The organism is Rhizobium sp. SL42, from assembly GCF_021729845.1.
In the GTDB taxonomy this organism is placed as follows: domain Bacteria; phylum Pseudomonadota; class Alphaproteobacteria; order Rhizobiales; family Rhizobiaceae; genus Allorhizobium.
This window is the reverse complement of sequence record NZ_CP063397.1, coordinates 2474778-2530750: the sequence shown is the minus strand read 5'-3', so window position 1 is coordinate 2530750 and position 55973 is coordinate 2474778. Positions and strand designations below refer to the sequence as shown.

The 55973-nt window shown below is 60.0% G+C and carries 55 protein-coding genes, 5 tRNA genes and 1 pseudogene (2 of these 61 cut by a window edge); 24 read left to right on the top strand and 37 right to left on the bottom strand.

Features of this window, described 5'->3' with window-relative positions:
* Positions 1 to 382, bottom strand: the 5' end (the start) of a protein-coding gene (locus IM739_RS11995; protein WP_237367970.1) for an iron chelate uptake ABC transporter family permease subunit. 434 nt of this gene lie to the left of the window's left edge; the window shows 382 of its 816 coding nt (coding positions 1–382); its start codon is at positions 380 to 382; its stop codon lies beyond the left edge, outside the window.
* Entirely contained in the window at positions 372 to 1310 is a 939-nt protein-coding gene (locus IM739_RS11990; RefSeq protein ID WP_237367969.1) for an ATP-binding cassette domain-containing protein, read from the bottom strand. Before IM739_RS11990 ends, IM739_RS11995 begins: the two co-directional genes overlap by 11 nt.
* Before the next feature lie 104 nt (positions 1311 to 1414).
* On the opposite strand from IM739_RS11990, the gene znuA reads away from it, so the two are divergent.
* Both znuA and IM739_RS11980 read left to right on the top strand, forming a co-directional pair.
* A complete protein-coding gene (znuA, locus tag IM739_RS11985) occupies positions 1415 to 2443 on the top strand; it encodes a zinc ABC transporter substrate-binding protein ZnuA (RefSeq protein ID WP_237367968.1) in 1029 nt (342 codons plus the stop codon).
* A gap of 93 nt (positions 2444 to 2536) precedes the next feature.
* On the top strand, positions 2537 to 3727 hold the full coding sequence (locus tag IM739_RS11980; protein ID WP_237367967.1) for a GTP-binding protein: 1191 nt from the start codon (positions 2537 to 2539) through the stop codon (positions 3725 to 3727).
* 14 nt (positions 3728 to 3741) lie between these two features.
* On the opposite strand, the gene lpxB is transcribed toward IM739_RS11980, so the two are convergent.
* The 14 genes from lpxB to IM739_RS11910 all read right to left on the bottom strand — a co-directional run bounded on the left by lpxB (position 3742) and on the right by IM739_RS11910 (position 17989).
* On the bottom strand, positions 3742 to 4917 hold the full coding sequence (gene lpxB / locus IM739_RS11975; protein WP_237367966.1) for a lipid-A-disaccharide synthase: 1176 nt from the start codon (positions 4915 to 4917) through the stop codon (positions 3742 to 3744).
* The gene (locus IM739_RS11970; RefSeq protein ID WP_237367965.1) at positions 4914 to 5789 is read right to left on the bottom strand and encodes an LpxI family protein; all 876 of its coding nucleotides are present in this window, start codon (positions 5787 to 5789) and stop codon (positions 4914 to 4916) included. Before IM739_RS11970 ends, lpxB begins: the two co-directional genes overlap by 4 nt.
* 3 nt (positions 5790 to 5792) lie before the next feature.
* The gene (gene lpxA, locus IM739_RS11965) at positions 5793 to 6608 is read right to left on the bottom strand and encodes an acyl-ACP--UDP-N-acetylglucosamine O-acyltransferase (protein WP_237367964.1); all 816 of its coding nucleotides are present in this window, start codon (positions 6606 to 6608) and stop codon (positions 5793 to 5795) included.
* Entirely contained in the window at positions 6605 to 7072 is a 468-nt protein-coding gene (gene fabZ / locus IM739_RS11960) for a 3-hydroxyacyl-ACP dehydratase FabZ (protein WP_159951225.1), read from the bottom strand. Before fabZ ends, lpxA begins: the two co-directional genes overlap by 4 nt.
* Positions 7065 to 8129: a UDP-3-O-(3-hydroxymyristoyl)glucosamine N-acyltransferase gene (gene lpxD / locus IM739_RS11955; protein WP_237367963.1), complete on the bottom strand. Its 1065-nt coding sequence runs from the start codon at positions 8127 to 8129 to the stop codon at positions 7065 to 7067. The genes fabZ and lpxD overlap by 8 nt, the downstream gene beginning before the upstream one ends.
* Before the next feature lie 50 nt (positions 8130 to 8179).
* Positions 8180 to 10534 carry an outer membrane protein assembly factor BamA gene (gene bamA / locus IM739_RS11950; protein WP_237367962.1) on the bottom strand — a complete coding sequence of 785 codons (2355 nt, stop codon included), beginning with the start codon at positions 10532 to 10534 and terminating at the stop codon, positions 8180 to 8182.
* A 193-nt stretch (positions 10535 to 10727) separates the two neighbouring features.
* Positions 10728 to 11861: an RIP metalloprotease RseP gene (gene rseP / locus IM739_RS11945; protein ID WP_237367961.1), complete on the bottom strand. Its 1134-nt coding sequence runs from the start codon at positions 11859 to 11861 to the stop codon at positions 10728 to 10730.
* A gap of 66 nt (positions 11862 to 11927) precedes the next feature.
* Positions 11928 to 12761, bottom strand: coding sequence for a phosphatidate cytidylyltransferase (locus IM739_RS11940; protein WP_237367960.1), 834 nt, complete (start codon positions 12759 to 12761; stop codon positions 11928 to 11930).
* An 8-nt stretch (positions 12762 to 12769) separates the two neighbouring features.
* Positions 12770 to 13513 carry an isoprenyl transferase gene (locus IM739_RS11935; RefSeq protein WP_237367959.1) on the bottom strand — a complete coding sequence of 248 codons (744 nt, stop codon included), beginning with the start codon at positions 13511 to 13513 and terminating at the stop codon, positions 12770 to 12772.
* A gap of 48 nt (positions 13514 to 13561) precedes the next feature.
* A complete protein-coding gene (gene frr, locus IM739_RS11930; protein ID WP_237367958.1) occupies positions 13562 to 14122 on the bottom strand; it encodes a ribosome recycling factor in 561 nt (186 codons plus the stop codon).
* 57 nt (positions 14123 to 14179) lie between these two features.
* Positions 14180 to 14902, bottom strand: coding sequence for a UMP kinase (pyrH, locus tag IM739_RS11925; RefSeq protein ID WP_237367957.1), 723 nt, complete (start codon positions 14900 to 14902; stop codon positions 14180 to 14182).
* A 97-nt stretch (positions 14903 to 14999) separates the two neighbouring features.
* Positions 15000 to 15926 (bottom strand): translation elongation factor Ts, encoded by a 927-nt coding sequence (gene tsf / locus IM739_RS11920; RefSeq protein WP_237367956.1) that lies wholly within the window; start codon positions 15924 to 15926, stop codon positions 15000 to 15002.
* Positions 15927 to 16193: 267 nt separating this feature from the next.
* Positions 16194 to 16961 carry a 30S ribosomal protein S2 gene (gene rpsB / locus IM739_RS11915; protein WP_113141255.1) on the bottom strand — a complete coding sequence of 256 codons (768 nt, stop codon included), beginning with the start codon at positions 16959 to 16961 and terminating at the stop codon, positions 16194 to 16196.
* Positions 16962 to 17158: 197 nt separating this feature from the next.
* Positions 17159 to 17989, bottom strand: coding sequence for a cell envelope integrity EipB family protein (locus IM739_RS11910; RefSeq protein ID WP_237367955.1), 831 nt, complete (start codon positions 17987 to 17989; stop codon positions 17159 to 17161).
* A gap of 117 nt (positions 17990 to 18106) precedes the next feature.
* On the opposite strand from IM739_RS11910, the gene IM739_RS11905 reads away from it, so the two are divergent.
* The 4 genes from IM739_RS11905 to IM739_RS11890 all read left to right on the top strand — a co-directional run bounded on the left by IM739_RS11905 (position 18107) and on the right by IM739_RS11890 (position 21008).
* Complete coding sequence (locus IM739_RS11905) at positions 18107 to 18577, top strand: RidA family protein (protein ID WP_237367954.1); 471 nt, start codon at positions 18107 to 18109, stop codon at positions 18575 to 18577.
* On the top strand, positions 18574 to 19302 hold the full coding sequence (locus IM739_RS11900; protein ID WP_272911308.1) for a glycerophosphodiester phosphodiesterase: 729 nt from the start codon (positions 18574 to 18576) through the stop codon (positions 19300 to 19302). The genes IM739_RS11905 and IM739_RS11900 overlap by 4 nt, the downstream gene beginning before the upstream one ends.
* A gap of 10 nt (positions 19303 to 19312) precedes the next feature.
* Positions 19313 to 20512 carry a GNAT family N-acetyltransferase gene (locus IM739_RS11895; protein ID WP_237367953.1) on the top strand — a complete coding sequence of 400 codons (1200 nt, stop codon included), beginning with the start codon at positions 19313 to 19315 and terminating at the stop codon, positions 20510 to 20512.
* Between the two features lie 70 nt (positions 20513 to 20582).
* Positions 20583 to 21008 carry an HIT family protein gene (locus IM739_RS11890; RefSeq protein ID WP_237367952.1) on the top strand — a complete coding sequence of 142 codons (426 nt, stop codon included), beginning with the start codon at positions 20583 to 20585 and terminating at the stop codon, positions 21006 to 21008.
* Between the two features lie 87 nt (positions 21009 to 21095).
* On the opposite strand, the gene IM739_RS11885 is transcribed toward IM739_RS11890, so the two are convergent.
* The 7 genes from IM739_RS11885 to cysE form a co-directional block, all read right to left on the bottom strand.
* Positions 21096 to 21425, bottom strand: coding sequence for an AzlD domain-containing protein (locus tag IM739_RS11885; protein WP_237367951.1), 330 nt, complete (start codon positions 21423 to 21425; stop codon positions 21096 to 21098).
* Entirely contained in the window at positions 21425 to 22192 is a 768-nt protein-coding gene (locus IM739_RS11880) for an AzlC family ABC transporter permease (RefSeq protein ID WP_237367950.1), read from the bottom strand. Before IM739_RS11880 ends, IM739_RS11885 begins: the two co-directional genes overlap by 1 nt.
* A gap of 73 nt (positions 22193 to 22265) precedes the next feature.
* A complete protein-coding gene (clpA, locus tag IM739_RS11875; protein WP_237367949.1) occupies positions 22266 to 24740 on the bottom strand; it encodes an ATP-dependent Clp protease ATP-binding subunit ClpA in 2475 nt (824 codons plus the stop codon).
* A gap of 9 nt (positions 24741 to 24749) precedes the next feature.
* The gene (clpS, locus tag IM739_RS11870) at positions 24750 to 25097 is read right to left on the bottom strand and encodes an ATP-dependent Clp protease adapter ClpS (protein WP_237367948.1); all 348 of its coding nucleotides are present in this window, start codon (positions 25095 to 25097) and stop codon (positions 24750 to 24752) included.
* Between the two features lie 241 nt (positions 25098 to 25338).
* Positions 25339 to 25686 carry a phasin family protein gene (locus IM739_RS11865; RefSeq protein WP_237367947.1) on the bottom strand — a complete coding sequence of 116 codons (348 nt, stop codon included), beginning with the start codon at positions 25684 to 25686 and terminating at the stop codon, positions 25339 to 25341.
* Positions 25687 to 25890: 204 nt separating this feature from the next.
* Positions 25891 to 26094 carry a DUF3126 family protein gene (locus IM739_RS11860; RefSeq protein ID WP_037074398.1) on the bottom strand — a complete coding sequence of 68 codons (204 nt, stop codon included), beginning with the start codon at positions 26092 to 26094 and terminating at the stop codon, positions 25891 to 25893.
* A gap of 125 nt (positions 26095 to 26219) precedes the next feature.
* Entirely contained in the window at positions 26220 to 27044 is an 825-nt protein-coding gene (gene cysE / locus IM739_RS11855) for a serine O-acetyltransferase (RefSeq protein ID WP_237367946.1), read from the bottom strand.
* A gap of 73 nt (positions 27045 to 27117) precedes the next feature.
* Between cysE and IM739_RS11850 the strand changes: the two genes are divergently transcribed.
* Positions 27118 to 27921 (top strand): enoyl-CoA hydratase-related protein, encoded by an 804-nt coding sequence (locus IM739_RS11850; RefSeq protein WP_237367945.1) that lies wholly within the window; start codon positions 27118 to 27120, stop codon positions 27919 to 27921.
* Between the two features lie 71 nt (positions 27922 to 27992).
* Here IM739_RS11850 and IM739_RS11845 read toward each other — a convergent pair whose 3' ends face one another.
* Positions 27993 to 28772, bottom strand: a complete 780-nt coding sequence (locus tag IM739_RS11845; RefSeq protein WP_237367944.1) for an alpha/beta fold hydrolase — start codon at positions 28770 to 28772, stop codon at positions 27993 to 27995.
* Between the two features lie 177 nt (positions 28773 to 28949).
* Between IM739_RS11845 and IM739_RS11840 the strand changes: the two genes are divergently transcribed.
* On the top strand, positions 28950 to 29195 hold the full coding sequence (locus IM739_RS11840; RefSeq protein WP_007603777.1) for a zinc-finger domain-containing protein: 246 nt from the start codon (positions 28950 to 28952) through the stop codon (positions 29193 to 29195).
* 27 nt (positions 29196 to 29222) lie between these two features.
* A complete protein-coding gene (locus tag IM739_RS11835) occupies positions 29223 to 30386 on the top strand; it encodes an FAD-dependent monooxygenase (RefSeq protein ID WP_237367943.1) in 1164 nt (387 codons plus the stop codon).
* A gap of 17 nt (positions 30387 to 30403) precedes the next feature.
* Here the strand turns inward: IM739_RS11835 and IM739_RS11830 are convergent, their stop codons facing one another.
* Positions 30404 to 31594, bottom strand: coding sequence for a cystathionine beta-lyase (locus IM739_RS11830; protein ID WP_237367942.1), 1191 nt, complete (start codon positions 31592 to 31594; stop codon positions 30404 to 30406).
* A 362-nt stretch (positions 31595 to 31956) separates the two neighbouring features.
* Between IM739_RS11830 and IM739_RS11825 the strand changes: the two genes are divergently transcribed.
* The 4 genes from IM739_RS11825 (at position 31957) to IM739_RS11810 (ending at position 36225) form a co-directional block, all read left to right on the top strand.
* Positions 31957 to 32985 (top strand): amino acid ABC transporter substrate-binding protein, encoded by a 1029-nt coding sequence (locus IM739_RS11825; protein ID WP_237367941.1) that lies wholly within the window; start codon positions 31957 to 31959, stop codon positions 32983 to 32985.
* A gap of 102 nt (positions 32986 to 33087) precedes the next feature.
* Positions 33088 to 34281 carry an amino acid ABC transporter permease gene (locus IM739_RS11820; RefSeq protein WP_237367940.1) on the top strand — a complete coding sequence of 398 codons (1194 nt, stop codon included), beginning with the start codon at positions 33088 to 33090 and terminating at the stop codon, positions 34279 to 34281.
* A gap of 1 nt (position 34282) precedes the next feature.
* On the top strand, positions 34283 to 35437 hold the full coding sequence (locus IM739_RS11815) for an amino acid ABC transporter permease (protein WP_442981041.1): 1155 nt from the start codon (positions 34283 to 34285) through the stop codon (positions 35435 to 35437).
* Between the two features lie 14 nt (positions 35438 to 35451).
* Positions 35452 to 36225 carry an amino acid ABC transporter ATP-binding protein gene (locus IM739_RS11810; protein WP_237367939.1) on the top strand — a complete coding sequence of 258 codons (774 nt, stop codon included), beginning with the start codon at positions 35452 to 35454 and terminating at the stop codon, positions 36223 to 36225.
* A 113-nt stretch (positions 36226 to 36338) separates the two neighbouring features.
* Here the strand turns inward: IM739_RS11810 and IM739_RS11805 are convergent, their stop codons facing one another.
* The 6 genes from IM739_RS11805 to IM739_RS11780 form a co-directional block, all read right to left on the bottom strand.
* Entirely contained in the window at positions 36339 to 37082 is a 744-nt protein-coding gene (locus IM739_RS11805) for a nuclease (protein ID WP_237367938.1), read from the bottom strand.
* Positions 37083 to 37214: 132 nt separating this feature from the next.
* Positions 37215 to 37291, bottom strand: a tRNA-Arg gene (locus IM739_RS11800).
* A 47-nt stretch (positions 37292 to 37338) separates the two neighbouring features.
* Positions 37339 to 37644: an ETC complex I subunit gene (locus IM739_RS11795; protein WP_237367937.1), complete on the bottom strand. Its 306-nt coding sequence runs from the start codon at positions 37642 to 37644 to the stop codon at positions 37339 to 37341.
* A gap of 85 nt (positions 37645 to 37729) precedes the next feature.
* Positions 37730 to 37806 (bottom strand) — tRNA-Pro (locus IM739_RS11790).
* A gap of 94 nt (positions 37807 to 37900) precedes the next feature.
* Complete coding sequence (locus IM739_RS11785) at positions 37901 to 38389, bottom strand: DUF192 domain-containing protein (protein ID WP_237367936.1); 489 nt, start codon at positions 38387 to 38389, stop codon at positions 37901 to 37903.
* Between the two features lie 4 nt (positions 38390 to 38393).
* The gene (locus tag IM739_RS11780) at positions 38394 to 38972 is read right to left on the bottom strand and encodes a cold-shock protein (protein WP_007606977.1); all 579 of its coding nucleotides are present in this window, start codon (positions 38970 to 38972) and stop codon (positions 38394 to 38396) included.
* A gap of 184 nt (positions 38973 to 39156) precedes the next feature.
* Here IM739_RS11780 and gloA point away from each other — a divergent pair, with 184 nt between their 5' ends.
* The 5 genes from gloA (at position 39157) to IM739_RS11755 (ending at position 41422) form a co-directional block, all read left to right on the top strand.
* Complete coding sequence (gene gloA, locus IM739_RS11775) at positions 39157 to 39597, top strand: lactoylglutathione lyase (protein WP_237367935.1); 441 nt, start codon at positions 39157 to 39159, stop codon at positions 39595 to 39597.
* A gap of 106 nt (positions 39598 to 39703) precedes the next feature.
* Positions 39704 to 40672: a hypothetical protein gene (locus tag IM739_RS11770; protein ID WP_237367934.1), complete on the top strand. Its 969-nt coding sequence runs from the start codon at positions 39704 to 39706 to the stop codon at positions 40670 to 40672.
* A 175-nt stretch (positions 40673 to 40847) separates the two neighbouring features.
* Positions 40848 to 40922, top strand: a tRNA-Glu gene (locus IM739_RS11765).
* A 169-nt stretch (positions 40923 to 41091) separates the two neighbouring features.
* Positions 41092 to 41166: transfer RNA gene (locus IM739_RS11760), tRNA-Glu, on the top strand.
* Positions 41167 to 41347: 181 nt separating this feature from the next.
* A tRNA-Glu gene (locus tag IM739_RS11755) sits at positions 41348 to 41422 on the top strand.
* Positions 41423 to 41457: 35 nt separating this feature from the next.
* On the opposite strand, the gene recJ is transcribed toward IM739_RS11755, so the two are convergent.
* The 4 genes from recJ to IM739_RS11735 form a co-directional block, all read right to left on the bottom strand.
* Entirely contained in the window at positions 41458 to 43260 is a 1803-nt protein-coding gene (gene recJ, locus IM739_RS11750) for a single-stranded-DNA-specific exonuclease RecJ (protein WP_237367933.1), read from the bottom strand.
* Between the two features lie 605 nt (positions 43261 to 43865).
* On the bottom strand, positions 43866 to 45185 hold the full coding sequence (locus IM739_RS11745; RefSeq protein WP_237367932.1) for a homoserine dehydrogenase: 1320 nt from the start codon (positions 45183 to 45185) through the stop codon (positions 43866 to 43868).
* 75 nt (positions 45186 to 45260) lie between these two features.
* Positions 45261 to 46478: an LL-diaminopimelate aminotransferase gene (locus IM739_RS11740; RefSeq protein WP_237367931.1), complete on the bottom strand. Its 1218-nt coding sequence runs from the start codon at positions 46476 to 46478 to the stop codon at positions 45261 to 45263.
* Between the two features lie 227 nt (positions 46479 to 46705).
* Positions 46706 to 47113 carry an SHOCT domain-containing protein gene (locus tag IM739_RS11735; RefSeq protein ID WP_237367930.1) on the bottom strand — a complete coding sequence of 136 codons (408 nt, stop codon included), beginning with the start codon at positions 47111 to 47113 and terminating at the stop codon, positions 46706 to 46708.
* A 162-nt stretch (positions 47114 to 47275) separates the two neighbouring features.
* On the opposite strand from IM739_RS11735, the gene IM739_RS11730 reads away from it, so the two are divergent.
* The 6 genes and pseudogenes from IM739_RS11730 to IM739_RS11705 all read left to right on the top strand — a co-directional run bounded on the left by IM739_RS11730 (position 47276) and on the right by IM739_RS11705 (position 53697).
* Positions 47276 to 49114: a PHA/PHB synthase family protein gene (locus tag IM739_RS11730; RefSeq protein ID WP_237367929.1), complete on the top strand. Its 1839-nt coding sequence runs from the start codon at positions 47276 to 47278 to the stop codon at positions 49112 to 49114.
* Between the two features lie 28 nt (positions 49115 to 49142).
* The gene (sfsA, locus tag IM739_RS11725) at positions 49143 to 49862 is read left to right on the top strand and encodes a DNA/RNA nuclease SfsA (RefSeq protein WP_237367928.1); all 720 of its coding nucleotides are present in this window, start codon (positions 49143 to 49145) and stop codon (positions 49860 to 49862) included.
* A gap of 42 nt (positions 49863 to 49904) precedes the next feature.
* Complete coding sequence (gene map, locus IM739_RS11720; protein WP_237367927.1) at positions 49905 to 50729, top strand: type I methionyl aminopeptidase; 825 nt, start codon at positions 49905 to 49907, stop codon at positions 50727 to 50729.
* A 155-nt stretch (positions 50730 to 50884) separates the two neighbouring features.
* Positions 50885 to 51589, top strand: a pseudogene (locus tag IM739_RS11715) (JAB domain-containing protein); the annotation flags it as partial.
* A gap of 185 nt (positions 51590 to 51774) precedes the next feature.
* Entirely contained in the window at positions 51775 to 53016 is a 1242-nt protein-coding gene (locus tag IM739_RS11710) for a tyrosine-type recombinase/integrase (protein WP_237367926.1), read from the top strand.
* A gap of 324 nt (positions 53017 to 53340) precedes the next feature.
* A complete protein-coding gene (locus tag IM739_RS11705; RefSeq protein ID WP_237367925.1) occupies positions 53341 to 53697 on the top strand; it encodes a hypothetical protein in 357 nt (118 codons plus the stop codon).
* Positions 53698 to 53761: 64 nt separating this feature from the next.
* Here IM739_RS11705 and IM739_RS11700 read toward each other — a convergent pair whose 3' ends face one another.
* Together IM739_RS11700 and IM739_RS11695 are read right to left on the bottom strand one after the other, a co-directional pair.
* Complete coding sequence (locus tag IM739_RS11700) at positions 53762 to 55054, bottom strand: HlyD family type I secretion periplasmic adaptor subunit (protein ID WP_272911307.1); 1293 nt, start codon at positions 55052 to 55054, stop codon at positions 53762 to 53764.
* A gap of 14 nt (positions 55055 to 55068) precedes the next feature.
* Positions 55069 to 55973, bottom strand: the 3' portion of a protein-coding gene (locus tag IM739_RS11695; RefSeq protein WP_237371048.1) for a type I secretion system permease/ATPase. The gene runs 529 nt beyond the window's last position; the window shows 905 of its 1434 coding nt (coding positions 530–1434); the start codon falls outside the window, past its right edge — the gene reads right to left on this strand; its stop codon occupies positions 55069 to 55071.

Genomic DNA, 55973 nt, shown 5'->3' with positions numbered 1-55973 from the left:
CATCCGCCTGGGTCACGGCCAGGATGTCGCCGAACAGGAAGGCGATCAGATCGAAGCGGACCCAGGTCATGAACGCGACCATGACCAGACCGATCGCCAATGTTGCGTGGCTGAGAATGCCGAGCAGCGCGTCGGCGGAAAGCCCGTGGCGTTTCTGCAGCACAATCAGGATCAGCGACACGACAGCCGCGACGACGAAGACGCTGACCATAAGGTTGAGCGAAAAGAAAAGTGACAGCGCAACGCCGAGCAAGGCGGAATGTGCCATGGTGTCGCCGAAATAGGCCATGCGGCGCCAAATGACGAAACAACCGAGCGGACCGGTGGTGAGTGCCAAACCGATGCCGGCGAGCATGGCCCGGATGAAGAAATCATCGAACATGGACGTGCTCCTCATGCCCGGACTTTTCATCCTCAGGCTCAGAATGATGATGGCCGTGGTCATGATCATGATGCCCGTGGTCGTGGTCGTGGTGCCCGTGGTCATGGGCTTCACCGTCGCCATGATGATGACCGTCGTCTGGATGGCAATGATCCGTCACGGAACCATCGCCATGCAGGACACGACCATCGGGCAGATGGGTGTGGTCGTGATCATGGCTGTAGACCGCAAGCGTGCTGCCGGCCTTGCTACCGAAGAGCCGCATGTATTCCGGGCTGCTGCTGACGGCGGCCGGGGTGCCGCGGCAGCAGACATGGCCGTTCAGGCAGATAACCGTATCGGTCTCGGCCATCACCACGTGCAGGTCGTGAGAAATCAGTAGGATGCCGCAACCGGTCGAATTGCGGATCGAGGTGATCAGGTCATAGAGCGCGATCTCGCCGGAGAAATCGACACCCTGCACCGGTTCGTCCAGGACCAGAATATCGGGTTTGCGGGCAATCGCACGGGCAAGCAGCGCGCGCTGGAACTCACCGCCGGACAGATGCTGGACTTCGGCCCCGGACAGATGAGCGATACCGACGGCATTCAGTGCGGCGTCGATATCTGCCGGTGACAAGGACCCTGTCAGCGTCATCAACCGGCGCACGGTCAGCGGCATGGTCCAGTCGACCGCCAGCTTCTGGGGAACATAACCGACACGCAGGCCGGGCTTGCGTTCCACCCTGCCCTCGTCGGCACGCAACACGCCGATGGCGAGTTTGGCACTGGTCGACTTGCCGGATCCGTTTGGCCCGATCAAGGTGACGATCTCACCCGGCCGGACGCAAAAATCCACGCCTCTGACCAGCCACCGGCCATTGCGATAGACCCCGGCACCGCGGAGCGACACGAGCGGCGCGGCCTGATTATTTTTCAATGCAGACATCACATTCCCGGAAATTTGCTGTTGCGTGAAGCTATGCCACACGTTATAGCATTACGCAATCAATGTAATATTATTACATAACGAGTTCAATCGGAGCATCCCGCATGAAACGCACCCGCCTTGCCCTTGCCGCCACGACGGCAACTCTCCTGCTTTCGCCGGCGCTGGCCATGGCAGCGCCAGAGGTCGTGGTGTCGATCAAGCCAATCCATTCACTCGTCGCCTCGATCATGAAGGGCGTCGGCGAGCCGGCACTGATCGTCGAAGGGGCGGCATCGCCCCACACCTACAGTCTCAAGCCATCGAACGCGCGTGCGCTGGAGAATGCCGATGTGGTCTTCTGGGTCGGACATGGGCTGGAGGCATTCCTCGAAAAGCCGCTGGAGGCGCTTCCCGCCAAGGCCAAGATCGTCGAACTGGACGATGCGCCAGGACTGATTAAACTGCCCTTCCGCGAGGGTGGCGCTTTCGAGGCACATGATCACGGCGAGCACGGATCCGAGGAGCATCATGCGCATTCCGAGGAAGGTCACGCCGAAGAAGGTCATGACCATTCAGCCGAAGCCGGACACAGCGAGGAAGAGCATTCCGCCGAGGACCATGATCACGAGCATGGCGGGACCGACATGCATCTGTGGCTTGACCCGGCCAATGCCAAGGCGATGGCTGCGGACATCGCCAGCACGCTGATTGAGGCCGATCCCGACAACAAGGCGCTCTATGCGGCCAATGCCAAGGCGCTGGACAGCGAAATCGACGCGCTGGATGCGCAGATTGTCGCAACATTGGCCCCAGTCGCCGACAAGCCCTTCGTCGTTTTCCACGATGCCTACCAGTATTTCGAAAAGCGCTACAAGGTGCGGGTCGCCGGTTCTGTCACGGTTAGCCCGGAGACGATGCCGGGCGCCGAGCGCCTGTCTCAGATCCATGCCAAGATTGCCGAGCTCAATGCCGGCTGCGTGTTCGCCGAACCGCAGTTCGAATCCAAGCTGATCGCTGTGGTTACCGAAGGCACCGATGCCAAGAGCGGCACGCTGGATCCCGAGGGCGGCGCGCTGACCGAAGGGCCGGAACTCTATCCGCAACTGATGCGCAACCTCGCGTCTTCAATGGCCGAGTGCCTGTCGAAATAACCCGATCCTCCCAGACCGGCAAAGGCGGGGCCAAGGTTCCGCCTTTTTTTCACATCATCAAATGTAATGTTATTACATATATTGGAGCGACCGATGCAAAAGCTTCCCGTCACAGTCCTGTCCGGCTTTCTCGGCGCCGGCAAGACAACCCTGCTCAACCATGTGCTGGCCAATCGCGATGGCCTGCGCGTTGCGGTTATCGTCAATGACATGAGCGAAGTGAATATCGATGCGGCATTGGTGCGCGGCGGCAACGCGGCGCTGTCACGCACCGAGGAGCAACTCGTCGAGATGAGCAATGGTTGCATCTGTTGCACGCTTCGTGACGACCTCTTGAACGAAGTGCGGGCGCTGGCCGAACAGGATCGCTTCGATTATCTGCTTATTGAAGCGACAGGGATCGCCGAACCTTTGCCGATTGCCACCACATTCGACTTCCGCGACGAAAACGACCGTAGCCTATCGGATATCGCCCAGCTCGATACGATGGTCACTGTGGTCGATGCCGCCAATCTCGTGCGTGACTACTCGTCCGCCGATTTCCTTGCCGATAGGGGCGAGACCGCAGGCGACGGCGACAACAGGACACTGGTCGATCTGCTCGTCGAGCAGATAGAGTTTGCCGATGTCATCATCCTCAACAAGGTCGGGACGGCGACGCCGGATCAACTCGACGCCGCGCGCAAGATCATTGCCGGACTGAACGCGGATGCGCGTTTCATCGAGACCGATTTCGCCGAAGTCTTGCCAAAGGACATTCTCGGGACCGGACTGTTCGACCTGGCAAAGGCCGAGACGCATCCGCTATGGTTCAAGGAGTTGCACGGTTTTCGCGACCACGTGCCGGAAACGGAGGAATACGGCATCCGCTCCTTCGTTTATCACGCTCGCGCACCCTTTGATCCGCAGCGGTTTCAGGCATTCATCAACCAGTCCTGGCCGGGCGTCATTCGCGCAAAGGGCTTTTTCTGGCTGGCCACTCGGCCGCACCATGTCGGCGAACTGAGCCAGGCAGGGCCGCTGGTGCGGACCAGCCGCATGGGCCGTTGGTGGGCGTCGGTGCCGAAACAGAACTGGCCCGATGATCCGGCTTTCCACAAGGCGATGGCCCCTTATCTCGACAAGGAATGGGGCGATCGCCGCCAGGAGATCGTCTTCATCGGCGCCGACCCCATGGATGAGGCGAGTCTGCGCGCCGAACTGGACGCGTGTCTTGTGTCCGCGAGCCGCTTTGAACCAACCGCCTGGGAAAACCTGGCCGACCCTTTTGCCGCCTGGACCTGAGCGAGATCGGCCGGCTACGCCCGGCCTTTCTGCTGCAACAGTTGCATCAGGATTTCAGCACCGGCCTCACCGGCCGGTGTTTCAGTGTTGAGGCGAGCCCAAACCTCGTCATAGCCTGCAAGCATCGCTGTGCGTTGAGGGGTATCTGCGGACAGGCGCTCCGCCCAGCGGACCATGCTGGCCGGTCGCACGACCTCATTCAGATATTCCGGCACGATGGCGTAGTCGGCGATCAGATTGGGAAGCGCACCCGTCCATGTCTTGATCCGATGGCTGATCATCTTGATGATCCAGTCGGTCTTGTAGGTCGACATGACGGGCACATAGGCAAGCGCCAGTTCAAGGATCACCGTGCCCGACGTCGCAATTGCGGCATCCGCCTCGGCAAAGGCCTGCCATTTTGCGGTATCGCCGATCAGGATCTCCGGCTTGATGCTCCAGCCAGCCACCATCTCGCGCACCCTCAATTCCTGACGGCCAACGGTTGGCAGGAGAAATCGGGTTGGACCGTTGCGACGGGTGAATTCCTGCATCGCCTCGCCGAAGACCGGCAGCATGCTGGCAATCTCGCTGCCGCGGGATCCGGGCAGCAGCAGGATCGTGTGCGTATCGCCTCTGGTTTTTGGCTGCTTGAGCATGCGGCCATTGCGCACCTTGACGATGTCCGGATGGCTGCTCAGCCGATGGCCGACGAAATGCGTGGGCGGCCCCCCCAGGCGACGCATGACCTCAGGCTCAAACGGAAGCACCGCTAGCACTGCGTCGACATAAGACAGCATCGCCGCGGCGCGGTATTCCTTCCAAGCCCAGACGCTCGGGCAGACATAGTTGACGACCGGCAATCCCGGCAGCTTTTGGCGCACCTTCCTGGCCACCCGATGGGTGAAGTCAGGACTATCGATGATCAGCAGCATATCGGGCCGTGCGGCCACGATGGCATCCGCGGTGCTGGAAATCAGGCCAATCAATCGCGGCAGCTTGGCCAGCACCTGCGTGATACCCATGATCGACAATTCGGAGAAATCAAACAGCGATTTCAGACCCTCGGCCTCCAGCGCCTCACCGGCGACGCCGATCAACTCGATCGGTCCGCCGTAGCGCGCCTTGAGCGCCGCAATCAGATCACCGCCGAGCAGATCCCCGGAAACCTCCCCGGCAATCACCGCGATCTTCAAGGGCGTGGACGTCATTCTCCTGCTCCCTTGAGACCACGATCGATACCGATGACAAACATGCCCGCCGCGTTGGCGGCAGCCACCATGGCCTCGCGCTCGATGACCAGCGCCCTCCCAGCCTCGACCGCAATGCCGGCAAGGCCCGCAGCTCGCGCATTCTCGACCGTCGAGATACCGACGGCGGGCAGATCCGCCCGCACATCCTGTTGCGGCTTGCAAAGCTTGACCAAAACACCCTTTCGGCGCTGAGAAATCCGCCCCTCGCTGCGCAAACGCGCGACGCGGGCCAACATGGCATCCGTGCCTTCTACGCCTTCGAGCGCAACGATCCGTCCACCGACACAGACAGCACCCTGGCCTACATCCAGTCGCCCCAGTGTCTCAGCTGCGTCCGCGGCACGCTCTATATCGCGCCAGTCGTCCGCGGATGGCTCCACATTGCCGATCGGACCTGTCGTCGCCAGCAGCGCGGGCAATATCTCATGCGCACCGATAACGTGGCAGCCTTGCGCCTCGATCAGCGAGATGACCATTTTCAGCACGGCATCATCGCCGCCGGCCAGAAGGGTCCTGAGTGCCATGGGCAATTTCAGGATCGATTTCCAGTTGACGTGAATTTCACTGAGCGACGGGCGTTTTTTCACAGCGCCGGACATCACGACGCGACTGATCTTGTGCTTCTGGAAAAGCGCCGAAAGTCCGGACATGTCGCCGACACCGACGACGGCAGAATCGAAACCATCCCAGATGGGATCCGCTTCGTTCTTCAAACGCAGGATAAACGGGCTCTCACCGGCCTCTCGCGCAGCTTCGGCAAGAAAGAGCGGCAGCTTGCCGCTGCCCGCGATGATCGCCAGACGGCCTTCGGTTGCCCCGGCCAGTGCCATGCCTCAACTCTTGCCGCGAAACGGCGAAGACAATGCGCGGTCGCTCTCTGCCGCGATGAAATCGAGAATCTCGATCACCTGTGGGCATTCGAGATACTCACCCCGGATCGCCTCGGCATTCTTCCGGGCAGACCCCTCACCTTCGAAGATCTGCTTGTATGCACGGCGCACGATATGGATGACCGAACGCTCGATGCCGGCGCGGGTCATGCCGACCACGTTCAAGCCGCCGAGAACGCCCGGGTTGCCGTTCAGTATGCCGTAGGGAATGACGTCATAGGCAACCGCCGACAGTCCGCCGATGAAGGCCTGACGGCCAATTCGGGTAAACTGGTGCACGGCGCAACCGCCGCTGAGAATGGCGCGATCCTCGACGCGCACATGGCCCGCGAGCATGACATTGTTTGAAAGGATGATGTCATTGCCCAGGATGCAGTCATGCGCGACATGGGAATTCGTCAGAAAATGGCAATTGTTGCCGACGCTGGTGATACCGCCACCGCCGGTCGTGCCGGAATTCATCGTCACGCCTTCGCGCATGGTGCAGTTTTCGCCGACAACGAGACGCGAGTCCTCCCCTGCCTCATGGAGGCTCTGGGACACGCCGCCGATGACCGCCATGGGGTAGATCCGGCTGCCCTGACCGATCTCGGTCAAACCGGTGACGACAGCATTCGAGACGAGTTCGACATTGGCGCCCAGCGTCACGCGCGGACCGACATGGCAAAAAGGCCCGATACGCACATTCTCGCCGATGACAGCACCGTCTTCGATGACGGCCATCGGGTGGATTACGGCACTAGCGGCAATTTGGCTCATTTTGCGTCCTTGCGCATGATCATCGCGCCGATATCGGCTTCTGCCGCAAGAGCGCCATCAACCTTGGCCTCGCAATGGAACTTCCAGATATTGCCGCGCTGCTTCTGCTTGACGACATGGTATTCGACGCGGTCACCGGGAACGACAGGCTTGCGGAAACGGGCGTTATCGATGGTCATGAAATAGACGAGGTTGCCGCCCTCACCCTGCTTGCGCGCACAGATCGCGCCAGCGGTCTGGGCCATGCCTTCAACCAGCAGCACGCCAGGCATGATCGGGGAATCCGGAAAATGACCGGTGAAATGCGGCTCGTTCGCGGTCACGTTCTTGATGCCAATGGCGGAATCGTCACCGTTGATCTCGATGATCTTGTCCACCAGCAGGAATGGATAGCGGTGGGGCAGAAGCTTCATGATCTCGAGGATATCAGCCGATCCCAATTCGCTCGTCGCGATGTCAGTCATTGCTGGGTCCTTTTTCCTTGGCGCGGGCATCATAACGGCTCAATGTATCGGCCACCTCGCGCAGATAATCCTTCATCGGGCGGGCCGGAACACCGCCGTAACGCTCACCCGGGGGGACATCCGACAGCACGCCGCTCATCGCCGCGATCTGCGCCCCGTCCCCAATCGTGATGTGGCCGTTTATACCGCAGGCACCGCCGATCATCACACCATCGCCAAGGCGCGTGCTGCCGGCAATGCCGACCTGGCTGACAATGCCGCAATGACGGCCGATGCGGACGTTGTGACCGATCTGGACCAGATTGTCGATCTTCGTGCCTTCGCCAATCACCGTATCATCCATCGTACCACGGTCGATCGTCGTATTGGCACCGATCTCGACATGGTCCTGAATGATCACGCGCCCCACCTGGACGATCTTGATCATGCCGCGCGGTCCCGGCGCATAACCGAAACCGTCCTGGCCGATCCGGGCACCGTTGTGGATGATGACATTGTTGCCGATCAGGGCAACCTGAACGGTGGCGCCAGCGGCAATCGTGCAGTCGCGACCGATGCGGACGCCGGGGCCAATCACGGCGCCAGGTCCGATGCGCGTACCCTCGCCGATCTCGACATCCGCGCCGATGACCGCCATCGGTTCAACTTCGACATTGGCTTCGAGGCGCGCCGTGGGGTCAACAAAAGCGGCCGGCGAAACTGCCATAGCTTCGCTGGTCATGCGCGACGGCCGCATCGCCGGCGGATGGAACAGCGCGCCCGCCATCGCAAATGCCATGGCCGGGGCTTTGGTCAGAAGAACGGGAATATGATCGGGGATCAGTGACAGCAGAGCCTTGTCGCAGAAGATCGCAGAAGCCTCACAGGTCTTCAGCTCTTCCTTGCTACGGCGCGACAGGATGTAACATACATCGCCTGCCTTGGCGCGCGATACCGGCGACACGGATCCAACGATCCGTTCGCCAGCCTCTGCATTCTGCAATTCCGCCCCCGTGTGTGCCGCAAGCATTGCAAGCGTCACCCCGGCATGGGGCGGAAAGAAATGATTATGCTCCATCAGAAAACGCTCCAGAACGTCAACCTGTCAGCAGTTCTGGACCGCCAGTATTAGAACTGGTTCGCCATGCTGAAGCGGAATTCCTGCACTTCGTCGAAGTCTTCCTTGGCAACAGGAACCGCGTAATCGAGGCGCAGGGCACCGAAGGGCGAATTCCACAGGATACCCGCACCGACCGATGCACGGATCGCAACATCCGTACCGACAACGCCTGCGCTGTTGGCAACATCGTTGCCATACAAGGTACCTGCGTCAGCGAAGACCGCGCCGCGGAAGTTGAGATCCTGCGGGATAAGCGGCATCGGGAAGGTCGCTTCGGCAGAGGCCGCGAAGTATGTCGTGCCGCCGATGGAATCGCCACCGATGCGCGGGCCGATACCATCATTTTCGAAGCCACGGATTTCCTTGCCGCCGATCTTGAACTGATCGAAGACGTTCAGGTCGCCGTTGGTCGGCATGACGTGACCAGCAGACGCCGCGATCGAACCGACCAGGTCGTATTCATCCGACAGCGTGTGGAACAAACGGGCGCGGCCATAGAGCTTGTAGAAGTCGGAATCGCCGCCCAGGCCTGCATATTCCTGCGTGACGCTGACAAACAGGCCATCATGCGGGTTCTGCCGGTCGTCCACAGTGTTGTAGACGAACGTGTTGCCGAGGATCGACTGCTTCCACGGGCTACCGTCGATGAGGTCGATGTAAGGCGCAGCAAGCTGGTCATCACCACCACCGGAGACACCATCGGCACCGTAAGCACCATCATTGATGTACTCAAGTTCCTTGTAGGTGTAGCGGATGGTGGTCGCCAGATCTTCGGTGATCGGCGCGGTGACGCGGATCGTGCCACCCTGCTCTTCGTAGTCGTAGTAAGAATTGCTGCTGGTCGAGCTCTTGAAGAGATCGAAGCCGGCGGCCAGACGGTAACCGAGGAAATAAGGCTCGGTGAACGAGAAGTTATAGGTCTGCGTATCGTCGAAGCCACCACCGGCAGCCACGCGGATGAACTGACCACGACCGAGGAAGTTCTTTTCTTCCACCGATGCTTCCAGAACCAGACCGCCATCGCCCACGGAGTAACCGGCACCGACACCGAACGAACCGGTCGGCTGATCCTGTACGTCGACAATCACGATGACTCGGTCAGATGCACTGCCGGCCTGCGTTGAGATATTGACAGACGAGAAGAAACCGAGGGCTTCCAGGCGACGCTTGGCGCGCGAAATCGTTTCCTGGTTAAAGGCATCGCCTTCGGAAATATCGAACTCGCGGCGAATGACGAAGTCACGCGTACGGGTGTTGCCACGGACCTCGATACGCTCGACATAGGCGCGCTCGCCCTGATCGACCAGATAGGTGACACCAATGGTGTTGGTTTCAAAGTTGCGGTCACCACGCGGAACGACGCGGGCGAATGGATACCCGGCGGCCGAGACACGGCGCGAGATGGCTTCCATCGACTTCTGAACGTCGCGAGCGCTGTAGGTGCTGCCCGGATTGGTTTCCAGCAGGCCTTCAAGCTCCTTGCCATCGATGCCATCAACGGTGGACTCCACCGCGACATTGCCGAACTTGTAGCGAGCACCCTCATCGACCGTGATGTTGATGACGTATTCGTTGCCGGCTTCATTCAGGGTCGCCTCGGACGAGATGACCCGGAAGTCGGCGTAACCGTGGTTGTAATAGAACTGGCGCAGGACTTCTTCGTCAGCGCGCAGCTTGTCCTCGTTATAAACATCCTTGCGGGTCAGGAAGGACAGCATGCCCGATTCCTTGGTCTGCAGGACGGAGGCCAGGCGACCATCGGAATAGGCGTTGTTGCCAACGAAATTGATCTGGCTGATCTTGGTGCGCTCACCTTCATTGATCACGAAAGCGAGGTTGACGCGACCTTCGGCGACCGGAACGACCTGGGTGGTCACATCGACGTCGCTGCGACCGATCGCGGCATAAGCTTCCTTGATGCGCTGGATATCAGACGCGATCAGGCTGTCGCTATACGGACCCATTGGCTGCGTCTGAACCAGACCGACCAGCTTGTCGTCCTTGATCTTGCGGTTGCCATTGAAGACAACCTGGTTGATCAGCTGGTTTTCCACCACGGTCACGACAAGCGTGCCGCCCGAGACTGAAATCCGGACATCGGAGAAAAAGCCGGTGGCGTAAAGCTGCTTTACCGATTCATCGATGTCGGCGTTCGAGAAGCTCTGACCCGTCTTGATCGACAGGTTGGAGCGAACAGCCTCGGCGCCAACTCGCTGGGCGCCACGCACATCGATACTGCGAACCACTGCGGCCTCGGCTGCTACAGCCGATACAAGTACGGCAACACCCGCTCCCGAAGACACGATACCAGCAGACAGCGCGACCGCCGATACTGCGTTCAAAAATCTTGAACCAGCCTTCATGTGTATACTTTACCTTCTTCAATTGTCCCGCAGCCGTACCCCGACTCCGGCCCGTGTGTGGTTTTAACGGGTTTTACCCTACAAGCAAGTGCGGACGTTAATTTCTGTTTACTTCATTTCAATCAGTGGCCTAATCGCCACTACGAGTTTGAAACAGCGTAAACAAATCCTTTCGCGCAATACAAGTCAGGCCTTATCCGATCAACCGGCTAATGTCATTCCACGTCGCAAAAACCATCAGCGACAGGATCATTGCCAATCCGATACGAAAGGCGATTTCCTGCGCACCGGGACCGACTGGTCTGCCTCGCACGGCTTCAATCGCGTAGAGAACCAGATGCCCGCCGTCAAGGACCGGAACTGGCATCAAATTCAAAAGCCCCAGGGAAACCGAAAGAACAGCGGCTAGATTTAACAGAGCGATAATGCCCAGCGTGGCCATTTCTCCGGAGGCCTGCACGACGCGCACCGGACCACCCAACTGGTCAGCATTCATACGACCGGCAATCATGTTGCCGATGTAGTCGAACGTGCCCGTGATGATGTGACCCGTCTGGCGAACGCCTTCCCAGACGGCCTCGAGTGGCGACAGTTCGACGATGCGGAAATTGCCGGAACTTTGATTGGTGATAATGCCGATCTGGCCGACTTCCATCTCGTTGCCGAAGCTGTCGGCAATCACCGCACGCCGCGGCACCATGTCGAAATCGACCTCGCTTTCAGCGCGGCGGACGGTGACCTTGACCGGAAGCTCGGGGCGCATGCTGATATAGCGAACGACTTCATCGAAGGTTTCTATGCGTCGGCCATCCAGGGCGACCAGAATGTCGCCGGGCTTGACGCCAGCCGCTTCCGCCACGCTTCCGGGCTTCAATTCAGCAACGACTGGATCCGAAACCGATTTGCCGAGCGTGGCGAACATGACGGCGAAGATGAAGATCGCGAGGATGAAGTTTGCGATCGGACCGGCGGCAACCGTGACCGCCCGCTTCCAAAGCGCCGCACCACCGAGCGTCTGCGCCTTCTCCTCATCAGTCAGCTGTGCCAGTTCGTCGCTGTCCGGCCGGCTCGCCGCATCCGCATCGCCGAAGAATCGGACATAGCCGCCAAGCGGAATAGCTGAAATTTTCCAACGCGTTCCGTGTTTATCGGTAAAGCCGACCAGTTCCGGACCGAAGCCGACCGAAAACGCCAGAACACGAATGCCCGACCAGCGGCCAGCCAGATAATGCCCAAGCTCATGGATGAAGACGAGCAGGGACAGGATGACGATATAGGGAAGGATGTACCCGCCGAGAAAGCCGAAGACTGTGGTGATGTGATCCATGTTCCGTTTCCAAACGGCACATGGCCGCGAAAGGTTAAACGTCAGCCCTGCCCCGATCAGCCATAATCAGAGACCGAACAGGAAGGCTCCCAGAGAGACAACCGAACCGCCGCCGCCTGCGGAGAAACCTATTGCAAGAAAGAATGCCGCAAAGCAGGCAAATACAAGGCCATCGACGCGATCCATGACACCGCCATGCCCGGGAATGAGCTTGCTGGAGTCTTTGACGCCGAATCGACGCTTGATAAAGGATTCGAACAGGTCGCCGATCTGGCTCGAAACAGACAAGGCCAGCGCGACCACCGGTATCCAGACACCCACATCCTGAAAATGCATCAGTGCGACGCCGATGCCGCCAATGACGCCAGCAACAGTTCCGCCAATTGCACCGGACCAGGTCTTGCCGGGCGAGATGCGCGGCGCAAGCTTGGGACCGCCGATCGCGCGCCCGACAAAATAGGCGAGAATGTCGGTCGACCAGACGATGATGAACACGAAGAGCATAGCGACCAGGCCAAGCGTATCCTCGCCGCGGATCGCGGACAGAGAAATCGCGCTCAAGCCGGAATAGAAAATGCCGCCGGCCTGCCACCAGCTCCAGCGTCCAAACAGGGAAGGCAGCGCTGCGGTGACCACAAGACCGGCAAACAACGGCACGTTCAAATCTGCCGCACCGAAAACGAGGTTCAGCGCAATCAGCACCATCGAAAACCAGCCGAACGCATGGCCGCGCATGTTGTGTTCGGCAAGGCGTGTCATTTTGGACCACTCGTAATAGACGAGCAGGCCTATGACGGCAGCGAGAATGCGAAAGGCGACGCCACCGAACCACGTTGCAACCAGCACAACAAGGATCATAACGATGGCGGAATAGATGCGGAGCGTCAGTTCTCGGGACATCCTGGCCATCACGAGCCGATCGCCAAGGCGGACGGTGCGATCCCGCCGAAACGCCGGTCGCGAGCCGCATACCGATCCAGAGCCGCGTAGAAGATTTCGGGCGTGAAATCCGGCCAGAATTCCGGCACGAACATCAGTTCGGCATAGGCTGCCTGCCAGAGGAGGAAATTCGACAGCCTTTCCTCGCCACTGGTGCGGATGATCAGGTCGGGATCGGGAATGCCGGCCGTATCGAGACTGTCGTTCAGCTTCTGCGCATCTATTTCATCGGCCTTCAGCCGGCCTGCCTGCACTTCCGCGGCAAGATGGGCCGCTGCGCGCGCTATCTCGTCACGCGCGCCATAGTTGAAGGCGATGACCAGGGTGAGGCCCGTGTTGGCGACGGTTGCGTCTTCCGCCTCCAGCAGCAATTCGCGAATGTCATCGCGAAGACGCACGCGATCCCCGATGATGCGGATACGCACATTGCCGCGGTTCAAATCCGCAAGGTCGCGACGGATAAATGTCTTCAGCAGACCAAAAAGCTCGTTGACCTCCGCCTCCGGCCGACGCCAGTTCTCGGAAGAAAAGGCGAATAAGGTCAGGAAGCCGATGCCCGCCTCGCGTGCCGCGCGCACGGTCTCGCGCACCGCTTCAACGCCTTTGCGATGGCCAAGCGCTCTCGGCAGGCCACGCGCATTGGCCCAGCGGCCGTTGCCATCCATGATGATCGCAACATGCTCCGGAGCGGCGCGATTTTGTGCTGTCGACATGTGGTTCAAGTCCAAGCGGCAATACAGGTACAGATGCGCGAACGCATCCTATACCTGCATGATTTCCTTTTCCTTCTCGGCGAGCAAGCGGTCGACGTCAACAATCGTGTCGTCAGTCATCTTTTGCACCTTCTCGGACTTGGAACGGCTTTCGTCCTGGCCGATCGTCCCATCCTTTTCGGCCTTCTTCAGACCTTCCATGCCGTCGCGGCGAACATGGCGGACCGCAACCTTGGCCTTTTCGGCGTAGTCATGCGCCACCTTGACCAGCGACTTGCGGCGCTCTTCGTTCAGCTCCGGCAAGGGAATGCGCAGGTTCTGGCCGTCCATGATCGGGTTCAACCCGAGATTGGCTTCGCGGATCGCGCGGTCGACGGCGCTGACCATCGACTTGTCCCAGACCGAGATGCCGAGCATGCGCGGTTCCGGAACGGTCACGTTCGCCACCTGGTTCAACGGTACGCGCGAACCGTAGGCATCGACGGTGACCGGATCGAGAATATTGGCCGAGGCGCGGCCGGTGCGCAGCGATGCGATATCGTGCTTGAAGGCATTGATGGCGCCGTCCATGCGGCGCTTCAGATCGTTGAGATCAACCCCTGCAGTCATAATGGTTCTCCCATTGGTCTTGCGGCCGGCGGCTCCTCAGAGCCCGCCCTGGCCATTTCAATTGTCGGTAACGATGGTCATCAGACCTCGGCCCGAAAGGATCTCGCCGAAACCGCCCTTTTCATGGATGGAAAAGACGATAATCGGAATATGATTTTCGCGGGCAAGCGCCACTGCCGCCACGTCCATGACCGCAAGCCCCTTTTGCAGGACTTCATCATGGGTCAGACGATCGAAGCGGGTGGCCGCGGGTTCCTTCTTCGGATCGGCGGAATAGATACCGTCGACCTGTGTACCCTTGAATATGGCCTGTGCACCCATTTCGGCGGCACGCAAGGCGGCGGCGGAATCGGTGGTGAAGAACGGGTTGCCGGTACCGCCGGCGAAGATCACAACCCGGCCTTGCGACAAATGGTGGATCGCGACGCGCTGGGAGAAGCTCTCGCAGATCTCCGGCATGGCAATCGCCGACAGCACGACGGTATCGATATCGAGCTTGCGCAGCGACGTCGCCAGCGCCAGCGCGTTGATGACCGTCGCCAGCATGCCCATGTGGTCGCCGGTGACGCGGTCGCCGCCCTTGGAGGCCACGGCCACACCACGGAAAATGTTGCCACCGCCAACAACGATACCCACTTCGACGCCCATGCTTCGGGCTTCTGCAATATCACTCGCGATGCGGTCGGCGACCGCAACATCGATCCCGAATCCCTGGCTGCCCATAAGGGCTTCGCCGGAGCACTTCAGGAGAACGCGTTTGAACAGTGGTTTGGCAGTCATGGAAGCTCCCGAATTCAACTCTGAGCCGGATACACGAAGGGCACCGCGTTGTCACGCGATGCCCGATGTTTTCCCTAAAGAAGGAGCGTGTTTGCAATCAGCCCTTGGCGACGGCAGCAACTTCGGCAGCGAAGTCGCTTTCTTCCTTCTCGACGCCTTCGCCGAGGAGAAGACGTGCCATGCCGGTCACTTCGATCGCCGCGCCGGCTTCTTTTTCGGCTGCCTTGATCGCATCGCCAACCGTTAGGTCAGGGTTGATCACGAAAGCCTGAGACAGAAGCGCGACTTCTTCGAAGAACTTGCGCATGCGGCCTTCGACCATCTTTTCGATGATTGCTTCCGGCTTGCCGGATTCGCGGGCCTGCTCGATGAAGACGTTGCGTTCGCGCTCGGCGACGGTCGCATCAACTTCCTCGGCGCGAAGCGCGAGCGGGTTGGTTGCTGCGATATGCATGGCAACCTGGCGGCCGATCGAGGTCAGGACAGCCTTGTCGCCTTCCGACTTCAGGGCAACCAGAACACCGAGCTTGCCGATGCCGTCGCCGGCAGCGTTGTGGATGTAGGTCGCAACAACGCCGTGGGCAACTTCCAGCTTGGCTGCGCGACGCAGCGTCATGTTTTCGCCGATGGTGGCGATCGCGTCCTTGATGGTATCGGCAACCGGCTTGCCGGAAGCCGGGTAGGTTGCAGCCGAAATGGCCTCAACCGAACCGTCGGTCGACAGGGCGACGTCGGCGATACCGCGAACGAGATCCTGGAAGGCATCGTTGCGGGCAACGAAGTCGGTTTCCGAGTTCAACTCGACGATAACGGCCTTGTGACCGGCGCCGGCAATGGCGACCAGACCTTCAGCGGCGGTACGGCCGGACTTCTTGTCAGCCTTGGAGATGCCCTTGGCGCGCAGCCAGTCGATCGAGGCTTCGACGTCGCCGTTGTTCTCGATCAGAGCCTTCTTGCAATCCATCATGCCTGCGCCGGACTTTTCGCGCAGTTCCTTTACCAGTGCTGCAGTGATTTCAGCCATTATGTGCCTCTTGTCTGTTCAGGCGGTGCACCAATCATCCGCGGGACTCATGGACTGCACCCTGTTTGGGGGACGAAATGTACCCGGAAGTGTGACAACGTGATGAAGCGGGTCACCACGGAAACAATCAGCCGTCTTCCATGCCCCGCCCTCACGCAGAGAGCAGATCGGCGGAAGAACGGAAGCCGCCCGCTGCTCAAAAGAGCTGACGGGCGGCAGTTCCCTGTTCGGGAAGTCGCGGCGGACGCAAATCCGCCGCGTGAAGCATCAAGCTTCGGATTCAGCTTCCAGAGCCGGCTCGATCGGCGTCTCGGCAGATGCACCGATATCACGACCGGAAGCGCCCTGCTGACGAGCGATGCCATCGATGGCAGCGCGCGCGATCAGGTCGCAGTACAGTGCGATAGCGCGCGACGCGTCGTCGTTGCCCGGGATCGCGTAGTCGATCAGGTCCGGATCGCAGTTCGAGTCGATGACGGCAACGACCGGGATGCCGAGGCGCTTGGCTTCGTCGATCGCGATCTTTTCCTTGTTGGTGTCAATGATGAACATCAGGTCCGGCGTGCCGCCCATGTCCTTGATACCGCCGAGGGCCTTATCGAGCTTTTCGCGTTCGCGCTCAAGGTTCAGGCGTTCCTTCTTGGAATAGCCGGAAGCGTCCGAAGCGAGAATTTCGTCGAGCTTGCGCAGGCGCTGGATCGAGTTCGAGATGGTCTTCCAGTTGGTCATCATGCCGCCGAGCCAGCGGGAGTTGACGTAGTACTGGGCCGAACGCTTGGCGGAATCAGCGATGATTTCCGAAGCCTGGCGCTTGGTGCCGACGAACAGAACGCGACCGCCGCGAGCAACGGTGTCGGACACGACCTGCAGGGCGCGCGACAGCATCGGTACGGTCTGAGCCAGGTCGATGATGTGGATGTTGTTACGATCGCCGAAGATGTACGGCTTCATCTTCGGGTTCCAGCGGTGAGTCTGGTGGCCGAAGTGGATGCCAGCTTCGAGAAGCTGACGCATAGAGAAATCGGGCAATGCCATGCCTAGTTATCCTTTTCCGGTTGAACCTCCGCAAGGCGAACAGCAACTTCTTCGAAGATGCCACCGGGCGGAACCATCCGGATTTCTCCCGGACAATCCCAAGCCTTACGTGTGGAATGAAGCCGCCCATACAGGGGCAGGCGATGAAAATCAAGCCCTATCGCAGGGAAAGTGCCATTGCAGACCCGTTTAGCACTCTATTTGCAATCACCGTCCGTCTTGCCGAGAAGTTCAAGCTTGGTCAGCTTTCCCGACAGGATGAAGTCGCCGTAGTCCAGGGTCAGATCTCGAGTGACGCCATTGTCGTAGAGCTTGAAGGACTGGCTGTAGATCGGCAATTGGTCGCCCTTCGCCTTTTCGTCGAAATAGGCAATCGACACCGGCCAGTATTCGGCACCGGCCAAAGGCGCAACGGCCTTGACCTCGGGATCCGTGCCGGTCGCCTTCTGTGCCGCGCCGACGACCGTGGTCGTCAGAAACGTCTGGTCACCGTCTTCCGAACCGTCGAAGATCCGCGATTCGAAAACACGCTGGCCTTTGCGCGCAAGAGCGATCACTTCCAGCATGTGTTCGGCGGGAAAACGGCTGTCGGCCAGTTCGACGGCACGCTTGTCCGGGCCGGTCAGTTCGATCTTGACCTTGCCGTCGGTATCGGAGGCCGCACCAGCCACATCCTTGTCGAGCTGGTCATCGGTGAAGGACTTGTTGTCAAAACGGAACTTGCCGCCGGCCACATCCTCGAAGGTCGAGCTTCGCTGATCGGTCACACGCACGCCGTCGCCCACATCAATGCGCGTGACGAAACGGAATTGGGTGTTGTAGCCCTTGCAGGTCGAGCCGTTGAACTCATAGACCATGCGGCCGCGCACGCTTTCAATGCCGGAGCGGTCGGATGCTTCCTTGAGCACGACGTCGTAAATCGCACGGTGGGGTGCCAGACCGATCACGCCCGCAGCTTGCGCGGGGCCAAGCCCAATGCCGGAAGCAAGGGCAGCTGTGGCGACAAGGGCCATGCGCGAACGAAACATCGATCACCTCCTGTTGGACTCGCCATCGATGTTATAAGAACACATTCGGCAAAAGCGAGACATGCTTTTGTCCGCGTTCTCTTTCTCACTGTTTATCAACAAGACCGGGAAATTCACATGTCCGACACCATCGACAGCCGCCTCCAGGCATTGGGAATCACCCTACCCGAGGCAGCCGCTCCAGCGGCCAACTATGTGCCTTATGTGATCAGCGGCAATCTGCTTTATCTGTCGGGCCAACTACCCATTGAAGGCGGCAAAATTGCGGTGACGGGCCTGGTCGGTTCCGATGTCATGCTGGCCGATGCGCAGCGTGCGGCCGAACTTTGCGCCATCAACATCCTGGCCCAGGCGAGCGCTGCCCTCGCCGGGGACCTGTCGCGGATCACCCGCGTGATCAAGCTGAATGGCTTCGTGGCTTCGGCTCCGGGCTTTGTCGAACAGCATCTGGTGATCAACGGCGCATCCAACCTGATCGCCAAGGTTCTGGGCGAAGCCGGCAAACATGCGCGCGCTGCCGTTGGCATGGCCTCGCTGCCGCTCAATGCTGCCGTCGAGATCGATGCCATCCTGGAGATCAAGCTGTGAGTGCAGACTGGATCAAGGATGTTCCCGTCGCTCATCGCGGCTTTCACGACATGAACAAGGCCGTCTGGGAAAATACGCTTTCGGCGTTTTCACGGGCGATCGAGGCCGGGTTTGCCATCGAATGCGACATCCAGCTATCGTCCGACAGCGTGCCGATGGTTTTTCACGACCATGACCTGCAGCGGCTGTGCAGCCTTGCGGGCGAGGTTCGCGAGCGTACAGCCGGCGAACTGGGCATGATGTCGATCGGTGGCACGGCCGACCGGATCCCGACATTAAAAAAGATGCTGGAACTGGTGAAGGGTCGCGTACCGCTGGTGATCGAACTGAAGGGCATCGATGCGGAGCAGGACGATGGCTTCGTCGAAAGCGTGCTGGAGGTTCTGGAGGGTTATCAGGGCAAGGTGGCGCTGATGAGCTTCGACTATCACCTGCTGCGCGCCCTGAAGGCCGTCGAATGCCCTTACCCGGTTGGCCTGACTGCCGAAGGGGCACGACCGGAGCAGTTCGAAGCACATGAAGAGGCCATGGCGCTCGGGCTCGACTTTGTCTCCTATGCGGTCGCGCATCTGCCCAACAGCTTCATTTCGGGCCTGCGTGAAAAAGGCACACCGGTGATTACCTGGACCGTCAGGGATGAAATCATGCGGACGCAGACCTATACATATGCTGATCAGATGACATTCGAAGGCTTCGACCCGCGGACCTCGCCGGCGATTGCCTGACGGGAGATCCATGGCAGACGAGGTGACGATCCGCATAGTCCGTTCCTTCTCGGAGATTGATCCGGCGAAATGGGCAAAACTGTCCGGGGCCTCGCGCTCCGGACCAAACTACAATCCCTTCAGCTCGCATGCCTTCCTGTCGTCGCTGGAGGAGTCCGGCTCGGCAGTCGCCGAAACCGGCTGGCTCGGTCACCACCTGTTGCTCGAGGAAGACGACGAGCTTGTCGGGGCAATTCCCTGTTATCTGAAAAGCCACAGCCAGGGGGAGTATGTCTTCGACCACAGCTGGGCCGATGCCTTCCGGCGCGCCGGGGGAAATTACTACCCCAAGCTCCAGGCATGCACCCCTTTCACGCCTGCCACAGGCCCGCGACTTCTGGTGCGCGAGGGACAAGACAGGGGCCGTGTTTCAGCACCGCTGGCGCAGGGCCTCAGGCAGGTAACATCGGAGCTCGGCCTGTCCTCGGCGCATGTGACATTCCTTCCCCATGACGAGCTTTCTTCCCTTACGCAAGCTGGATTTCTGCATCGCATGGACCAGCAGTTCCACTTCCTCAACAAGGGCTACCGGGACCACGAGGCCTTTCTGGCAGAGCTGTCGTCTTCCAAGCGCAAGAACCTGCGCAAGGAGCGCCGCAATGCGCTCGCAAACGGCATCACGATCGACTGGTTGACCGGCAAGGATCTGACCGAGGAGATCTGGGATCAGTTCTTCACCTTCTACATGGATACCGGCAGCCGCAAATGGGGTCGTCCCTACCTGACCCGTGACTTCTATTCGCTGATCGGCGAACGCATGGCCGACGACGTCTTGCTGGTGATGGCCAGGCGCGAAGGCCGCTATATCGCCGGTGCGATCAATTTCATCGGCGCGGACGCGCTCTACGGCCGTCACTGGGGCTGTATCGAAGACCATCCCTATCTGCATTTCGAGGTCTGCTATCATCAGGCGATCGATTTTGCCCTCGCCAAGGGGCTTGCGCGCGTCGAGGCCGGCGCGCAAGGGGAACACAAGCTGGCGCGTGGCTACCAACCGGTCGTCACGCATTCGGCGCATTTCATCGCCCATGCCGGTCTGCGGCGTGCCGTGGCCGATTATCTCGAGCACGAACGGCGCGAAGTGGCGCAGATCGGCGACTACCTGGGCGACCACACTCCCTTTCGCAAGGGGGAGCGACAGCCAAGCGACGGCGAAGAATTCGACGACTAGGTCACTACCGGCCGGCTTGATCCGGTGCACGGCTTGCCTTTAATGGCCTTCACAATCGAGGAGACAGACAATGAGCATTTCCGCCTACGATCCGAACAACATCTTCGCCAAGATCCTGAAGGGCGAAATTCCCTCGGTAAAGCTCTATGAAGACGCCGACACGCTTGCCTTCATGGACGTCATGCCGCAGGCGCCGGGGCATCTTCTGGTCATCCCGAAACGGGGTTCGCGCAATCTGCTCGATGCCGACCCGGCCGTTCTGGTCAAGCTGATGCCCGTGGTGCAGAAACTTGCCAGCGCAGCCAAGGAAGCGTTTGACGCAGACGGCGTCTATGTCGCGCAGTTCAACGAACCGGCGGCCGGTCAGACCGTCTTCCACCTGCATTTCCACGTCATCCCGCGCCATGAGGGCCTGCCGTTGAAGCCGCATTCCGGCGGCATGGAGGATATCGAAGTGCTGAAGGCCAATGCCGAGAAGATCAAGGCAGCGCTTTGAACCTCACTTGAAGCCTGCGTCACGGCTGGCGTGACAATGTGGCAAGGGCATTCCCGCTTCTGACGAAAGGCCAGGAATGCACCAAACCTAAAGCCAGAGCAGGCCGGCCGCCAGGATCGCCAGCGGCACGATCACGCCGACGATGACACGCTGGCCGAACAGCAGAAATGCGCCAAACCCGACGCCGGCTGCGGTCAGCCGCAGCCAAAGTGGTGAACTTTCAAGCGTCCCGGCCGGGAAGACGATCAGCTTGGCCGTGACCGCCATCACCAGCGCGGTTGCGACCGCCCTCACCCAGGCCAACGCTTCCGAACCTTCCTGCAACCGATTGCCGGCGATCACCCCGAGCCAGCGCCACATGTCGGTCGCAAGCCAACCGGCCACGATGATCACAAGATACAAACCGTAGTCCGCCATCACAGCACCTCCTCCGCCGAAACCTGTGGCATCTGCAGGGGCTTCTTGCCGCGCACCAGATGACGGTCGACCAGATAGGCCAGCGTGCCACCGCCCAGCCCGGCGATCAGGATATCGAAACCCGGCACCAGCAACGCCAGTAACGGGCCGGAGACAACGCCAATGACAAAGGCGATCTTGACGACGGACTGGCGTCCGGTCGCCCAGATCGAGGCGATGAAATACACGGGCGTGAGGAAAAACAGCACGGCCGCGACAACGGGCGGAAAGGCTGCAACCAGACCATAGCAGACGCCAACCAGAGCTGTGTTGACGGTCACCAGCGTGATGCCGAAACCGGCAAAGAAGGCAACCCGACCCTCACGCGGCACATCCTTGAAACGGCCCATGGCAAAGACCCATGCGGTGATCGCGACGAAATGCGACAGCACCAACAAAAGCCATGTGGGCGTGCGCGACGTGCGCATTTCGGGCACCAGCGAGGCCACCATCGGCATCAGCCGAATGGAGGACAGCGAGACAGCTAGAAACACAGCCAGAAGATTGGCGCCGCTGGTCATCGTACCGATCAGGATCATCTTGGCCGGCAGCGCCCAGACCATCGCCGTCATGAACATCGCCTCGGAACGGCTGATACCGGATTCCAGGGCAAAGGCCGAAAAGCCGACGAAGGAAACCATCAGGATGATGGCAGGGAGACTGAAAAGACCGCGCATGCCGGCAAGAAACCAGCGGGCCTGGGACAGGTCAGAAGAAACCGAAGACATGCACTTTTCCGATGCGGCAAAAAGAAGTGCCGGGCATTGCCCGGCACCGGTTTGTCTGAGCGTAACGTAACGCTTATTTCTTCTTCGGCACCTTGGGCACGGCGCTGCGCTTGGCCGGCTTCGGCGCTTCGATCACGGCAGTATCGCCATCATCCTCAGCGACAACAGCCTTGGCTGCAGGCTTCCTCTTGGCCTTCACCGGCTTTTCGGCCACGACCTCGGCTTCCGGCTTCGGCTTGACGGGCGCCAGTTCGGCAATGGCTGCCAGATCGAGAACCTCTTCGCCGGCGGCATCCTTCTTCACGCCGACCTTGACCAGACCACCCTTCTTCAGCTTGCCAAACAGGATCTCATTGGCGAGCGGCTTCTTGATGTGCTCCTGGATGACACGACCCAGCGGACGCGCACCCATCTTCTCGTCGTAGCCACGGGTTGCGAGCCAGGCGATGGCCGGTTCGGACAGATCGAAGGTCACGCCGCGTTCCGAAAGCTGTGCTTCCAGCTGCATGACGAACTTCTGCACGACCTTGTGGATGACCTCGCTCGGCAGCGGCGCGAACGGGATGATCGCGTCGAGACGGTTGCGGAACTCCGGCGTGAACAGGCGGTTGATCGCCTCCTCATCCTCGCCGGTGCGCTTCGACGAGCCGAAGCCGATCGCCGACTTCGCCATTTCCGATGCACCCGCATTGGTCGTCATGATCAGGATGACGTTGCGGAAGTCGATCTTCTTGCCGTTGTGGTCGGTCAGCGAACCGTGGTCCATGACCTGCAGCAGGATATTGTAGATATCCGGATGCGCCTTCTCGATTTCGTCAAGCAGGACCACGGAATGCGGATGCTGATCGACACCGTCGGTCAGCAGGCCGCCCTGGTCGAAGCCGACATAGCCGGGAGGCGCACCGAGCAGGCGCGAAACCGTGTGCCGCTCCATGTATTCCGACATGTCGAAGCGCAGCATCTCGACACCGAGCGAGGCGGCAAGCTGCTTTGCCACTTCCGTCTTGCCGACGCCGGTCGGGCCGGAGAAGACGTAGGAGCCGATCGGTTTGTTCGGTTCGCGCAGGCCGGCACGGGCCAGCTTGATCGCGGTCGACAGCGCCTCGATCGCATTGTCCTGGCCATAGACGACGGAACGCAGTTCCTTTTCGAGGTTGGCGAGAACCATCTCGTCATCCTTGGAAACCGTCTTGGGCGGGATGCGCGCCATCGTTGCGATGGTGACCTCGATCTCCTTCTCGGTGATCAGCTTGCGGCGCTTGGAGGCCGGCAGCAGCATCTGGGCCGCACCGGTCTCGTCGATCACGTCGATCGCCTTGTCCGGCAGCTTGCGGTCGGAGATGTAGCGGGCCGAGAGCTCGACGGCCGACTTGATCGCCTCGTTGGTGTAACGCAGCTTGTGATAGTCTTCGAAATAGGGCTTGAGGCCCTTCATGATCTCGATCGCGTCGTCGATCGACGGCTCGTTGACGTCGATCTTCTGGAAGCGGCGAACCAGCGCCCGGTCCTTTTCGAAGAACTGGCGGTATTCCTTGTAGGTGGTCGAGCCGATGCAACGGATCGCCCCCGAAGACAGCGCCGGCTTCAGCAGGTTCGATGCATCCATAGCGCCGCCCGAGGTGGCGCCGGCACCGATAACGGTGTGGATCTCATCAATGAAGAGAACGGCACCCGGATAGTCTTCAAGTTCCTTGACGACCTGCTTCAGGCGTTCCTCGAAGTCACCGCGATAGCGGGTACCGGCGAGCAGCGTGCCCATATCGAGCGAGAAGATGGTGGCATCCGCCAGTGCTTCCGGCACCTTGCCTTCGACGATGCGCTTGGCAAGGCCTTCGGCGATCGCCGTCTTGCCGACGCCGGGATCACCGACATAGAGCGGATTGTTCTTGGAACGGCGGCACAGGACCTGGATCGTGCGGTTGACTTCCGAATGACGACCGATCAGCGGATCGATCTTGCCGGTCTTGGCCTTCTCATTCAGGTTGACGCAATAGGCCTTGAGTGCTTCCTGCTTGCCCTTGGCGGCGCCCTCTTCCTGCTCGCGACCGGGCTTGGCCTCGGCCTCGCCTTCCTCAGCGCCGCGTGGGCTGCGAACTTGGGAGGCCCCGGGGCGCTTGCCTATGCCGTGAGAGATGTAGTTGACGGCGTCATACCGGGTCATTTCCTGTTCCTGCAGGAAATAGGCAGCATGGCTCTCGCGCTCGGCAAAGATCGCCACCAGCACGTTTGCGCCGGTCACTTCTTCGCGACCGGAAGATTGGACATGGATCACAGCCCGCTGGATGACGCGCTGGAAGCCGGACGTGGGCTTGGAGTCTTCGTCATAACCGGTGATCAGGTTGGAAAGATCGTTGTCGACATATTCGGAGACATTCTTGCGCAACGCATCGAGGTTGACGTTGCACGCCCCCATCACCGCCGCTGCATCGGCATCGTCGATCAACGCCAGAAGCAGATGTTCGAGCGTCGCATATTCATGATGGCGCTCGTTGGCGTAGGTCAGTGCCTGATGCAGCGCTTTTTCGAGGCTGGGAGAAAATGTTGGCACGTCTGGTCCTCACTTTTTTTCCATGACACACTGAAGCGGATGCTCATGCTGCCTTGCGAAATCCATCACCTGACTCACCTTGGTCTCGGCAACTTCGTAGGTAAAGACACCACACTCGCCCACACCGTGATTGTGGACCTGCAACATGATGCGTGTGGCGGCCTCCCTATCCTTCTGAAAAAAGCGCTCCAGGATGTGGATGACAAATTCCATCGGGGTGTAGTCGTCGTTGAGAAGCAGGACGCGATACAAATTCGGCTTCTTTGTCTTCGGCTTGGTGCGCGTGATGACCGAGGTGCCGCGGTTGGCATTGTCCCCGTCGCGCTGGCTTTGCATGAAGACCGGCTTAGCGATCATTTCAGTTCATTCTCCGTTGTCCGGCCTGTTTGCCGTTACGCAGCAAGGCGGACGAACATTCAGCACAGTAAGGTAGTTCTTAATTCGGTGATTTTAAGCCCCCCGATCGATGTCGATGACAATTTGTCACGCGGGTCGGAAAGCCCAACAAAATGAAATTATAGGTTATACCAGAGGCCACAAATGGCAAGACCGGCCGTGCATGGCACGACCGGTCTCACATGGTACGCGCAAGGTTCGATCAAGCGGCGGTGGAGAAAGGCACGATCGATTTACCCAGCGGCGCCTCATAGGGCTTGTAGACCGTCTTTGCGAGTTCGGAATACATCTCGCCCATCTTGGTCGCCTCGGCGATGAAGCCCTCATAGGAGGATTTCATGAAGCTGGTCTGCAATTCGAAGGCCGCTTCCATGCTCTTCACGCTGGTGAGAGATTCCATGAAAGACGCGACGTCCTGAAATGACTTCTTCGAATAGTCGGTCGCCTCGGCTGCAATTGCCTGGAAACCCTTCGTCACTTCCGAATAGTTCTTCAGCATGCCTTCCATGGCTTCCTTGCCCTTCTTGTTGGCTTCATCAAAATTGATCATTTGCGTCCTCCGTCAGCGCTTTATTTCAGAGGTTTAAAACATAGCAGCCGCACAAATGCCGTCAAGTAGAATTGTGCATCGCACAAATATCCTTGGTTGTATTTCCTCGCAAAGAAAAGGGCCGACCTCTCCCGAGGCGGCCCCACATCATTGAATGGCAAGATATATATTAGCTCGCCTTCAACCTAAGGCTTCAGCCGAAAATCACAGATCGACGTCAAGGATCGCCATCGAGAAATTATAGGACAGATCGCCATCTTCCTCGTCCTTGAAGACAACGCCGAGAAACTCGTCGCCGACATAGACCTCGGCCGAGTCATCCTTGCGCGGGCGGGCCTTGACGACCATGGAAGGGTTGAAAGTGCGCTTGAAATAGGCGTCGAGCTTCTTGATTTCGTCAGGTTTCACGCTGTCTCTCCATCGGCTGTCTTTGATTTGCGCCGCTTGTGGCATGGCCTTTCCGCCGATGTAAAGACGCAAAGGCAAGTTTGTCCCATCAATGCGCGATCATGCACCGATGATACGATCTCCGCTCAGTCGTCAGATATAATCATCTGGTCCATCGAACGCGACGGTTCGGCACAGCCCGCTTCACCAACGATGCGGGCGGGCACACCGGCGACGGTGACGGCGGAGGGCACCGGCTTCAAGACAACCGATCCGGCCGCAATGCGCGAGCAGCAACCGATCTCGATATTGCCGAGCACCTTGGCGCCGGCACCGATCATCACGCCGTCGCCGATCTTCGGATGACGGTCGGCGCCCTCCTTGCCCGTGCCGCCAAGCGTGACACCGTGAAGGATCGAAACGTTGTCGCCGATCCGTGCGGTTTCACCAACGACAAGGCCGGTGGCATGATCAAGAAAGATGCCCTTGCCGATCCGGGCAGCTGGATTGATGTCCGTCTGGAAGATATTCGAAGACCGGCTCTGCAGATAAAGCGCGAAATCGCGGCGGCCTCGGTTCCACAGCCAATGGGCCAGACGATGGGTCTGGATCGAATGGAAACCCTTGAAGTAAAGGACCGGCTCGATAAAGCGGGTGCAGGCGGGATCGCGGTCGTAGACGGCCTGGATATCGACGCGCAGGATCGACCCCCATTCCGGCCAGTCCGCCAGCATCTCGTCAAAGGCCTGGCGCAGAACGATGGCGGGCAGATCGGTATGATCGAGGCGTTCACAGATACGGTAGACGACGCAGTCTTCGAGCGAACGGTGGCTGAGCACGGTCGAATGGAAAAATGCCGCGAGCATGGAATCGCGATCGGCGGCCGTGCGGGCTTCATGCCGAAGGCTGTCCCAGATCGGGTCCATCGACTTGACCACATCCACCTTGAGGGCGTCGTTCTGTGCGACCATTTCCGGTCTCCTCGTTTGTCTCAGTGCGCAGTATATAATCCAACCCGCCCCGAACTCAAATGGACTTCTAAAAATGAAACGCATCAGTGAGTTTGCCAATGGTCAAATCAAGGCGTCCTGCGAGGACGGAACCGGTTTCCTGCTCATCGACAACCCCATCCGCAAGAATGCGATTTCCGGTGCAATGTGGCAGGCAATCCCGGATGCCCTGCGCTGGCTGCACGGCAAGGCGGACGCGCGCGTGATCGTGATGCAGGGCGGCGGCAGACAGGACTTCAGCGCCGGCGCGGATATCTCGGAATTCGCCGTGGTTCGCAAAGACAGCAAGACGGCGCAGATCTACGAAGCGGCCAACAGCCGCGCCTTTTCGGCGGTCCGCGAAGCACCGGTTCCGGTGATCGCAGCGATCCGGGGGATCTGCTACGGCGGCGGCTTCGGGCTTGCGGCCGCCGCCGACCTCAGGCTTGCATCGTCCGATACGAGCTTTGCCGTGCCGGCCGCCCGCCTTGGCCTCGCCTACCCCGCCGACGCAATCCAGGACTTTGTCCGGGGCCTTGGATCGCAGCTGGCCCGCAAGGCGCTGTTTACCGGAGCGAGCTTCGGGGCCTTGGATCTCAAGCAATGCGGCTTCCTGCAGGAGGTTACAGAAGCTGACACGCTCGACGACCGGGTCCTGGCACTGGCCCAGACGATCGCCGCAAATGCACCGCTGTCGGTGCGCGCTTCCAAGCTTGCGCTGCGCGCCGTCGAACAGGCCGACGAGGATTTGCTGCGCGAGGCCGAGATCATCGGTGCCCAGACTTTCGAAAGTGCGGACTATGCGGAAGGGCGCAGTGCATTCGTCGAACGACGCCGGCCACGGTTCCAGGGGCGATAGGCGAAATCTCGGGCTGAAAACCCGGCACAGGGGACCAACCGGGAGAACCCCCCGACCGGGATCAGATTAGATCAGGCAAGCGCCGCATAGAATTCGAGGACGGCTTTCTTGAACACACGGTCGCCAACCGCCAGCATGTGGTCGCGACCCGGGATATCCAGCGCAGTCGCATGCGGCATCAACTCTGCCAGCTCCCGGGCTGAGCCCGCAATATCGTCCTTGGTGCCGACGCCAATTAGGGTCGGCACATCGACCTTGGCAATGTCACGGCGCTCGACCAGATCACGCGAGGTCATGATGCAGGCCGCCAGCGCGAGCCGGTCGGATCGGGTCTGGTCGGCAAAGGCGCGAAACATGCGGCCGCGCTCGTGCGTCACATCATCCAGCGATGGCGCAAGCAGCGCGTCGGCAATCGGATCCCAATCGCCGACGCCATCACACATGCCGATGCCGAGGCCGCCGAAGACCAGCGAACGGACGCGGTCCGGATGCTCCACCGCCAGGAATGCCGATATGCGGGCTCCCATGGAATAACCGAAGACATGCGCGGTATCGATGCCGAGATGGGTCAGCAGGGCCGTGGCGTCACCCGCCATCAGGCGTGGACGATAGGCTTCCGGATCGTGCGGCTTGTCGGTCGCTCCATGGCCCCGATTATCCAGCGCAATCACCCGGTAGCCGGCGTCACCCAGTGTTTTCAGCCAGCCGGGATAAACCCAGTTGACGTTCGCCGAAGACGCAAAGCCGTGGATCATCAGAACCGGCGCACCGCTCGGGTCCCCCTCATCGAAATAGGCGAATTCGAGACCGCCATGGCGAAAGCGGGAAAAAGCGGGGGCGTCGAGATTCATGGACAGTCCTTCGGGGGATTGGGGCAGGTCGTCAGGCCCGCCACCATATTGATTGGTGACCTGACATCAATTGCCGCAGGCCGATTTTCTGTGGGTTTGCGCGTGCTTTGGCTCTACACTTTTCAGCCGGACGGCGCTAAGGTCCGCGCCAAACAAACAGCATTTTCGGAGACTGACATGGCCGGCCACACGATTCCCCATTTCCAGAACGACGGCGGTCATCGCGTGATTGAAATCGGCGTGAAGGAATTCATGTGCACCGGCGCGTCCTCGCCGTTCGATCATCCGCATATCTTCATCGATCTCGGCCACGATACCGAGAAGGTCTGCTCCTATTGCTCCACACTCTATCGCTACAATCCGAGCCTGAAGGCAGAACAGACCAACCCGCCCGGCTGCGTTTACCACATCAAGGCAGCGTAAGGCACAGCGTCGCGATCGGCGTTCATCATGTCCATCACGCACGCCGCCATTGTCGGCGCCGGCATAGCCGGTCTTACCGCTGCGCTTTCGCTGGCGCAAAAAGGCATCTCGTCCGACATCATCGAACAGGCGCCGCAGCTAGGCGAGGTTGGCGCCGGCCTGCAGCTGTCGCCCAATGCGACATCGGTGCTGGCGGCGCTGGGCGTGCTTGCCGAGATCGAGCGGCACTGGCTTGAACCGAAGTCGATTCGGCTCGCCTCGGGCAAGAGCCTGAAGACGCTGGCCGAAGTTCCCGCCGGCGACTTTGCGCGCCAGCGCTGGGGACAGCCTTACGGCGTCTTGCATCGCTCCACCCTGCAACAGGCACTGCTGCATGCCGTGCTGTCCGAACCGTTGTGCAAGCTTCATCTCGGACGACGGGTTGCAGGCGTCGGCGTCGACAGCCTTGCCTATGTCACCGGCAAAAAGCCGGATCTCGTGGTCGGCGCAGATGGCGTCTGGTCCGTGGCGCGGGAGGCGATACAGGACAGCCCGAGCGTCAGCTTTTCCGGCAATATCGCCTGGCGTTTCACAGTGGACGGCGACGCTGCCCCAGACTTCCTTTCCAGAGATGGCGTCGTCGCGCATCTCGGCAGCCGCAGCCATCTGATTTCCTATCCGCTGAAAGAAACGAACGGCTACAATCTCGTCGCCATAGCCAGTGGCGCGGCTGCCGACGAGCACTGGGCGATCGCAGCCGATGCCGCCCGATGCGCGATGCTGCTGGAACAGTTTACCGGTTGGCACCTGTCGATCCGGTCGCTGCTGGCTGGCGCAAAACAAGCCAATTTCTGGCCACTCTACCAGGCCTCCGAAGGCCGCTGGCATAATGATCGAGACACTGTGCTGATCGGTGATGCAGCCCATGCCATGATGCCGTTTGCCGCACAGGGGGCTGCCATGGCGATCGAGGACGGCTTCGCGCTCGCCCAGCATGTGTCGTCGGCACCGCTGGCCGAGGCGCTTGCCGCCTTTGAAACGGAGCGCAAGGCCAGGGCGGCCAAGGTGAAGGCGCGCGGCGATTTCAACCGCTTTGCCTATCATGCGCGCGGACCGGTGCGCGTTGCGCGGGATATCGTCCTGTCACTTCGATCACCGCAAAGCCTCGCCGCCGACCTCGACTGGCTCTATGGCCATCGCGCCGGCGGCTGAGACAGGCGCGCTGCTGGTCAGATTTCAGACGCGGCCCTGAACCCGGCTTCGAGATCGGTCATCAGGTCTTCGACATTTTCCAGGCCGATCTGCAGGCGAATCAAAGCGCCCTCTTCCGGCGCCTTGCGGATCGTGCGGTCATCAAGATTGACCATGATCGCCAGGCTTTCGTAGCCGCCCCAGGACCATCCCAGCCCGAAAATGTTCAGGCTGTCGAGGAAGGCACGTGCCTTTGGCTTGACCTTGTCTGCCGAACTCGCGGTGAGGACGAAGGAGAAGATGCCGCTTGCGCCCTTGAAATCACGCTTCCAGATGGCGTGGCCGGGGAAACTCGGCAGAGCCGGATGCAGCACGCGGGCAACGTCCTCCCTGCCCTCCAGCCACTCTGCGATCCGCAGCGCGCTTCGGGCGTGATGCTCCAGACGAATGCCCATGGTGCGCAGACCGCGCAGGATCTGGTAGCTATCGTCCGGTGCACCGCAAATGCCGAGCGTGATATTGGCCTCATGCAGCTGCGGCCAGTACTTGGCATTGGCCGATACCGTGCCCATCAGGATGTCTGAGTGACCGGACGGATATTTGGTCGCGGCATGAATGGAAATATCGACGCCGAAGTCCAGCGGCTTGAAATAGAGCGGTGTCGCCCAGGTATTGTCCATGGTCACCACGCAGCCATGACGATGGGCTACCTCGGAAATGACCCGGATGTCCTGCATCTCGAACGTATTGGAGCCCGGCGCCTCGGTATGAACGAGTTTGGTATTGGGCCTGATCAGGGCTTCGATCCCGGCACCGATCTCCGGATCATAATACTCGACCGTCACGCCCAGTCTCGTGAGCATGGTGTCACAGAAATGGCGGCAGGGCGAATAGACCGAATCAACGATCAGCGCATGGTCGCCCGCCGAAAGGAACGCCAGGAAAGGAACGGTGATCGCCGCAAGGCCGGATGGCACCAGAATGGTTCCGGCAGAGCCCTCGAGCTCATCGATCGCCAGGCACAGTGCATCCGTCGTCGGCGTGCCTCGTGTCCCATAGGTGTAGGGCTGGCTGCGCGTTTCCATGGCACGGGCGTTGGGAAACAGCACGGTCGATGCATGCACCACCGGAGGGTTGACGAACCCATGATAGGAACTGGGGTCATAGCCGATATGGGCCAAACGCGTATCCGTGCCGGCTGTCGCCAACCACTCTTTCTTACCACTCATCAAAAGCCCTTCCTGCATGCATGAAAGCGCTAGTTCTTGCCGTCAAAAGAATGAAGGTCAAGCCGTGTTTGGAGGATCCGTGATGGGCCTCCGCCATGCAGCAGACGCAGGGAACAGTTACGCAAAAGAGACAAATTTCATCACCAAAGCGCTCAAAACGTGGTTTTTTGCCTCTTTATCAAGCGAATCCAGCGAAATGCCGCTTTTGTCCGCAAATCACGGCTTAAAGACTTGACCCTGCAGCCATTTCCGACTGAGATAGTCTTGCTTGCTCCGGGAGGCCGCAAGCCGATGAGCGCCGCCGAACTCGTTTGGCCGGATGCCGTCGTTGGCAAAAAACAAGAGAATAAAGGTTGGGAAAAATGAAAAAGACACTTCTGTCAGCAGCGATTGGCGTCGCAGCCGTTGGCTTTGGCGCGGTCGCCGCTCAGGCTGGCACACTCGATGATGTCAAGGCCAAGGGCTTCGTCCAGTGCGGCGTTAACGGCTCCAATCTGGCCGGCTTCGGCGCCCAGGATTCGTCCGGCAACTGGACCGGTCTCGACGTTGACCTTTGCCGCGCTGTCGCTGCCGCCGTCTTCGGCGATGCAACCAAGGTGAAGTTCACGCCTCTGTCCGCCAAGGACCGTTTCCCGGCCCTTCAGTCGGGTGAAGTCGACATGCTTGCCCGTAACACCACCTGGAGCGCCAGCCGCGATTCGCAGCTCGGCTTCGACTTCCGCGCCGTCAACTATTATGACGGTCAGGGCTTCATGGTCACCAAGGCCCTGAACGTAAAGTCGGCTCTCGAACTGTCTGGCGCTGCCGTCTGCGTACAGGCCGGCACCACGACCGAACTCAACCTCGCCGACTATTTCAAGGCCAATGGCATGGAATACAAGCCGGTCGTCTTCGAAAAGCAGGAAGAAGTCGACGCCGCCTACCAGTCCGGCCGTTGCGACGTCTACACGACCGACCAGTCGGGCCTGTATTCCATCCGCCTGTCGCTCGCCAACCCGGCTGACCATGTCATCCTGCCGGAAATCATCTCGAAGGAGCCGCTTGGCCCGGCCGTTCGCCAGAACGATTCGAAGTGGTTCGACGTTGTTTCCTTCGCGCACTATGCCATGATCACCGGCGAAGATTTCGGCATCACTCAGGCGAACCTGGAAGAGATGACCAAGTCTGAAAACCCGGACATCAAGCGCTTCCTCGGCGAAGAAAAGGACCAGACCATCGGCAAGGACTTCGGTCTTGACGAAAAGTGGGCCTACAACATCATCAAGCAGGTCGGCAATTACGGCGAATCTTTCGAGCGTAACGTCGGCCAGGGCAGCGCCCTGAAGATCGAACGCGGCCTGAACGCTCTGTGGTCCAAGGGCGGCCTGCAGTACGCACCGCCGATCCGCTAAGCCGGATTGCTGCATACGGGAAGGCGCGATGCGCCTTCCCACCCAATACCTATAAAAAAAGGCGCCCGACCAAAAACAGGGTGCGGTACAGGGGACAAATATATGGCAGTTGCAGCTGCAGACAGGGGCGGAGCTATGCGCTCTGGAACCTCTTTGCTTTACAATCCGGCCTTGCGTCAGTTCGTCTATCAGGCGCTGACAGTGGTCTTCGTGGTCTGGCTGTTCTGGTTTGCCGGGACCAATGCCGCAGACAACCTTGCCCGGGCTAACATGACCGCCGGCTTCGACTTCCTCGGCAGTCGCGCGGGCTTCGACATCGCCCAGACGCCGATCGCCTATACCAGCGATTCCAGCTATATGCGTGCGCTGACCCTTGGTCTGGTCAACACGCTGATCGTCGCGTTCACCGGCATTATCACGGCCACCATCATCGGCCTTTTGGTCGGTATAGGCCGTCTTTCCAACAACTGGCTGATCGCGCGCCTCTCGACCGTCTATGTCGAGGTCTTCCGCAACATCCCGCCGCTGCTGGTCATTTTCTTCTGGTACAAAGGCGTTCTGTCGCTGCTGCCGGACGTCAAGCAGTCGCTGAACCTGCCGCTGTCGGTCTTCGTCAGCAATCGCGGGATCTACATGCCGGCCCCGATATTCGGCGAAGGCATATCGGCTGTCGTGGTCGCCTTCGTCGCGGCCGTCATCGGCGCAATCCTCTACAGTCGCTGGGCCACAAAAATGCAGCTGGCGACGGGCAAGCGCCCGCCGGTGCTTTACATCAACCTGGCGCTGATCATCGGATTGCCGCTTCTCGTCTTCCTGCTGATCGGGGCGCCGGTTACCTTCGACATTCCCGAGCTTGGCAAGTTCAACATGCGCGGCGGGACGGTCATCGGTCCGGAATTCCTGTCGCTCTACATGGCGCTTTCCTTCTACACGGCTGCCTTCATCGCGGAAATCGTCCGCGCCGGCATCCGCGGCGTGCCGAAGGGCCAGTCGGAAGCGGCAAATGCGCTCGGCATCCGTTCGGGGCTTGCAACGCGTCTGGTGATCCTGCCGCAGGCCCTGCGCATCATCATCCCGCCGCTGACGTCGCAGTTCCTCAATTTGACAAAGAACTCGTCGCTTGCGGTAGCGATCGGCTATGCCGACCTGGTCGCGGTCGGCGGGACCATTCTCAACCAGTCCGGTCACTCGATCGAGATCATCGCCATCTGGATGATGATCTATGTCTCGATCAGCCTGATGACATCGCTGTTCATGAACTGGTTCAACGCCAAGATGGCACTGGTGGAGCGCTGAGATGAGCAAAGATATTTCCTATCTCCGCCAGGACTTCCTGCCCGGCCTGCCGGCACCGATGTCCGGGAACTCGGCCAGTGGCTGGATGCGCAAGAATCTGTTCGCCACGCCACTGGACACGGTGATGACCGTCGTCTTCGGCGCGGTGATCATCTGGTTCGTCACCTCTGTCTTCGACTGGCTGTTCATTTCAGCCGTCTGGTCGGGTGACGGCCGCGCAGCCTGCGCAACCCTCGTGCAGGGCGGCACACAGCCCGACGGCTGGAGCGGCGCCTGCTGGGCCTATGTCGGCGACTGGTTCACCCAGTTCATGGTCGGCTCCTATCCGCGCGATCAGTTGTGGCGGCCGATCCTGATTGCCGTGCTGTTCGTTGCAATCTTGATCCCCTTCCTCATCCCGAAGGCACCGCGCAAGGGCCTCAACGCCCTGCTTCTGCTGATCGTCCTGCCGATCGTCGCCTATGTTCTGCTGCTCGGCGGTTCATTCGGCCTGACCCATGTCGAGACATCGCAATGGGGCGGCCTGATGGTGACGCTGATCCTGTCGTTCATCGGCATCGTCGTCTCCCTGCCCTTCGGCATTCTGCTGGCCATGGGCCGGCGGTCGCAAATGCCGATCGTCAAGGCGGCCTCGGTCGGCTTCATCGAACTGGTACGCGGCGTGCCGCTGATTACCGTGCTGTTCATGGCCAGTGTGCTTCTGCCGCTGTTCCTGCCGCCGGGCGACAATATCGACAAGTTCGTGCGTGCGCTGGTCGGTGTTTCGATCTTCGCATCGGCCTATATGGCGGAAGTCATTCGCGGTGGCCTGCAGGCCATTCCGAAGGGACAGTACGAAGGTGCGGATTCGCTTGGCCTGAACTACGGTCAGAAGATGTTCTTCATCATCATGCCGCAAGCGATCAAGCTCGTCGTTCCGGGTATCGTGAACACCTTCATCGGCATGTTCAAGGATACGTCGCTGGTCTCGATCATCAACATGTACGACCTGCTCGGCATCGTGAAGGCAAGCTTCGGTGACGCCCGGTGGATCACACCCGTAACACCGTTGACGGGCCTCATCTTTGCAGGCTTCATCTTCTGGATCTTCTGCTTCGGCATGTCGCGTTATTCCGCCTTCATCGAACGGCATCTCGACACCGGACATAAACGCTAAACAGGAACACTCTCATGGCTGAAGCTCAACTCAAGACCGCCACGGTTTCCGATACCGACGTCGCCGTCGAACTGGTCAACATGAACAAGTGGTATGGCGATTTTCACGTTCTGCGCGATATCAACCTCAAGGTGATGAAGGGCGAACGCATCGTCATCGCCGGCCCGTCGGGCTCTGGCAAGTCGACGATGATCCGTTGCATCAACCGACTGGAGGAACATCAGTCGGGCAATATCATCGTCGACAATATCGAACTGACCAATGACCTGAAGAAGATCGACGAAGTGCGCCGCGAAGTCGGCATGGTATTCCAGCACTTCAATCTCTTCCCGCACCTGACGATCCTGGAAAACTGCACGCTTGCGCCGATCTGGGTGCGCAAGATGCCGAAGAAGGAAGCGGAAGAGGTGGCGATGCACTTCCTGAAGCGCGTGAAGATCCCGGAACAGGCGCACAAGTATCCCGGCCAGCTGTCAGGCGGCCAGCAGCAGCGCGTGGCGATTGCCCGCGCGCTGTGCATGAAGCCGAAGATCATGCTGTTTGACGAACCGACCTCGGCGCTTGATCCGGAAATGGTCAAGGAAGTGCTCGACACCATGGTCGGCCTTGCCGAAGAGGGCATGACCATGCTCTGCGTCACCCACGAAATGGGCTTTGCCCGCCAGGTGGCCAACCGGGTGATCTTCATGGACCAGGGCCAGATCGTCGAACAGAATTCTCCGGCCGAATTCTTCGACAATCCGCAGCACGAGCGCACGAAGCTCTTCCTCAGCCAGATCCTTCACTGATCGGCTGAACCATTCGATCGACAGAAAAGCCCGCTCTGGAGATGATCCGGAGCGGGCTTTTTCATGCAGGCAACAATGTTTTGTTTGTCAGCTTGGGTTCGCCGTTTCCGTTGTCAGGGGCACCAGGACTGCCGGCGCCCCATGCGTGGTTGTGCAAGGCCCTCGGACACGAGAATGGAGCCCAGCGAGCGTCCATTGCGGGTGACCACGCGGCTGACCGGCCCGCGATCCTGCGAGCCTTGCGCCTTCAGGATCTCCAGATCGAACTTGCCGTCGTTGAGCAGATCGCGCAGCCGAACCTTGGCGGCGAAGCCCCGGTCGCGCTCCTGCCGGCAGGCTGCATCCTCTGTGCCAGGCGCAACGATGTCCGAAAGCACGATCTTGGTCTTGCGGTACCAGAAGGTATCGCCACTGGCGATGCAATTATCCAGGCCGGACGTACCGCAATAGTAGAACTTGCCGGTGAAACTCTGGCCGGCAAGGGGCAGGTTGGCGGCAATCTCCGTCGGCTTTGCATCCGGCACCGGCAGCTTGGCGACCTGGCCGACTGCAACCGGTGGCACCGGCGATCCTGAAGACCTGGCGGGCTGCTGATCCCCGCGCGCGACACTGGTGCTCTTCTTCTCCGGCTTTTCCGCTCGTGCATTGCCGGCGCCGGATGCCTGCCGCTCCGAGGGACGATCGACAAGGTAGGGCGAGACTTCTTTCATGATCGTGACGCGATTGTCGTAGGTGGCAATCCCGCCGGCAACCACAGCCAGCAGAACGAGCCACGACGTCAGGCCCTGGCCGGACGAAGCGCGGGTGGATTTGCGGCGCTTGCGCGGCGCGCGGCGATTGGCAGCGGATGTCGACATGGTTAACCTCTCGTGCACGCATTATGGCGGTCAAGGGTTTCCGAAAGGTTGGCGGCGGCGGCAGAAATGCCCCATCCACACTTTTTGCTCAAAACGCTACTGGTCGCAATTTACTGAGTAACTTCAAATATTTGGCGACCCCTGTAGGAATCGAACCTACGACAACCTGCTTAGAAGGCAGGTGCTCTATCCAGCTGAGCTAAGGGGCCGTCAGCCGGCACACAGGCCAGGCAAACCGCTTGCAGCCTTGCCGAACTCAGTGAGTCCAGGGCTGAAGGCGGCTGAAACGGAAATTATCGGTATAGGAAACGACCTGCCGCTTGGCTTCCTTCGGCAGGATCACGCGGTATTCGATGCCTTCGCGCTGCGCATAGGCCTCTGCCTGATCGAGCGTCTCGAAGGTCAGCTTGACCTGCTGGCGGGTGTCTGCGGATGTTGTGTAGCCCATGACCGGATCGATCTTGCGGGGGCTGGCCTGGTCGAATTCAAGCACCCAGAACTGGGTTTTTGCCTTGCCGGACTGCATGGCCGTCTTTGCGGGGCGGTAGATCTTCGCAGACATGGTCGCATCCATCTCCAGGACATATACGGCGAGCCGTCCCGCCGCCTCGATCCAGCCGACCATCGCTGATCGGCCTGTTATTGCTTGGTCGGAGTGGAGAGATTCGAACTCCCGACCCTCTGGTCCCAAACCAGATGCGCTACCAGGCTGCGCTACACTCCGTTCCAGCAATGTTTGCCGGAATACACGGTTCACCTGTAGGCCGCAACAGTAAAAAAGCGGTTTCCCAGCAGGTATTTGCACAAAATGAAAAACCTCAGGGCTGCGACCGCTGCGGAACCGCAAGCGGCAGGCGCATACGGCTGCCGGCGGCGATCCCGAGTTGGCCTGCCCGTCCGCCGCGAATCTCCAGAACATAACGCACCGGCTCACCCGAGCCGACAATGGCCTCGGAAAACGGCGTGGTGCGCTCGGCGACACGCACGATTCGGCCTGTTTCGTTGATGAACAGCATGTCGAGCGACAGCGGCGTGTTGGCCATCCACATCGTCACCATGCGGCTTTCACCGAAATCGAACAGCATCCCGGCGTCCTCCGCCAGATGTTCGCGCTGCATCAGCCCCCTCGCCCTTTGCTCCATGCTGATCGCCCATTCGACGTCGAACTCCCGAACTTCTCCGGTCGTTGTCTCAATGGTCAGCTTGCCGGTATCAAACGTGACTTCGGCAAGGGATGGAAGGACAAGGCCGACCAATAAAAAAAGCGCCAGGACGGCGCTTTTCAATTTCTGCACAGACGCGGCCATCGGATCAATGCGCCATGGTTGCGGGTGACGGATTGTCGGGGTGGATTTCCGCCGCCATCAGACCCTTGTCGCCGGGGCCGAACCGCACCAGAACCGTCTGGCCGGGCCTAAGCTCAGTCAGGCCGAAGCGACGCAGCGTTTCCATGTGGACGAAGATGTCTTCCGTGCCTTCGCCGCGCGTGAGGAAGCCGAAGCCCTTGGTGCGGTTGAACCATTTGACCAGTGCGCGTTCCAGCCCGCTTGTCGCCGTGACCTGCACATGCGTGCGCACTGGCGGCAGCTGCGACGGATGCACCGCCGTCGACTGGTCCATGGAGAGAATGCGGAAGGCCTGGTAACCGCGGTCACGCTTCTGGATGAGCGCGACGATGCGCGTCCCTTCCAGTATGGTCTGATATCCATCCCGGCGAAGGCAGGTCACATGCAAGAGCACATCCTGCATGCCGTTGTCCGGGATGATAAAACCGAACCCCTTGGCAACGTCGAACCATTTCACGACGCCGGTGATCTCAATAAGGTCTACAGCATCGCCAGACAGCTCCTCGAAACCAGCGAGCCCTTTCGATGATATCTTGTCCGCCATTCCCCAAGCCCCTCGAAAACGCGTCACATTGTAGGGTTAACCGATTCTTGCCGACCAGATTAACATTCCGTTAACGGACCAGCGCAAGCCCTAGTTTCATATTTACCCAGAAGCTTTTGCAGACTTAGCCTTGCTCGAACCTGTCCACTGTTCCATATCACGTCAGTTATCAGGGAGAACGCTCATGCGCTATTTGCACACAATGGTCCGGGTCAAAGACCTGGACGCCTCACTCGACTTTTATAGTAACATTTTTGGCCTGAAAGAGATCCGTCGTTACGAAAATGAAAAGGGGCGGTTCACGTTGGTCTTTCTCGTTGCCGACGAAGACGTCGATCAGGCAAAAGCCAATTCCGCACCGTGCCTAGAACTGACCTACAATTGGGACACAGAGGACTATGCCGGCGGTCGCAATTTCGGTCACCTCGCCTATGAGGTCGATGATATTTATGCGATCTGCCAGAAGCTGATGGATGCAGGCGTCACGATCAACCGGCCACCCCGCTGCGGCCACATGGCCTTTGTTCGCTCGCCTGACGGCATCTCCATCGAGATCCTGCAGAAGGGCGAAAGCCTGGCACCGGCCGAACCCTGGCTGTCCATGCCGAACACAGGCGCCTGGTAAGCCCGCCTCGCGCAAGTTTGCACGCTTATCTGGGTTCTCGAGAGAGTGCGCCGTTCGCGGCGCCTCCAGCCCCTTACCGGGACGATCCGACAGGACAGAGGCCAAGATGAGCAAATTCCTTCTTTCCCGCACGGCCCCCTTGACGCCCCGCTTGCGCACTGCCGCGATGCTGTCCGCACTTATGCTGGCCTCCTGCCAGACCAGCGCCGATGAAGTGATGTCTCTGGGTGACGCAGCGCAACTGGCTACCGCAGGCGGCAAGGCCGCCGCCAAGACCGAAGGCTATGTCGACCCGATTGTGGTCGCTGCCGGAAGCGCGGGCACGAAGGCTGCCGCTCCATCCGCCAATGGCGAACTGCCGCTGTATGAACCGTCCCCGGGCGTCACCGCTTCGAAAACCTCAACCATGGCGGCAGCCTATGCCGATATCGCCGAGCCGCCGCCCGAAGTCATGGCGGTTACACAACAGCCGCAAGCGGCGGATCTTGGCCAGGTGATCATGCAGCCAGCCCGTGTCGATGCCGGCAATAACAGCCTGTTCTCCGCTTCTGCCAGCGCTCCGGCCGTCATGCCAACCGATACTGGCGCAACGGCCGGATCTCAGCCGACAGACATTGCCGCGTCTTCCAGCATAGTGCCAAGCGACATGCCGACCATGAAGATCAACGCGATGAGCAAGAGCCTGTTCAGCCCATCGGCACAGCAACAGCAGGGAATCGTCGACATTCCCGCCGATGCGCTGCCGCTGACCGAGGCTGAGGCCACTGCAGGAACCGTTGCGGTCGCGCCCGTCGCCGAGGAAGACGGCCCGCCAGTGCTCAAGCGCCTGTCCGATCCTCGCCCGAAGCGCAAGATGCTCTCCTATGCCCCCGCCTCAGCGACGGCGCCAGCGCCGGCGATCCAAGGCCAGGCCGGCGCATCCACGGCCGGTGTCGATCCCGGCGAGGCCGCAATCCCGGTCGGCGCCGACGCCACCGAAGCCACTCCGGCCGAGCAGCAGAAAAAGAACAAATTCATGTCGTCGCTTCGCCGAATGCTGACCGGCGGAAAAAAGACCGAGGCGCCAAAGCTCTGAGCCATTGAAGGCCATGCCTGCCAGGAAGCGGAAATCGCTTCGGTCAAGACTGCTGAATCATTCAGCTTTCAATGTTTTCCACATGCCGGACATGACTGTCATTTTTTTGAAAAAATCGAAAAATGGCGCTTGCGGCTTTGAATGCCCCTGACTATAAGGGCGCCACGGAGCGCACGCGCCCTTCGTCTATCGGTTAGGACACCAGATTTTCATTCTGGGAAGAGGGGTTCGACTCCCCTAGGGCGTGCCACTCCATATCCTCCTTATTTTGTATTTTCCCGATGAATTCGAACGCACAGGCGCTGCGTGCTTTCTTGCATTTGCGCCATTGACCAGCGATCGAATTTTCTCATGAACAACGTCAAGTTTCCGCTTGCCGGATCAAATCGCCCTGACTATAAGGGCGCCACGAAGCGCAGGCGCCCTTCGTCTATCGGTTAGGACACCAGATTTTCATTCTGGGAAGAGGGGTTCGACTCCCCTAGGGCGTGCCACTTCATCCTCCCCCACAAGCTGTGCATAACCATGGGAAAGCATTCTGCTAAACCATTCACAGTGCATTGTTTTTTCCAGTTTAGCATTTTCCGTGGAGGCTGTGGAAAAAAGCCGCCGTCACGCGAAAAATTGGCTTGCATGAATCACGTTGCACCGTCATAAGGGCGCCACGAAGCGCACGCGCCCTTCGTCTATCGGTTAGGACACCAGATTTTCATTCTGGGAAGAGGGGTTCGACTCCCCTAGGGCGTGCCACTTCACCTTAAGCTACTTTTATCACGTTACGTAAGTTAAAGTGCCTTCGCGGCATCGAGAACGCGCAGTTGAATGCGGCGGTTGCCCTGCCAATGATCGGCGCCCAGCGTCCCGGCCACGTGAACCTGATTGCCGCGATTGTTCATCAGGAAATGGCCGAGTTCGGTTTCCGCCGCGCGGAAGGCGATACCTTCGAGCTTGCTGCCATCCAGCGCCTCCAGCGTGATCTTCACATGGGTGGTGCCGACCGGGCGCACGTCGCGCAGCCGGTGCATCGGCACGGCGAATATCGGCTGCGCATGACCAGAGCCGTAAGGGCCGGCGGCCTCGAGCTGGTCGATCAGCGAAAGCGTTGCACCCGATGCGCCGATGGCGCCGTCTATCTTCAGCGTCTGGTTGGCCGCAAGTGAGGCGACCTGTGTGGATGCCTGCTCATCGAAGAACGCCCTGAGGCGACCGAGATTGCCGCGCTCGACCGTCAAGCCGGCGGCCATCGCGTGGCCTCCCCCCTTGACCAGCAGGCCATTGTCGACGGCGGCCCGCACCATCTTGCCGATATCGAAGCCATTGATCGACCGGCCGGAGCCCGCCCCCTTGCCCGACGGATCGAAGGCAATGGCGAAGGCCGGGCGCTTGAACCGCTCCTTCAGCCGGGCAGCCAGCAATCCGACAATACCCGGATGCCAGTTCTCGCGTGCCGTGACGATTACCCCCGCCGTCTCGCCGGTGCCGTATTCCGCCATGGCTTCCGCTTCGGCCTCGGCCAGCATGACCGCTTCCATGGCCTGACGTTCGCGATTGAGTTCATCCAGATGGGTGGCAATCTTGTCGGCTTCCGCAGGCTCGTCGATGGTCAGCAACCGACTTCCCAGCGCGGCATCGCCGATGCGTCCCCCAGCATTGATTCGCGGCCCGACAAGGAATCCGAAATGATACGGCGTCACCGGGCCACCGATGCCGGCAATGCGCAGCAATGCGGCAAGGCCGGCATTTTGCTGGTGGCGGGCAGCAATCAGGCCTTTGGTGACATAGGCACGGTTCAGGCCCTTCAACGGCACGACATCGCACACCGTTGCCAGCGCGACCAGATCGAGCCAGGCGAGCAGATCAAGCGAGCGGGCATAGGCATGCCCTTGCTCGCGCAAACGCCGCAGGCTGGCCACTAGGACCATGAAGACAACCCCTGCGGCGCAGAGATGCCCCTGCCCCGACAGATCATCCTCGCGATTGGGATTGACCAGAGCATGACAGGTGGGCATCTCATGGCCCATCTGGTGGTGGTCGATGACCACGACATCGATCTTGCGTCGCTCGGCGGCAGCCAGGGCCTCGATGCTGGTGGACCCGCAGTCGACCGTGATGATCAACTGGGCGCCGCGATCGATCAACTGGTCGATGGCGGCAGCGTTAGGCCCGTAGCCCTCGAAAATCCTGTCTGGGATGTAGATCTCCGCATCAATGCCGAAATGATGCAGGAAGCGGAACATCAAGGCTGAGGAAGCCGCGCCATCGACGTCGTAGTCGCCGAAGATGGCGACGCGCTCGCCACGATTGATGGCGGCACAGATGCGCTCGGCAGCAATATCGCAATCGGTCAGCCGCGACGGGTCCGGCATCAGGTTGCGGATGCTGGGATCGAGAAATGCGGGAGCCTCGTCGACGCCAACGCCCCTGCCCGCAAGCACACGTGCAACCAGTTCCGGGATGCCATGGACCTGGCTCATTGCCAGTGCCCTGTTCTGCGCCGCCTGATCGGCACGTGTCATCCAGCGCTGGCCGCTGACGGACTGCTCGACACCAAGAAAAGCACGCTGGACGGGATCTACCGGTTCGGACATGGGACTCGCTTTGAAACGCGGCCGCACGACAACCGGAGGGTCACCGCCATGCCGCGACATTGGGATGGACGCAATGCCGACAAAGAGCCGTCATCAACGTCCTTCCGCTGTTCTAGCGGCCCTGACAAAAATGAACAGAGAAAACCGGGGCTTCAACACCGCCGCTGCGACCTGCACACGGCACTGCCGTCCTGCGATGGTTCACGCCATCAGCCAGGCCACCAAAGCAAATGGCACGGCCATGGCAGACAAGAAGGCCAGGATCATTGCCCAGTCCGACATGCCGTCAGCCGAGGCCTCCCATCCGTCAGCATCTGACGCACAGGTTGTCCGCTGTTGGACATCAGTCTGCTTGTGCTCGAATAATGTGTCGCATCCGGCGAAATCGGCCGGAGAAACCCATGTCTTTCCCACACTCATCGCTGAGGCTCCTCCCCAAGAACCTGACAGATAGCGACAAACTACCGCGCAGGCACAAGCATGGCGAGAGCGGGACAGTGATTTTTTGTAAGCGGCGCGTATTTTTCCGCCAAAAAGCCCAATTACTTCGCAGATGCAGCAGCGAAATCGGGTGAATTCCCCGAAAACGCTGCGCTGCAAAAGACTTAGGACTTCGGCCGCTCGATGCGAATCATCTGCGGCTCGCCGACGAGATAGCCCTCGTGCTTGATCGCATCGACGGCTTTACGCACTGCGATTTCCATCGTGGCATGGGTGACCAGGATAATCGTCTGGGGTTTTCCGGCGATCATCGGCTGCTTGGAATGCTGGACGATGGATTCGAGCGAAATGTTGTTTTCCGCCATCTTGGTCGCGATGCTGGCGAATACGCCGGTGCGATCCTGGACGGTCAGGCGGATGAAGTAGCCACCTTCGTGGCTCTGCATCTCAGCCTGGCGATAAGGCTCGAGCAGATGGGCGGGACGACCGAGCACCGGCACTTCCTGGGCACCCGGACGGCTCTTGGCAATGTCGGTGATATCACCGAGCACGGCCGAGGCGGTCGCATTGCCACCGGCACCGGGGCCAACCATCAAAAGCTCGCCGAGAATATCGGATTCGAGCGCCACCGCATTGGTCACGCCATCGACCTGTGCAATCACCGAATCGAGCGGCACCATGGTCGGGTGCACGCGCTGCTCGATGCCGCTCTCCGTCTTCTGGGCGACACCTAGCAGCTTGATGCGATAGCCGAGATCGGCGGCCGCATGAATATCCTCGATCGAGATATTGGTGATGCCCTCGAGATAGATCTTGTCGGCCGCGATTTCAGAACCGAAGGCGAGCGTGGTCAGGATCGACAGCTTGTGGGCGGTGTCATTGCCCTCGATGTCGAAAGCAGGATCAGCCTCTGCATAACCGAGCCTCTGGGCTTCCTTCAGGCAATCCGCGAAGGAAAGACCTTCCTTCTCCATCTTGGTCAGGATGTAATTGCAGGTGCCATTCATGATCCCGTAGATGCGGGAGAAATTGTTTCCGGTCAGGGATTCACGCAAGGTCTTGATGACCGGGATACCGCCGGCAACAGCCGCCTCATAGTTCAGCAGAAGGCCCTTTTCCTCGGCCAGTCTCGCCAGCTCGACACCGCAACGAGCCAGCAGCGCCTTGTTGGCGGTCACCACATGCAGGCCACGACCAAGTGCCGCACGCACCGAAAGGTCTGCAGCCCCCTCGGAACCGCCGACGAGTTCGACGAAAACGTCGATATCGGCATTCTGGGCCATGTCGACTGGATCGGAGAACCATTGCATGCCGGAAATATCTATGCCGCGATCCTTCGCCTTGTCGCGTGCCGATACCGCCGTGACGATTATCGGACGACCGCAGGCTACGGTCAGCGCGTTCGAGCGCTGCTGGAGGATACGGACGAGCGAGGCACCAACGGTACCAAGACCCGCCACGCCAATTTTAAGGGCATCAGCCATGGATCAGTCCTGACCTAATCAGTTTATGGAAATCGGCGGCCGCGAGCGGGCCGCCCAAAAGCTCAATGCCAGCGATCAACGATGGGCGTTGAGCGAAATGACATTGTGCATCGTCTCGTCGGCGGTCGACAGGAACTTCTTGATGCTGCGGGCCGCCTGACGAATGCGGTGTTCGTTCTCGACCAGCGCGAGGCGCACATATTCGTCGCCCATCTCGCCAAATCCGATGCCAGGCGCCACGGCCACATCGGCCTTTTCGACCAGCAACTTGGAGAATTCCAGCGAACCGAGATGACGGAACTTTTCCGGGATCTTGGCCCAGGCAAACATGGTCGCTGCCGGCGGCGGCACTTCGAAACCGGCCTTGCCGAAGCTTTCGACCATGACGTCACGGCGACGCTTGTAGACGTTGCGCACTTCTGCAATGTCGGAACCATCGCCGTTCAGGGCATGGGTGGCCGCAACCTGGATCGGCGTGAACGCGCCGTAGTCGAGATAGGACTTGACCCGGGTCAACGCGGAAATCAGCCGTTCATTGCCGACGGCAAAGCCCATGCGCCAGCCGGGCATGGAGAATGTCTTTGACATCGAGGTGAACTCGACCGTGCAGTCCATCGCGCCCGGCACTTCGAGTACCGACGGTGGCGGCGGGCCATCGAAATAGATTTCCGAATAGGCCAGATCGGACAGCACGATGATGTCGTGCTTCTTCGCAAACGCGATGACATCCTTGTAGAAGTCAAGCGATGCGATCTTCGCCGTCGGATTCGACGGGTAGTTGAGGATCAGCGCGATCGGCTTTGGAATCGAATGGCGCACGGCGCGCTCGAGCGGCTGAAAGAAGGTTTCGTCCGGCTCGACCGAGATCGAGCGGATAACGCCGCCGGTCATCAGGAAGCCGAAGGCATGGATAGGATACGTTGGGTTCGGGCAAAGGATGACATCGCCGGGCGCGGTAATCGCCTGGGCCATGTTGGCAAAGCCTTCCTTGGAGCCGAGCGTCGCGACAACCTGCGTGTCGGGGTTGAGCTTCACGCCGAAACGGCGCGCATAGTAGGCGGCCTGGGCACGGCGAAGGCCGGGGATGCCCTTGGACGATGAATAGCGATGCGTGCGCGGGTCCTGGACCACTTCGCAGAGCTTGTCGACAATCGCCTGCGGGGTCGGAAGATCGGGGTTGCCCATGCCAAGGTCGATGATGTCGGCGCCACCGGCTCGCGCGCTCGCCTTCAAACGATTGACCTGTTCGAAAACGTAGGGCGGCAAGCGCCGGACTTTGTGAAATTCTTCCATCTTCAACCCCTGAAACCGCGCGGGCCTTGTCCGCGGCAGGCGGGTTCGTTTGTCCCAGTGATCGCCAGCCCCGCAACGAACCGCAAAACCGGCGCTGGACGATAGTATCTCAACAGAAGCGCTGGCAGCAAATTTTGTCGCAAATCCGACCCGCGCGACGAGTCACGCTGAAAAACCTGCCAAAAGCCTCTCGTTGATTTGCGGAAAATCCCGCCGAAAGGCAAGTGCTATTTGGCGATTTGCGCCTGCGTCTCGGGGCCATGCTGGGCCGCAAGCGTACGCAGCTCGGCAAGTTTGCGCTGATATTCGGCTTCGGTGATGCTTCCGGACTGGCGCGCGCTGGACAGCGCAGTGAGCTGCTGCTGAAGTGCCGCGGCTTCCTCATTGTTCATCTGCACATTGGCGGCGTTCAACGATCCGCCGAAATTCGGGAAGCCGTCCTTCGATGTCGGACGCGGTGCCGCCTGTTCGGGCGCATCCACATCATCAACGGTCACCTGCAGTGCCGAGGGCGTCGGCGTGACCGTTGGCGTTTCCGCGGATGACTGGCAGCCGCTTGCGGCGAGCATGCCGATGATGGCGGCCAGGTGTGCCGGCCGGGTGAGGCTTTTAAGGCTAAAGGTCGTCTGTGCCATGGTCTCAACAATCCGCATGCCTGCTGGAAATCCAGCAAATTCAAAGGGTGCATTTTCCCGCTACCTGCGAAAGACTATGCGCCAATCGCTGGAACTTGTAGTCATTTTCATGCAGGATGCGCAAATACAAAAGACGCCAGATACAATCCTGGGGAGGATGCCTTGGACAACAAACGGGAAGAGACGGCACAGTCCGGTCCGGCATTCGATGCAAAGCTGATCGAGCCCTATATCGTCAAGGACCCGCAGGCATTGGCCATCAATGCGGCAAAGGCGCTCGAAAACCTCGGAAAAGCCGCATCCAGCTGGCTTGCGCCGCGCGAACGGGGCGAGATTGTCGATCCGGTCTCCGAGCCGATGTCCGAGCTCATCAAGACGATGTCCAAGCTGGCCGAATACTGGATGTCGGACCCGAAGCGGACGATGGAAGCGCAGACCCACCTGCTGAACGCGGTCTTCGGCATCTGGGCGCGCTCGCTGACCCGTCTTTCCGCGCCGCCGGACACGCCGGTTGACGATCCGCTGCCGAAGGACAAGCGATTCGCCGACGAAGACTGGCAGCGCAATCCGTTCTTCGATTTCCTGCGCCAGACCTACCTCGTCCTGTCCGATTGGGCCGACAAGATGGTCAATGACGCCGAGGGGCTCGACGAGCATACGCGCCACAAGGCGGCGTTTTATGTTCGCCAGATCACGGCAGCGCTTTCGCCGGCAAATTTCGTCGCCACCAATCCACAGCTCTACCGGGAAACGGTCGCCACCAGCGGTGCCAATCTGGTCAAGGGCATGCAGATGCTGGCCGAAGATATCGCCGCCGGCAAAGGCGAATTGCGAATTCGCCAGACGGACACCAGCAAATTCGCTGTCGGTGAAAACATGGCCATCACGCCGGGCAAGGTGATTGCGCAGAGCGATATCTGCGAAGTCATCCAGTATGCGCCGGCGACAGATACCGTGTTGAAGCGACCGCTCTTGATCTGCCCGCCATGGATCAACAAGTTCTACATACTCGACCTCAATCCGCAGAAAAGCTTCATCAAGTGGTGCGTCGAGCAGGGACACACCGTCTTCGTCATCTCCTGGGTCAATCCCGACGAGCGCCATGCGAACAAGGACTGGGAGGCCTATATCCGCGAGGGTATCGACTTTGCGCTCGACACGATCGAGAAGGCGACCGGCGAGAAAAAGGTCAACGCCATCGGCTATTGCGTCGGCGGCACGCTGCTTGCCGCGGCGCTGGCCCTGCATGCGCAGGAAAAGGATAGCCGGATCGCCAGCGCCACCTTGTTCACGACGCAGGTGGATTTCACCTATGCCGGCGACCTCAAGGTCTTCGTCGATGAGGAGCAACTGCAGGGGGTGGAGGACCGGATGCGGGAAACCGGCTACCTCGATGGTTCGAAAATGGCGACTGCGTTCAGCATGTTGCGCGCCTCCGAACTGATCTGGCCCTATTTCGTCAACAACTATCTGAAGGGCCAGGATCCGATGCCCTTCGACCTGCTCTACTGGAATTCCGATTCGACCCGGATGGCAGCGGCCAACCATTCCTTCTACCTGCGCAACTGCTATCTCAACAACACGCTGAGCCAGGGCAAGATGCAGCTCGCCGGCAAGACGCTTTCACTGAAGAAGGTGAAGATCCCGATCTACAATCTCGCCACGCGCGAAGACCACATCGCACCGGCAAAATCGGTCTACATCGGCAGTGCGCTGTTTGGCGGGCCTGTCGAATTTGTCGTCACCGGCTCAGGTCATATCGCCGGCGTGGTCAATCCACCCGACAAGAAGAAATATCAGTACTGGACGCATGGAAAGGCCGACGGCAGCTATGAGGAATGGCTTGCCAGTGCGGAGGAGACTGCAGGTTCCTGGTGGCCACATTGGCAGGCCTGGATCGAGACGCTCGACCACAAGCAGGTTCCGGCCCGCAAACCGGGTGGCGACGCGCTGAACGCGATCGCCGATGCGCCAGGCAGAAACGTGCTGGAACGCGTATGACAGACCACAGTACGCGCAGAACCTGCCGTTGATCTTCAATCCTCCATTGATCCCTGCCCGGTTGATCCGCCGCTACAAGCGCTTCCTCTTTGATGCCTTGCTCGACAGCGGCGAGGAGATCACCGGATTTTGCCCGAATACCGGTTCAATGCGCGGATTGACGGACCCCGGCTCACAGATCTGGCTCTCGGTCCACGACGCGCCGAAGCGCAAATATCGCCATGCGATGGAACTGGTGGAAGCAGACGGAACGATGGTCGGCGTCAATACCGCGCTGCCCAACCGTCTGGCGGAAGAGGCAATCCTTGCGGGCCTCGTGCCTTCCCTTGACGGCTTCGAAACACTCAAGCGCGAGCAGCGCTATGGTCGCAATTCCCGCGTCGATATTCTGCTGGAGGATCGGGCAAAGGGCCGCGTGCATGTCGAAGTGAAGAACGTGCATTTCATCCGCGAGGAGGGTCTCGCCGAATTTCCCGACAGTATCACGACGCGCGGCGCCAAACACCTCGACGAACTGGGGGACGTGGTGGAGGCTGGCGGACGAGCTGCCATGCTGTTCCTGATCCAGCGAACCGATTGCAGCCGCTTCCGCATCTGCGCCGATCTCGACCCGGGGTATGGCCGCACATTTCAGCGGGCCACCGCCCGCGGCGTGGAGGCCTATGCGGTCGCCTGCGACATCACACCCGGCAAAATCGCCCCAGTGCGGATGATCCCGATAGACTTGTCGGGTCGTGCTGCTTTATGAACGGGAAAAGACTGTCATTCACAGGGATCCGGAAGCGGCTCAATGGTAACCTATATCGACGCGGCATCGGCACCGCTCAAGAATACCGGTGCAATCCGCCTCTACAGCGCGGAAGACTTCGACGGCATGCGCCGCGCCAGCCAGTTGACCGCACGCTGCCTTGATGCACTCGTGCCGATGATCAAGCCGGGTGTGACGACCAATGCGATCGATCGCTTCGTCTTCGAATTCGGGATGGACAATGGCGCCCTGCCCGCGACGCTGAACTACCGCGGCTACAAATATTCCGTCTGCACCTCGATCAACCATGTCGTCTGTCACGGCATGCCGGACGACAAGCCGCTGCGCGAAGGTGACATCGTCAACATCGACGTCACCTATATCCTTGACGGCTGGCACGGCGATTCCAGCCGGATGTACCCCGTCGGCCAGATCAAGCGAGCGGCTGAACGGCTGATGGAAGTGACCTATGAATGCCTGATGCGCGGCATTGCCGCCGTGCGTCCGGGTGCGCGCACTGGTGCGATCGGCGAAGCGATCCAGACCTATGCGGAATCCGAACGCTGTACGGTGGTGCGCGATTTCTGCGGACATGGCGTCGGCAAACTGTTCCACGACAGCCCGAACATCCTGCACTACGGCCGCGCCGACGAAGGTCCGGAATTGCGCGAAGGCATGATCTTCACCATCGAGCCGATGATCAATCTCGGCAAGCCGCATGTGAAGGTATTGTCGGACGGCTGGACGGCCGTGACGCGGGACCGCTCGCTGACCGCGCAGTACGAACATGCCGTCGGCGTGACGGCAACCGGCTGCGAAATCTTCACGCTTTCACCGGCCGGCCTCGATCGGCCGGGATTGGCGTAGTCCCAAGCCTCACGACTGCAACCAAACGACGCAGATCCCTGCTGCAACATCTTGCGCGTTACAGCAGGGATGTCACTATGGCCTTGCGAAGGCGGACATAGGCCGGACGTGCGCCCTCGCCGCGTGACTATGATGGTCCATGCAAGGGTTTGACGATGGCGAAGCTTCCCCGTTCCGAGAACGGCACCCTGTTCGATGACGCGATCATCGAGATCAATACGGAGGCCGACGCTTCCGAAAGCCATGACGAACGACACTTCTTTGCCGAGCAAAGCCCGCGCGGCGACCGGCTGAAGCCGTCCCGGACCGACGAGGGCAGCCTGCCGGATGCCGGTGCCCATTACCACGGACACCGGGACAGGTTGCGCGCGCGTTTTCGCGAGGGCGGCGAAGGCGCCCTCGCCGACTACGAGATCCTCGAACTCATGCTGTTCAGGCTGATCCCGCGCCGCGACACCAAACCGATCGCCAAGGCACTGCTGGCTCGCTTCGGCACGCTGGCCGGTGTATTCGGCGCGCCACCCGCCCTGCTGCAGGAGGTCAAGGGCGTGGGCGAAACTGTGGCGCAGGATCTCAAGCTGATCGCCAATATCGGCCAGCGCATCCTTAAAAGCGAGCTACGCGGCAAACAGGTCCTGTCGTCGTGGTCGGCCGTCATCGACTATTGCCACGCGGCCATGGCCTATGAAACCACCGAGCAGTTCCGTATCCTCTTCCTCGACAAGCGCAATGTGCTGATCGCCGACGAGATCCAGGGACGTGGCACCGTCGACCACACACCGGTCTATCCGCGCGAGGTGGTCAAACGCGCGCTTGAGCTTTCGGCAACAGCGATTATCCTGGTTCACAACCATCCCACTTACCTTGGTGCAGTCACGCTCGATCACGCTCAAGCATATTGAAACATCATAGTTTTTATCTCTTGTGTATGATCGGTGGCCTTGGCAAACTGGGTGCGGTTTTAGGGGTAGCGGGCATCTTTTAGATCCCAGTCACTGCTCCCTATTTCCTGCACTGGTCCCAGTTGCCGACAGGGGAGAATGCCATGCCCAGCTTGACCGATACCGTCATTCGACAAGCGCTGAAGCGAGTGGCGAGCAACCAGAAGCAAGAGAACCTGGCCGATGGCGAAGGCCGCGGGACTGGCCGCCTTTTACTGGTGCTCAAACCGATGCCAAAACGGGTGACAGCCGACTGGATGGCGCAGCAGTGGCGTGACGGTAAACGGACCAAGAAGAAGCTGGGAGCCTACCCGTCGATGTCCCTCGCCCAGGCGCGTGAGATCTTCAAGCGCGACTTCGCTGACGTCATCCAGAAGGGCCGCAGCATCAAGATCGCGACCGATACCCGTCCCGGCACTGTCGCCGATCTGTTCGAGGGCTATGTCGCCGCCCTGAAGGCAGCCAGCAAGCCATCCTGGAAGGAAACAGAGAAGGGCCTCAACAAGATCGCCGATACGCTTGGGCGCAGCCGTCAGGCTCGCGAGATCGAGTCGGAGGAGATCATCGAACTGATTCGGCCGATCTACGAACGAGGCGCCCGGGCGATGGCCGACCATGTGCGATCGTATATCCATGCAGCGTATAGCTGGGGGATGAAGTCCGACAACGATTATCGCAGCCACTCCCCTCGCCGCTTCCGTATTCCTTTCAATCCCGCCACGGGCATTCCGACAGAACCGAAAGTCCAGGGCACCCGCTGGCTGAGCGAAGAGGAATTCGTGCAGCTCTACACTTGGCTCGAATGCCCAGACGTGCCCGTTCACCCCTCCTACCCTCGCGCGGTGCAGCTCATCATGCTGACTGGCCAGCGGGTCGAGGAAATCGCCCGGCTTCATGTTGACCAGTGGGATGCCAAGGAACGCATCATCGACTGGTCAACGACAAAAAACCTGCAGCCTCATGCTGTCCCGGTGCCGGCACTCGCCGCTGAACTCATCGAGTCGATCACGCCGAACATATACGGCTGGTACTTTCCATCTGCAAAGGATCCATCAATCCCAGTCAGCCACGCAACGCTCTACAGCTTCGTCTGGCGCCAGCGGGACCGCGGGGTAATCCCGTACGCTACGAACCGGGATCTGCGTCGAACGTTCAAGACACTCGCTGGCAAAGCCGGCGTCACCAAAGAGATCCGCGATCGGCTTCAGAACCACGCCTTGCATGACGTCAGCTCTAAGAACTACGACCGCTGGAACTACATGCCGGAGAAGCGCGCGGGCATGAAGAAGTGGGACAAGTTCGTGCGGGAGATTCTGGCCAAAAAGAGCCTGAAATCGGCAGCGTGAAGCAAATCATTTTCTTTATGCTTGTCGAGAGTTCTGGATGGGATAGTTTTGGACGGAATTGGTTATGACCGCGTGACTACCACGTTTGAAATATCACCATCAATGAACGCGACAGGAGGTCGTGCCGCATTCGGTGCATCTACAGCTTATGGACTGACAACATGTGGTGGCGACAATCACGTCGCGTTTGTGATGCAATCACCGAACGACCGCCGGATCTGATTCAGGACCACGAACCCGGTTCAGTGATGCCGCAGCCCCAAAGGCGCATGGAAAAGGCGCTTAGATAACGCTGCGCTGTCGGGACGCACTATTGCACCTCATATGACCATCGGTCGCGACGATCTCTCCAAGTCTCAGACCTTTACGGTTGCCGCAATTGAGGGCGGAGTGTCGCAACTCGTCGCACCGAGGGAAATCATTGCCGCCTTCCAAGCCATGATCCGCAAGACATCTCTCGCTGATCTGGGGCTATGGTTGGAACGCGCCCGATCAAGCCTGCTTGCCTGCTTCGCCAATGGTGTCGCTAGAGACCTGGCAGCCGTCAGCGCCGCGATCAGTTCGCGGTGGTCAAATGTTCAGACAGAGGGGCAGATTTCCAAACTCAAGCTCTTAAAGCACCAAATGTACGGCCGAGGAAGGATCGAGCTTCTTGGCGCCCGCGTCATCGACGAAGAATAGGCCCCCGACCAACAAAATCGCGTCAGAGCCAATACTCCACGCCGAAACACAGTTAACCCACTCCTCACTCCTCACTCATCGCCCGCGCCAGCTGGTCAGCCATCGGCTTTGTCAAGTATGATACGGCAGTCCGCTCTCCCGTTTTAATGAACGCCTCGACCGGCATTCCAGGCAACAGGGTCAGAGGTCCAAGTTTCGTGAGCACCTCCGCCGTGATAGGAATGCGAACCGAATACCATGCCTCGCCCGTTTGCGGATTGGTTGCTAGATCTGGAGCTATTGTTTCCACCTTTGCGAGGATTTCCGGGGTTGTGCGCTGGCTAAAAGCAGAGAAGCGCAGAATTACATCTTGTCCCGTGTGCATCTGGTCAATGTCGGACGGCTGGATGCGTGCCTCCACGACGAGGCTATCGTTGACCGGAACGATCTGCATTACCGTTTCACCCGGCGCGATTACGCCACCGATCGTGTGCACCACAAGTTCATGCACGATCCCCGCCTGCGGTGAGCGGATCTCCACGCGTCTCAGCTCGTCCTCTGCCGCGATCTGTTGTTCCTCGATTTCCGCCAGCTTGTTGTCGACATCCCTAAGCTCGGTGACGATCTCAGTCCGTCGATCCTGGTCTAGCTGGAGGATCTGCAGTTCCGTCTCCGTCACGCGTGTGCCGGCACGGGCGATCTCGGCGATGAGCTGGCCCCTCTCTCCGTCGAGCTGTGCCTTCAGCCGCTCCAGTTCGGCGAGCCGGTTGAACTGAATGAGCTGTTGGCCGCTTAAGCTCCTCACCCGTGTCAGTTCCTGCTCGACCCAGGACAGTTCCAGCTCCTTCGCCTTTCGCCGCAAGGTTAGACCATCCGCTTCCTGCCCAATCTGGTCAATCCGCTGCCGCAGCTGGCTCCGCTGACTCCGAAGCGTTTCCCGTCGCGCCGCAAACAGCGCCTCCTCGGCCCGAAGATAGCTCCGCCCATCCACGGTCTTGCTGCCGCTGGCCACCTCGGAAGTTGCCATAGCGGCAAGCGCGTCACGCTCCGCCACAAGTCGCAGCCTCCGCGCAGTCAACTGATCGATCTGTTTGGTGATGATCGCGAAGTTGGCGCGCGTAATCGTGTCATCTATCCGGATCAGCAGCTCACCGACCTGGACGCGCACTCCGTTGCGCACGAGGATCTCGCCGACGATCCCGCCGGCGCGGTGCTGGATCTGCTTGACATTGCCATCTACCACCACAACGCCTCGGCCGATAACGGCGCCTGAGAGCTTCGCCGTTGCGGCCCAGCCACCAAAGCCGATCACCAGAACCAGCATGGTGCAGAAAGCCAGGAGCGAATAGTTTCGGATGGATCGTGCAATTGGCGTCATGCTCGGCTTGCCCGTCATTTCTCGGCCACCGCCCGCATGGTCGTCTTACGCAGCACTTCGTCGCGCGGTCCAAAGGTGACCATCGCGCCCTGCGCTACTACCAGAACCTGATCGACCGCCGCCAGCGCACTCGGCCGGTGCGCGATCACGATGACGATCGAGCCCGCTTCTCGGAGAGCCAACATGGCATTTGTCAGCGCTGTCTCGCCCTCCGCATCAAGACTGGCATTTGGCTCGTCGAATACAAGCAGGAACGGACTGCCGAACAGCGCGCGCGCAAGCCCGATCCGTTGCCGTTGGCCGGCCGAGAGGATTGCACCGCTTGCGCCGATCCGTGCGTCGTAACCCTCCGGCATCGACAGGACAAGGTCATGCACGCCCGCGAGCCTTGCCGCCTCAATGATCTGGTCTGGGTGTGCGTCCGTGGAAAAGCGGCAGATGTTTTCGGCAATGGTCCCGTCGAACAGTTCGACGCCCTGGGGCAAATAGCCGATCGAAGGCCCAAGCGCCTCCGGATCCCACTGGTCAAGCTCCGCACCATCAAGCCGCACGCTGCCCCTCGCCGGCGGCCAGATGCCGACCAGCGCCCGAGCGAGCGAAGATTTGCCAGAACCACTCGGCCCGATGATGCCGACACCCTGCCCCGCACTGACGCTGAAGCTGATGTCGCGGATAACGGGCGTGTTGGCGCCAGGCGCCACGACAGTCAGGGCCGCAACAGTGAATGATGCCCTCGGTCTTGGTAGCGCCATGCGCGGGACATCTTCGCGGAACTGCTCCAGAAGCTTGTACAGTCGATCCCGCGCCTGCCTTGCATTGACGAAGCCCCGCCACTGGCCGGTCACTTGCTCGATGGGCGCAAAGGCTCGCGCGGTCAGGATTGAGGCTGCGATCATGGCGCCAGGAGAGGCCATCTGGT

What these genes read in the sequence shown, in the direction of transcription:
- IM739_RS11895 (WP_237367953.1), top strand. Translation starts at nt 19,313, where the DNA reads ATGGCAGACGAGGTGACGATCCGCATAGTCCGTTCCTTCTCGGAGATT.
- IM739_RS11700 (WP_272911307.1), bottom strand. Translation starts at nt 55,054, where the DNA reads ATGACGCCAATTGCACGATCCATCCGAAACTATTCGCTCCTGGCTTTC.
- IM739_RS11770 (WP_237367934.1), top strand. Translation starts at nt 39,704, where the DNA reads ATGAGCAAATTCCTTCTTTCCCGCACGGCCCCCTTGACGCCCCGCTTG.
- IM739_RS11780 (WP_007606977.1), bottom strand. Translation starts at nt 38,972, where the DNA reads ATGGCGGACAAGATATCATCGAAAGGGCTCGCTGGTTTCGAGGAGCTG.
- IM739_RS11850 (WP_237367945.1), top strand. Translation starts at nt 27,118, where the DNA reads ATGAAACGCATCAGTGAGTTTGCCAATGGTCAAATCAAGGCGTCCTGC.
- IM739_RS11835 (WP_237367943.1), top strand. Translation starts at nt 29,223, where the DNA reads ATGTCCATCACGCACGCCGCCATTGTCGGCGCCGGCATAGCCGGTCTT.
- IM739_RS11980 (WP_237367967.1), top strand. Translation starts at nt 2,537, where the DNA reads ATGCAAAAGCTTCCCGTCACAGTCCTGTCCGGCTTTCTCGGCGCCGGC.
- IM739_RS11910 (WP_237367955.1), bottom strand. Translation starts at nt 17,989, where the DNA reads ATGTTTCGTTCGCGCATGGCCCTTGTCGCCACAGCTGCCCTTGCTTCC.
- IM739_RS11745 (WP_237367932.1), bottom strand. Translation starts at nt 45,185, where the DNA reads ATGGCTGATGCCCTTAAAATTGGCGTGGCGGGTCTTGGTACCGTTGGT.
- lpxA (WP_237367964.1), bottom strand. Translation starts at nt 6,608, where the DNA reads ATGAGCCAAATTGCCGCTAGTGCCGTAATCCACCCGATGGCCGTCATC.
- IM739_RS11885 (WP_237367951.1), bottom strand. Translation starts at nt 21,425, where the DNA reads ATGGCGGACTACGGTTTGTATCTTGTGATCATCGTGGCCGGTTGGCTT.
- IM739_RS11845 (WP_237367944.1), bottom strand. Translation starts at nt 28,772, where the DNA reads ATGAATCTCGACGCCCCCGCTTTTTCCCGCTTTCGCCATGGCGGTCTC.
- IM739_RS11795 (WP_237367937.1), bottom strand. Translation starts at nt 37,644, where the DNA reads ATGTCTGCGAAGATCTACCGCCCCGCAAAGACGGCCATGCAGTCCGGC.
- IM739_RS11810 (WP_237367939.1), top strand. Translation starts at nt 35,452, where the DNA reads ATGGCTGAAGCTCAACTCAAGACCGCCACGGTTTCCGATACCGACGTC.
- IM739_RS11815 (WP_442981041.1), top strand. Translation starts at nt 34,283, where the DNA reads ATGAGCAAAGATATTTCCTATCTCCGCCAGGACTTCCTGCCCGGCCTG.
- IM739_RS11970 (WP_237367965.1), bottom strand. Translation starts at nt 5,789, where the DNA reads ATGGCACTGGCCGGGGCAACCGAAGGCCGTCTGGCGATCATCGCGGGC.
- IM739_RS11710 (WP_237367926.1), top strand. Translation starts at nt 51,775, where the DNA reads ATGCCCAGCTTGACCGATACCGTCATTCGACAAGCGCTGAAGCGAGTG.
- frr (WP_237367958.1), bottom strand. Translation starts at nt 14,122, where the DNA reads ATGACTGCAGGGGTTGATCTCAACGATCTGAAGCGCCGCATGGACGGC.
- IM739_RS11905 (WP_237367954.1), top strand. Translation starts at nt 18,107, where the DNA reads ATGTCCGACACCATCGACAGCCGCCTCCAGGCATTGGGAATCACCCTA.
- rpsB (WP_113141255.1), bottom strand. Translation starts at nt 16,961, where the DNA reads ATGGCATTGCCCGATTTCTCTATGCGTCAGCTTCTCGAAGCTGGCATC.
- IM739_RS11880 (WP_237367950.1), bottom strand. Translation starts at nt 22,192, where the DNA reads ATGTCTTCGGTTTCTTCTGACCTGTCCCAGGCCCGCTGGTTTCTTGCC.
- rseP (WP_237367961.1), bottom strand. Translation starts at nt 11,861, where the DNA reads ATGGATCACATCACCACAGTCTTCGGCTTTCTCGGCGGGTACATCCTT.
- recJ (WP_237367933.1), bottom strand. Translation starts at nt 43,260, where the DNA reads ATGTCCGAACCGGTAGATCCCGTCCAGCGTGCTTTTCTTGGTGTCGAG.
- IM739_RS11785 (WP_237367936.1), bottom strand. Translation starts at nt 38,389, where the DNA reads ATGGCCGCGTCTGTGCAGAAATTGAAAAGCGCCGTCCTGGCGCTTTTT.
- IM739_RS11705 (WP_237367925.1), top strand. Translation starts at nt 53,341, where the DNA reads ATGACCATCGGTCGCGACGATCTCTCCAAGTCTCAGACCTTTACGGTT.
- map (WP_237367927.1), top strand. Translation starts at nt 49,905, where the DNA reads ATGGTAACCTATATCGACGCGGCATCGGCACCGCTCAAGAATACCGGT.
- clpS (WP_237367948.1), bottom strand. Translation starts at nt 25,097, where the DNA reads ATGATCGCTAAGCCGGTCTTCATGCAAAGCCAGCGCGACGGGGACAAT.
- lpxB (WP_237367966.1), bottom strand. Translation starts at nt 4,917, where the DNA reads ATGACGTCCACGCCCTTGAAGATCGCGGTGATTGCCGGGGAGGTTTCC.
- znuA (WP_237367968.1), top strand. Translation starts at nt 1,415, where the DNA reads ATGAAACGCACCCGCCTTGCCCTTGCCGCCACGACGGCAACTCTCCTG.
- IM739_RS11820 (WP_237367940.1), top strand. Translation starts at nt 33,088, where the DNA reads ATGGCAGTTGCAGCTGCAGACAGGGGCGGAGCTATGCGCTCTGGAACC.
- IM739_RS11940 (WP_237367960.1), bottom strand. Translation starts at nt 12,761, where the DNA reads ATGTCCCGAGAACTGACGCTCCGCATCTATTCCGCCATCGTTATGATC.
- bamA (WP_237367962.1), bottom strand. Translation starts at nt 10,534, where the DNA reads ATGAAGGCTGGTTCAAGATTTTTGAACGCAGTATCGGCGGTCGCGCTG.
- IM739_RS11740 (WP_237367931.1), bottom strand. Translation starts at nt 46,478, where the DNA reads ATGGAAGAATTTCACAAAGTCCGGCGCTTGCCGCCCTACGTTTTCGAA.
- IM739_RS11865 (WP_237367947.1), bottom strand. Translation starts at nt 25,686, where the DNA reads ATGATCAATTTTGATGAAGCCAACAAGAAGGGCAAGGAAGCCATGGAA.
- gloA (WP_237367935.1), top strand. Translation starts at nt 39,157, where the DNA reads ATGCGCTATTTGCACACAATGGTCCGGGTCAAAGACCTGGACGCCTCA.
- IM739_RS11825 (WP_237367941.1), top strand. Translation starts at nt 31,957, where the DNA reads ATGAAAAAGACACTTCTGTCAGCAGCGATTGGCGTCGCAGCCGTTGGC.
- fabZ (WP_159951225.1), bottom strand. Translation starts at nt 7,072, where the DNA reads ATGACTGACATCGCGACGAGCGAATTGGGATCGGCTGATATCCTCGAG.
- IM739_RS11830 (WP_237367942.1), bottom strand. Translation starts at nt 31,594, where the DNA reads ATGAGTGGTAAGAAAGAGTGGTTGGCGACAGCCGGCACGGATACGCGT.
- pyrH (WP_237367957.1), bottom strand. Translation starts at nt 14,902, where the DNA reads ATGACTGCCAAACCACTGTTCAAACGCGTTCTCCTGAAGTGCTCCGGC.
- cysE (WP_237367946.1), bottom strand. Translation starts at nt 27,044, where the DNA reads ATGGTCGCACAGAACGACGCCCTCAAGGTGGATGTGGTCAAGTCGATG.
- IM739_RS11840 (WP_007603777.1), top strand. Translation starts at nt 28,950, where the DNA reads ATGGCCGGCCACACGATTCCCCATTTCCAGAACGACGGCGGTCATCGC.
- IM739_RS11990 (WP_237367969.1), bottom strand. Translation starts at nt 1,310, where the DNA reads ATGTCTGCATTGAAAAATAATCAGGCCGCGCCGCTCGTGTCGCTCCGC.
- IM739_RS11735 (WP_237367930.1), bottom strand. Translation starts at nt 47,113, where the DNA reads ATGGCACAGACGACCTTTAGCCTTAAAAGCCTCACCCGGCCGGCACAC.
- lpxD (WP_237367963.1), bottom strand. Translation starts at nt 8,129, where the DNA reads ATGGAGCATAATCATTTCTTTCCGCCCCATGCCGGGGTGACGCTTGCA.
- IM739_RS11890 (WP_237367952.1), top strand. Translation starts at nt 20,583, where the DNA reads ATGAGCATTTCCGCCTACGATCCGAACAACATCTTCGCCAAGATCCTG.
- IM739_RS11805 (WP_237367938.1), bottom strand. Translation starts at nt 37,082, where the DNA reads ATGTCGACATCCGCTGCCAATCGCCGCGCGCCGCGCAAGCGCCGCAAA.
- tsf (WP_237367956.1), bottom strand. Translation starts at nt 15,926, where the DNA reads ATGGCTGAAATCACTGCAGCACTGGTAAAGGAACTGCGCGAAAAGTCC.
- IM739_RS11935 (WP_237367959.1), bottom strand. Translation starts at nt 13,513, where the DNA reads ATGTCGACAGCACAAAATCGCGCCGCTCCGGAGCATGTTGCGATCATC.